We start from the raw sequence: 57,671 nt of genomic DNA, 5'->3' as shown, positions 1-57,671 counted from the left end.
GTCAATCTAGTCAACACTGCGCGGCAACTGCAGCGTCACCCGCAACCCGCCTTCACGCAGGTTTTGCAGGCTGACTTCACCGCCATGGCTATGGGCAATGTTGCGCGCAATCCCCAACCCCAAGCCATATCCCTGCTGCTGCCCGGCCAGCCGGAAGTGCGGTTCGAACACCTGCTCCATCCGTTGCTCCGGCACGCCTGGCCCTTCGTCATCGACATGCAGGATGAAGGCGCTGTCGTCGTCATCGATATGCAAATGCGCGTTCTGCCCATACTTCAATGCGTTGTCGATCAGGTTGCCGATGCAGCGCTTGAGCGCCAGCGGTTTGCCCGGGTACGCCGCCAGCGCCCGGCCCTGCTGGGTGACGCGACCATTACCGTTGGGCGCCAGGTACGGTTCTACCAGACAATCGAGCACATGGTTCAGATCCACCGGCTCGATGTTTTCGTGAATATCGGTGTCTTTCACGCATTGCAGCGCGCCCTTGACCAGCAATTCCAGCTCATCCAGATCGCGGCCGAACTTGGCTTGCAGCTGTTCGTCTTCAAGCAATTCGACCCGCAGCCTTAACCGGGTAATCGGCGTGCGCAGGTCATGGGAAATTGCGCTGAACAACTGGCTGCGCTCGGTCAGGTAACGGCTGATGCGCTCGCGCATCGCATTGAAAGCGCGGCCCACTTCGACCACTTCACTGCCGCCGCCTTCGGCCACCGGTTCGACTTCGGCACCGAGGGACATGTCCCGCGCCGCCCGCGCCAGGCGTTTGAGCGGACGACTCTGCCAGTGCACCAACAGGCCGATGAACAACAGCAAAAAGCCACTGGTGAGCACGATGAACCAGACCTGCTGCGCCGGCAGGCCCTGTTCTTCAAGGCTGGTGTAGGGCTCGGGCAACAGCGAGGCGATGTACAACCACTCCCCCGGCGCCATCTGGATTTGCGTGACCAGCACCGGCGGGTTCACCGGCTCCAGCGTCAGCGCGTAATGCGCCCATGAGCGCGGCAACTCATCGAGTTTCAGCCCGCTGTTGAAGATCCGCAGGTCTTCGGGGCTGACGAAGGTCACCGAGATATCCGTGTCTTGGCCGAGGGACTCTCGCAATACCTGATCCACGGCCTTGAGCACGGCTTCCTTGCGCGGGGTGATCGGCAACACTTCCATGCCCAGCGGCTTGTCGTTGAGGGTCACCACGAAACGGGTGCCGCCCATGCTGCGCAATTGGTCGAGCACCAAGGGACGAAACGCCACCGGCAGCGAACGAAAATAACTGACGCTGGCCGTCATCGAATGGGCCAGGCTGCGGGCACTGGTGACCAGGCCTTCAAGTTGGGTGGCACGCAGTTGCGACACCCAGATAACGCTCGACAAGGTCTGCGCGAACAGCACCGCCAACAGGGTCAGCAGCAACATGCGCCCGAGCAGCGAACGCGGCATCGGCACGCGGGTGGCGAGCTTGCGCAACCACTCAGTGGCCATTGCTGGCAACCACATTGGCGGCCAGTTGGTAGCCGCTGCCACGCACGGTACGGATCAATCGCGGCGGTTTTTCGGTATCACGCAGGCGCTGACGCAAACGGCTGACCGCCATGTCGACGATACGATCCAGCGGCATCAGATCGCGACCACGGGTGGCGTTGCCGATGGTGTCGCGGTCGAGGATTTCCTGCGGATGATCGAGGAACAGTTTCAGCAGCGCAAAATCGGCGCCGGAGAGAATCACTTCTTCGCCGTCAATGTGGAACAGCCGGTGGCTGACCATGTCCAGCCGCCAGTCGTCGAACGCCAGCACTTCACCGCCGGAACGCTCCTGACCGAACTGCGCGCGGCGCAACAAGGCCTTGATGCGCGCCTGCAATTCACGGGGGCTGAACGGTTTACCGAGGTAGTCGTCGGCGCCCAGTTCCAGGCCAATGACGCGGTCGGCCTCGTCGGAGCTGGCGGTGAGCATGATGATCGGCACCTGCGCCTGACGCGGGTGTTGGCGGATCCAGCGACAAAGGCTGAAACCGTCTTCGTCGGGCAGCATCACGTCGAGGATCACCAGATCGCTCGGCGCTTCGTTCATCGCTTGGCGAAAGCCCGCGCCATCGGGCGTGGTGCGGACCTGGAAACCGGCGCGGGTCAGGTAGGTGTCCAGCAACTCGCGTATCTCTTGATCATCATCGACCAACAAAATCGACTTGTTGACTGAGCTCACGGGGCGGCGTCCTTGTTGTTTGAATTGGGCGGATTATGCCTTAAGCACCGTTTTCACAAACACCACAAAACTACTGTAGGAGTGAGCCTGCTCGCGATTGCGGTTTTACATTCAACGCATTGGTTGACTGATACACCGCTATCGCGAGCAGGCTCACTCCTACAGGTTGATCGCATTTCAGGCCTGATCGAGCGCCACACCCGCACCCATCAACCCGGAATACGGCGCCGTCACCAGCCACACAGGGATGCCTTTGAAGTAATCGCTCATGCAGCCCTTGTCGGCGAAGCACCGGGCAAAGCCGCTTTCAACGAAGAAATCGGCAAACCGCGGAATCACTCCGCCGACGATATACACGCCACCGCGAGCCCCCGTGGTCAGCACGTTGTTGCCGGCGACACGACCGAGCCAGCAGCAGAACTGCTCCAGCACTTCCAGCGCAATCGGGTCACCCGCCAGACCGGCAGCGGTTATCGATTCCGGAGTATCGAGCACCGGCTCATGACCGTCCACCGCACAAATCGCCCGGTAGACCCGCGGCAAACCGCTGCCGCTCAACGCCGTTTCAGCGCTGACATGCCCGATCTCATTGAAGATGTGTTGCCACAGTTGGGTTTCACGCAGACTGCTCAAGGGCAGATCAACGTGACCGCCCTCCCCTGGCAAGGCGGCAAAACGGCCTTCGCCCAGGTCCAGCAAGGTGCCGACACCCAGCCCCGTGCCCGGACCAATCACCACGGCAGGCCGCAGCGGCTCAGGCGTGCCTTCGCAGACCACCCGAAACTCACCAGGCTGCAAACGGGTCATGCCCAGCGCCATCGCCGAAAAATCATTGACCAGCAACAACTGATCGACCTGCAATGCCTTGCAAAAATCTTTGCGACTGAGCCGCCAGTGATTATTGGTGAACTTGAATTCATCACCGCTCACCGGGCCGGCCACCGACAGGCATACCGAGCCGATCGAACCCGGTGCCAGGCCAAGCCCGCCCAGATAGAGGGCAATCGCCTCTTCCGGGCTGGCGTGGTCGGCCGTTGCCAGCACCTGGATCGCTTCCAGTTGCTGGTTTTTCCACAACGCGAAACGTGCGTTGGTCCCACCGATGTCACCGACCAAAGCCAGTTTCAATTAAGCGTCTCCAGGGCAGAAGTAAAGGCGCTGGCGCCCTGCTCTGCGGAGCTGAAGGCCATGCGCATGAAACCAAACAGTTCGCGACCGCTGCCAATGTTGTTGCCCAACAGGCCCTTGGCCGGGGTGCGCGCTGCAAATTCTTCGGCGTCCACCTTAAGCTCCAGGGTGCCTTTGACGCCATCGACGCGGATGATATCGCCCTCTTGCACCCGCGCAAGAGCACCGCCGACATAAGCTTCGGGACTGACATGAATCGCTGCCGGGATTTTCCCCGACGCGCCGGACATGCGCCCGTCGGTCACCAGCGCGACTTTGAAGCCGCGATCCTGCAGCACGCCGAGGAACGGCGTCATTTTGTGCAGCTCCGGCATGCCATTGGAGCGCGGGCCCTGGAAGCGCATCACCGCGACAAAATCCTTCTCCAGCAAACCGGCCTTGAACGCGTCGGCCAGATCCTGCTGATCCTGGAACACCATGGCTGGCGCTTCGACGATCTGGTTTTCCAAGGCAACGGCGGAGACTTTCATCACGCCACGTCCGAGGTTGCCTTCCATCACCCGCAAGCCGCCCTCAGGCGAGAACGCACGCGCGACCGGGCGAAGAATGGTTTCGTCGAGGCTTTCGATCGGGCCTTCGCGCCAGACCAGCTCGCCGTTTTCGAGGAACGGCTCCATGGTGTAACGGCTCAAGCCGTGGCCCAGCACCGTGTTGACGTTTTCGTGCAGCAGCCCGGCTTCCAGCAGTTCGCGGATCAGGAATGACATGCCGCCCGCCGCCTGGAAATGGTTGATGTCGGCTTTGCCGTTCGGGTAGACGTGGCTCAGGGTCGGCACGACTTCGGAGAGGTCGGCCATGTCCTGCCAGGTCAGTTGAATGCCGGCCGCCATGGCGATAGCGGGCATGTGCAAGGTGTGGTTGGTCGATCCGCCGGTGGCGTGCAGCGCCACGATGGAGTTGACCAGCGAACGCTCGTCGACGATTTCGCCGATCGGCATAAAGTCACCGTTCTGCTTGGTCAGACGCGTCACCTGATGCGCCGCTTCGCGGGTCAGGGCATCGCGCAACGGGGTGTTCGGGTTGACGAACGAGGCGCCCGGCAAGTGCAGGCCCATGACTTCCATCAGCAACTGGTTGGTGTTGGCGGTGCCGTAAAAAGTGCAGGTACCCGGGCTGTGGTAGGACTTCATTTCCGATTCCAGCAGCTCTTCGCGGCTGGCCTTGCCTTCGGCATAACGCTGACGCACATCGGCTTTCTGCTTGTTGGAAATGCCCGAGACCATCGGCCCGCCCGGGACGAAGATCGTCGGCAGATGACCGAAACGCAGTGCGCCCATCATCAGGCCCGGGACGATCTTGTCGCAGATGCCGAGCATCAGCGCGCCATCGAACATGTTGTGGGACAGCGCCACGGCGGTGGACAGCGCGATCACCTCACGGCTCGGCAGGCTCAGCTCCATGCCCGGCTCGCCTTGGGTCACGCCATCGCACATGGCCGGGGTGCCGCCGGCGAACTGGCCGACGGAGCCGATCTCGCGCAGGGCTTTTTTGATCTGTTCAGGAAAGACTTCGTAAGGCTGATGCGCCGAGAGCATGTCGTTATATGACGAAACAATCGCAATGTTGGCGGAGTTCATCATCCGCAGACTGTGCTTGTCTTCAGTGCCGCAACCGGCCACGCCGTGGGCGAAGTTGGCGCATTGCAGCTTGCCGCGCATCGGACCGTCGCTGGCTGCATCGCGAATAAGCGCAAGGTAAGCCTCACGGGTTGCGCGGCTACGGGCGATAAGCCGTTCGGTGACCTCAAGGACGCGGGGATGCATGTGTAGAACTCCAGGCTAACGGATGTGGCGACCTGATTGTCTATGCTGAGCAAGAGCCGGTGTCGATGGGATGACAGACGGTTTTCTTGATCGGTCGGACCAGTTGATTCAGGTCACTCGTTGTAGATTGAACAAAATATTGCCATTAAAAAGGCTTGTTTTCTATTTTTATGCGAATAATCTTGTAATTCCAACAACAAAACGACGGCGGCCCTGTTAAATGACTCTTCGAATCGCAATCAATGGTTTTGGCCGAATTGGCCGCAACGTCCTGCGCGCACTGTATACCCAAGGCTATCGCCAGGATCTGCAGATCGTTGCCATCAATGACCTTGGCGACAGCGCGATGAACGCTCATCTGCTCAAGTACGACACCGTTCACGGCACGTTCGACGCCGATGTCCAGCACGATCAAGAAAGCCTGACCGTCAACGGTGACCGTATTGCCGTCAGTGCCATTCGCACCCCGGCCGAGTTGCCTTGGGCCGCGGAAAAAATTGATGTGGTGTTCGAGTGCACCGGTCTGTTCACCGACCGTGCCAAAGCCGCCGCGCATATTACGGCCGGCGCGCGCAAAGTGATTATCTCGGCCCCGGCCAAAGGCGCCGACGCCACCGTTGTCTATGGGGTCAACCACGACATTCTGCGCCAATCGCACCAGATCATTTCCAACGCATCGTGCACCACCAACTGCCTGGCCCCGGTGGCGCAGGTGCTGCACCGCGAACTGGGCATCGAAAGCGGTCTGATGACCACGATCCACGCCTACACCAACGACCAGAATCTGACCGACGTCTACCACACGGACCCGTACCGCGCCCGTTCGGCCACCCAGAACATGATCCCGAGCAAGACCGGCGCCGCTGAAGCGGTCGGCCTGGTGCTGCCGGAACTGGCCGGCAAACTGACCGGCATGGCGGTACGTGTTCCGGTGATCAACGTGTCGCTGGTGGACCTGACCGTGCAACTCAAGCGTGAAGCATCGGCCGATGAAGTGAATGCACTGCTCAAAGAAGCCGCCCAGCACTCGAAGATTCTCGGCTACAACACCCTGCCGCTGGTCTCCAGCGACTTCAATCACAACCCGCTGTCGTCGATCTTCGACGCCAACCACACCAAGTCCAGCGGCAAGCTGCTCAAGGTACTGGCGTGGTACGACAACGAATGGGGCTTCTCCAACCGCATGCTCGATAACTGCCTGGCGCTGTGCAACGCTGAGTAACGGGGAGCTAAACCGATGATCGGTATCAGCTTCACGCAAAAGACCATGGCGGCGCGCAAGCGTATCGCCTTGGTCGCCCATGACCACTGCAAGGTATTTTTGCTGGACTGGGCCGAGCGGAAGAAGGACAAGCTTGCGCAACATGAACTGGTCGCCACCGGCACCACCGGGCTGTTGTTGCAACAACGCCTGGGCCTGCCGGTGGAAAGCATGATCAGCGGCCCCTTGGGCGGCGACCAGCAACTCGGTGCGCGCATTGCCGAGCAGCGGGTCGACATGCTGGTGTTTTTCTGGGACCCGTTCGAACCGCAACCCCATGACCCGGACATCAAGGCGTTGCTGCGGGTCGCGGCGGTCTGGAACATTCCGGTGGCGTGCAACGAATGCAGCGCCGACTACCTGCTCAGCAGCCCGATGATGGAGCAGGCTCACGCCCACCGCATCCCCGATTACGCGACCTATCTGTTGGGTCGCGCCTGAACCGCTTTCGGATCCATCACTGATCCCTTGAACGGATAATGGACATCATCGTCCGTTCAAGAAGGATCAGGTACGCCAGCCTCAGAATCTCCCCGCGATTTCCCCCGTTTTAAGCCCTGTTTTCGGCAGATTTTTCCGCGCAAACGTTCAACCCCTACCGTTCGTCGGGGCCACCATCATGCATCCTCGTCCCACGCCGATGTGCATTGAATGGCGCTGAATGGACTTGGCGAACCGGGTCGACATCGGCCCACAGCCAACACTTCATCCCTTCGCGAGTTCGCCCTATGTTCGACTCTCTCTCTATCCGTCTGAAAATCGTCTTGCTGTCCGGCCTGTGCCTGCTTGGCGTGGTCGCGTTGATCGTTGGTATGAACTTCTACCAGACCAACCAGAACGATGAGCTGGTCAGCGCCTCCAGCCGCAAGATGCTCACCACCAGCGTGCAGGACCTGCTCCAGGCCAAGGCCGCCGAGCAAGCGGTGCGGGTGCAGAAGACATTCGGTGAAAGCCTGTTGGTGGTGACTGCCCTGGCCGATCAGATCAAGGACATGCGCGCCATGGCCGCCAAGCGTTCGCTTGAGGCCGGGGCCCTGCGTGAGGAGTTGAACCAGAGCCTGAAAACCGCGTTTGAGCGCAACAGCAAAGTGCTGGGGATCTGGCTGGCGTTCGAGCCCAACGGCCTGGACGGCAAGGACAGCGAGTTCGCCAACGATGCGGCACGCCAGTCCAACGAATCCGGGCGTTTTGCCAGTTACTGGAGCCGTGCCGGTGGGGCCGGGATCAACACGATCATGGTCGAAGACGACATGACCAAAACCACCCTGAGCCTCAGCGGCACGCCGTACAACAGCTGGTACACCTGCCCTCGCGACAGCAAACGCACCTGCTTGCTGGACCCGTATGCCGACACCGTCGGCGGCAAGGAAATGCTGATGACCACCATTTCCGTCCCGCTGCTGGTGGACGGCAAATCCATCGGCGTGGTCGGTATCGACATCGCCCTCGACGCCCTGCAAGCGGCCGCGGTCGATTCCCAGCGTGACCTGTTCAACAGCGCCGGGCACATGCTGATTGTCTCCGGCAGCGGTGTATTGGCTGGTTACAGCGTCGATGCGAGCAAGGTCGGCAAAGGCATTGATGCGACCCTCGGCGCTGACGGCAAGGACATCCTGCAACTGCTCAGCGGCGGCACGCCGAAGATCCTCGAACAAGGCGAAGTGATTCGTGCGGTGTACCCGGTCAGCCCGATCAGCGACTCCAAAGCCTGGGGCGTGGTGATTGACCTGCCCAAGCAAGTGCTGCTGGCCGATTCGGTCAAGCTGCAAGCGGTGCTCGATGACGCCCAGCAAAGCGGCACGATCAAAGCGGTGCTGGTGGCTGTCGCGGCCGGCCTGGTCGGTCTGTTGCTGATCTGGCTCACCGCGTCCGGCGTGACCCGGCCGATCAACAGCGTCGCCGAGATGCTCAAGGCGATTGCCAGCGGCGACGGCGACCTGACCCAACGCCTGCACTACAGCAAAAAAGATGAACTGGGCGAACTGGTCAGCTGGTTCAACCGCTTCCTCGACAAGCTGCAACCGACCATCGCGCAGATCAAACAAAGCATCACCGACGCTCGTGGCACCGCCGACCAATCCTCGGAAATCGCCCGTCAGACCAGCGAAGGCATGCAGGTGCAGTTCCGCGAAATCGACCAGGTCGCCACAGCGTCAAACGAAATGAGCGCCACCGCCCACGAAGTCGCCAACAGTGCGTCGAACGCGGCCAATGCGGCCAAAGGTGCGGATCAATCGGCGCGCGATGGCATGTCGATCATCGAGCGCAGCACCCGCGACATCAATCAACTGGCCGACGAAGTCAGCAAGGCTGTGACTGAAGTCGAGGCGCTGGCGGTGAACAGCGAGCAGATCGGTTCGGTGCTGGAAGTGATCCGCAGCATTGCCGAACAAACCAACTTGCTCGCCCTCAACGCGGCGATCGAAGCGGCCCGTGCCGGCGAAAGCGGTCGTGGGTTTGCCGTGGTGGCCGACGAAGTGCGCAACCTGGCCAAACGCACCCAGGACTCGGTGGAAGAAATCCGCGTCGTGATCGAGCGCATCCAGACCGGCACACGCGGCGTGGTGGCCACCATGCATTCGAGCCAGACCCAGGCCCACAGCAATGCCGGACAGATCCAGCAAGCGGTCCAGGCCTTGGGCAAAATCAGCGACGCGGTCACCGTGATCAGCGACATGAACCTGCAAATCGCCAGCGCCGCCGAACAGCAGAGCGCGGTGGCCGAAGAGGTCAACCGTAACGTCTCGGCGATCCGCACCGTCACCGAAACCCTGACCGGCCAGGCCACCGAATCGGCGCAGATCAGCAGCCAGCTCAACTCGCTGACCACCCACCAGATGAAATTGATGGATCAGTTCCGGGTGTAACAGCCACAGCCCTGTAGGAGCGAGGCTTGCCCGCGAAGGGAGCGCTGCGGTTTTCAGATAGACCGCATTATCGTTCTTCGCGGGCAAGCCTCGCTCCTACAGGTTTCATCCGCTTCATCACCTGTTTGATCTATGCTCGGGCTCTCGTTCCGGAGGGCCTTCGATGACTGGTTTACTCACGTCCATTCAAGCCGCGCTTGGCTTGTCTCACACGCCAATTCCCTTTACCTCGAGCGGCGCCCTGCCTTCGGCGTTTGCCGTCACTGATCTGGCCTGTGCCAGCATCGCCGCCGCCGGTCAGGCAGTCAGCGAATTACTGCAACAACACACCGGTCGCTTGCCCAACCTTGAAGTCGACCGCCGCCTGGCCTCTTTCTGGTTCGCCACCTCGATCCGCCCCGTGGGCTGGAGCGTTCCGCCGCTGTGGGACCCGGTGGCCGGGGACTACGCGACCCAGGACGGCTGGATCCGCTTGCACACCAACGCGCCGCATCACCGCGCCGCCGCCGAAAGCGTGCTCGGCACTTGTGCCGACCGTGCGGTGATGGCGAGCAAGGTTGCGCAATGGGCGAAAACCGATCTGGAACAGGCCGTGGTCGATGCCGGCGGCTGCGCCGCCGAGATGCGCAGCTGGGCACAATGGCAGGCGCATCCCCAAGGCCTGGCGGTGAACGCCGAGCCGTTGATTCAGTTCAGCGCCGGCAGCGGTCAACACGCGAAACCCTGGAAAGGTTCTGTGGCGCAACCGTTGGCAGGCATCAAGGTGCTGGACTTGACCCGCGTGTTGGCCGGTCCCGTCGCCAGTCGTTTTCTCGCCGGCCTCGGCGCCGATGTATTGCGCATCGACCCACCGACCTGGAACGAACCCGGCGTGGTGCCCGAAGTCACGTTGGGCAAACGCTGCGCACGGCTGGACCTGCACAACAACGACGATCGAGCGGTGTTCGAAAGCCTGCTCAAGGACGCCGATATCGTGCTCCACGGCTACCGCGCCGACGCACTGGAAAAGTTGGGTTACGGTGTCGCCGAGCGGGAAAAACTGGCGCCGGGCCTGATTGATGTGTGCCTCAACGCCTACGGTTGGAGCGGCCCGTGGCGTAACCGCCGTGGCTTCGACAGCCTGGTGCAGATGAGCAGCGGCATTGCCGACGCGGGCTGGCAGTGGAAGAAAGCGGACAAACCGACGCCGCTGCCCGTTCAGGCGCTGGATCATGCGACCGGGTATTTGATGGCGGCTGCGGCGATCACGTTATTGGGACGGGGTGGGTCGGCCAGGTTGTCGTTGGCGCGAACGGCGAAATTGTTGATTGAAAACGGTGCCGGGACGGATGAGGCGCTGCGAGCTGAAGATGAAAATGATCAGGGGATGTTGATCGAGCAAACGCCTTGGGGGCCGGCGCATCGGCTTCATGTGCCTTTGAAAATCACCGGCACACCGTTGCAGTGGACACTTCCGGCCTCGGAATTGGGTGCCCATCGCGCGCAGTGGTGGTGACCGTCAGATAGCTATCGCGAGCAGGCTCGCTCCCACATTGGATCTGCGTCGAACACAAAACCTGTGGCAGCGAGCTTGCTCGCGATGGGGCCAGAACACTCAATACAAAACCGGTGCCAGCCGCCACCTCACAACGACAGCAACCCGCTGTACAACCCATACGCCGCCAGCCCCGCCCCGCTGATGACGCAGGTAAAAATCCCTTTCTCGATATGGGTAAACAGCGGCTCGCCTTGCTCTCGCTTGGCCTTGGCAAACAAGATCACCCCCGGCGCATACAGCAACGCCGACAGCAGCAGATATTTGACCCCGCCCGCATACAACAACCACACCGCGTAACCCAGGGCGATGCCGCCGATCATCAGGTCCTTGGTCCGCTCGGCCGACGCGTGCTCGTAGGTTTCGCCGCGTCCGCTCAACAGCACCGCATACGCCGCCGACCACAGATACGGCACCAGGATCATCGACGACGCAAGGTAGATCAGGCTGGTGTAAGTGCCTGCCGAAAACAGCGTGATCAGCAGAAAAATCTGGATCATCACGTTGGTCAGCCACAGCGCATTGACCGGTACATGGTTGGCGTTTTCCTTGGTCAGAAAGGCCGGCATGGTCTTGTCTTTAGCCGTGGCGAAAAGGATTTCGGCGCAAAGCAGCGCCCAGGACAACAATGCACCCAACAGCGAAATCGCCAGGCCAATACTGATCAGCAGCGCCCCCCAAGGACCGACAATGTGCTCCAGCACCGCCGCCAGTGACGGGTTTTGCAGGGTGGCCAATTCCGGCTGGCTCATGATCCCCAGGGATAACACGTTCACCAGCACCAACAACGCCAACACGCCGAGAAAACCGATCACCGTTGCCCGGCCGACGTCCGAGCGTTTCTCCGCCCTGGCCGAGTACACACTGGCGCCTTCAATGCCAATGAACACGAACACGGTGACCAGCATCATGTTGCGCACCTGCTCCATGACACCGCCGAAATTCGGGTTGCTGCTTCCCCAGATATCGCGGGTGAAGACGTCCGCCTTGAAGGCCACGGCGGCGATGACGATGAACATGATCAGCGGCACGATCTTGGCCACGGTGGTCAGCTGGTTGATGAACGTCGCCTCCTTGATCCCGCGCAGCACCAGAAAATGCACGGCCCACAGCAGCACCGAGGCGCAACCGATGGCGATCGGCGTGTTGCCCTGGCCAAACACCGGAAAGAAATAACCGAGGGTACTGAACAGCAACACGAAATAACCGACGTTGCCCAGCCACGCACTGATCCAGTAACCCCAGGCGGACGAAAACCCCATGTAATCGCCGAACCCGGCCTTGGCGTAGGCGTACACCCCGGAATCCAGTTCGGGTTTGCGATTGGCCAGGGTCTGGAACACGAAGGCCAGGGTCAGCATGCCGACCGCAGTGATCGCCCAACCAATCAATATCGCCCCGGCATCGGCACGCGCCGCCATGTTTTGCGGCAAGGAAAAAATCCCGCCGCCGATCATAGAACCGACGACCAGGGCGATCAGCGCACTGAGGCGAAGCTTTTGCGTCGTTTGCACCATCTTGCGTCCCTTTTTTACGGCATGGCCATTGAGGCATAACTTTAACTAAATGGATAACGGGTTTAAGCGTTTATTAACTAACGGAAAATAACGCCTTCTATTTATAGCCGATAATTCTATGGGATCGGTGTGTAACAGTTTTGTATGTCAATTTTGATAAATCCATTCCACACCGAAAACAGATGACAAAATTGGCAGAAAGCCAAAACCGGACTAAGGTCAAAATTCAAAGTGCTATGCATCATTCACGCCTGAACTGGCCGAAGCCTCTGGAAAGGGCTTTTCCAGCGATATTCTTATGCCCGCAAAAGTTTCATAAGTCTTTCATTAACAATGGAATGTGTCGATGTACTGATCTATGTCAGATGTCTGAATAGCTAACAGCATTAATCTGCTGTCTCTTTTCTCCTGCATTGGAGGTCATGCAATGTCTGAATCCCCCGGTAAACTGAAACTCGGCGCACTTGTGGCGCTGGTTGTCGGCTCAATGATTGGTGGCGGGATCTTCTCTTTACCGCAAAACATGGCCGCCAGTGCCGATGTCGGCGCCGTGCTGATCGGTTGGGCGATTACCGCGGTCGGCATGCTGACCCTGGCCTTCGTGTTCCAGACCCTCGCCAACCGCAAGCCTGACCTGGACGGCGGTGTCTACGCCTACGCCAAGGCCGGTTTCGGCGACTACATGGGTTTCTCGTCTGCCTGGGGTTACTGGATCAGTGCGTGGCTGGGCAACGTCGGTTATTTCGTGTTGCTGTTCAGCACCCTCGGCTATTTCTTCCCGATCTTCGGCGAAGGCAACACCGTCGCTGCGGTGATCGGCGCGTCGGTGCTGCTCTGGGGCGTGCATTTCCTCGTGTTGCGCGGGATCAAGGAAGCGGCGTTCATCAACCTGGTGACCACCGTCGCCAAGGTCGTGCCACTGGTGCTGTTTGTGCTGATCGCGATTTTCGCCTTCAAACTGGACATCTTCACCGCCGACATCTGGGGCCTGAAAAACCCGGACCTGGGCAGTGTGATGAACCAGGTGCGCAACATGATGCTGGTCACCGTGTGGGTGTTCATCGGCATTGAAGGCGCGAGCATTTTCTCGGCCCGGGCAGAAAAACGCAGCGACGTCGGCAAGGCCACCGTGATCGGTTTTATCACCGTGTTGCTGTTTCTGGTGCTGGTGAACGTGCTGTCGCTGGGCATCATGACCCAACCGGAACTGGCCAAACTGCAGAACCCGTCGATGGCCGCGGTGCTGGAACACGTCGTCGGTCCATGGGGCGCCGTGCTGATCAGCGTCGGCCTGATCATCTCGCTGCTCGGGGCGCTGCTGTCGTGGGTGCTGTTGTGTGCGGAGATCATGTTCGCCGCCGCCAAGGACCACACCATGCCGGCGTTCCTGCGCAAGGAAAACGCCAAACAGGTGCCGGTCAACGCATTGTGGCTGACCAACGCGATGGTGCAGCTGTTCCTGGTCATCACCCTGTTTTCGGCCAGTACTTACCTGTCGCTGATCTACCTGGCCACCTCGATGATTCTGGTGCCGTATCTGTGGTCCGCGGCTTATGCCCTGCTGCTGGCGGTGCGTGGCGAGAGCTATGAAAACGCTGCGGCTGAACGTCGCAAAGACCTGTTCATCGGTGCCGTCGCGTTGATTTACGCGGTCTGGCTGATCTATGCCGGCGGCGTCAAATACCTGCTGCTCTCCGCCCTGCTCTATGCCCCCGGCGCGATCCTGTTCGCCAAGGCCAAGATGGAGCTCAACAAACCGGTTTTCACCAACATCGAGAAGCTGATTTTCGCCGCTGTTGTCGCTGGCGCCCTGGTGGCGGCCTACGGCCTGTATGAAGGCTTCCTGACCCTGTAACACTCGACTCATTTGTCATCTGGAGGATCACTGTAATGACCACCGAAAAAGTTAAGTACGGCGTCCATTCCGAAGCCGGCAAACTGCGCAAAGTCATGGTTTGCTCCCCAGGCCTGGCCCACCAGCGGCTGACTCCGAACAACTGTGACGAACTGCTTTTCGATGATGTGCTGTGGGTGGCCCAGGCCAAGCGTGACCATTTCGACTTCGTCACCAAGATGCGCGAACGCAACGTCGAAGTGCTGGAAATGCACAACCTGCTGACCGACATCGTCGCCATCCCCGAAGCCCTCGACTGGATTCTGGAACGCAAGGTCACCGCCAACTCGGTCGGCCTCGGCCTGATCAACGAAGTGGGTTCGTGGCTGCGTAGCCTGGAACCGCGGCATATCGCCGAGTTCCTGATTGGCGGTGTCTCCGCCGATGACCTGCCGGACAGCTTCGGCGGCAAGACCATCCAGATGTTCCGCGACTTCCTCGGCCACTCCAGCTTCATTCTGCCGCCGCTGCCCAACACCCAGTTCACCCGCGACACCACGTGCTGGATCTACGGTGGCGTGACGCTGAACCCGATGTACTGGCCGGCGCGACGTCAGGAAACCCTGCTGACCACCGCCATTTACAAATTCCACCCACAGTTCACCAACGCCGATTTTGAAATCTGGTACGGCGACCCGGACCAGGATCACGGCAGCGCCACCCTGGAAGGCGGCGACGTGATGCCCATCGGCAACGGTGTGGTGTTGATCGGCATGGGCGAACGTTCGTCACGACAGGCCATCGGCCAACTGGCGGTGAACCTGTTCAAGCACAACGCAGTGGAGAAAGTCATCGTCGCCGGCCTGCCGAAGTCCCGCGCAGCGATGCACCTGGACACTGTGTTCAGCTTCTGCGACCGCGACCTGGTGACGATTTTCCCGGAAGTGGTAAACCAGATCGTCGCCTTCACCCTGCGCCCTGACGACAGCAAGCCGGGCGGCATCGACATCCGCCGCGAAGAAACCAACTTCCTCGACACCGTCGCCAAGGCCCTCAACCTCAAGGCGCTGCGCGTGGTGGAAACCGGCGGCAACAGCTTCGCTGCCGAACGCGAGCAATGGGACGACGGCAACAACGTGGTGGCCGTGGAGCCCGGCGTGGTGATCGGTTATGACCGCAACACCTACACCAACACCCTGCTGCGCAAGGCCGGTGTAGAAGTCATCACCATCAGCGCTGGCGAACTGGGGCGCGGCCGTGGCGGCGGCCACTGCATGACCTGCCCGATCATTCGCGACCCTATCGACTATTAATTTTTATGCCCTGCTTCGCGCTCATAAAGCGCGAAGCAGGCGGATAACCGAAACCCAAGGAGATCCAAAATGGCTTTCAATATGCGCAACCGCAGCCTGCTCTCGCTGATGCACCACACCACTCGCGAGCTCAACTACCTGCTAGACCTGTCCCGCGACCTCAAGCGCGCCAAATATACCGGCACCGAGCGTCCGCACCTGCAAGGCAAGAACATCGCGCTGATCTTCGAAAAAACCTCGACCCGCACCCGTTGCGCCTTCGAAGTCGCGGCCCATGACCAGGGCGCCCACGTCACCTACATCGACCCGGTGTCGTCGCAGATCGGCCACAAGGAAAGCATGAAAGACACCGCCCGCGTGCTGGGGCGGATGTTCGACGCCATCGAGTACCGGGGCTTCGAACAGGAAATCGTCGAAGAGCTGGCCAAGTTCGCCGGCGTACCGGTGTTCAACGGCCTGACCGCTGAATTCCACCCGACACAAATGATCGCCGACACCCTGACCATGCGTGAGCACAGCGACAAGCCGCTGCACGACATCAGCTACGCCTACCTTGGCGACGCCCGTTACAACATGGGCAACTCGCTGCTGATGATCGGCGCCAAACTCGGCATGGACGTGCGCATCGCCGCGCCCAAAGCCTTGTGGCCGCACGCTGATTTCATCGCCCAGTGCAAAGCCTTCGCTGAGGAAAGCGGCGCACGCATCACCATCACCGAAGACCCGAAAGAAGCGGTCAAGGGCGTGGACTTCATCCACACCGACATCTGGGTGTCGATGGGTGAGCCGGTAGAAGCGTGGGACGAGCGCATCGAGCAACTGCTGCCGTACCAGGTCAACGCCGCGATGATGAAAGCCTCCGGCAACCCGCGGGTGAAATTCATGCACTGCCTGCCGGCTTTCCACAACAGCGAAACCAAGGTCGGCAAGGACATCGCCGCACGCTATCCGCACCTGGCCAACGGCGTGGAGGTGACTGAAGAAGTCTTCGAATCGCCGGCCAACATCGCCTTCGAGCAAGCGGAAAACCGCATGCACACCATCAAGGCGATCCTGGTGTCGGCGTTGGCGGATATCTAACGGCCCACCCGGCTCTCCCGGCTGGAACAAAGCCACTGTGGGAGCGAGCCTGCTCGCGATAGCGGAGTAACAGTCAACGTCTCTGTTGAGTGTTAAATGGTCATCGCGAGCACGCTCACTCCCACACTGATCGGGTTTCACCAGGGAGACCGAGTCACCTCATTTAGAAGGACTGCATTATGCGTATCGTCGTTGCTCTGGGCGGTAACGCCCTGCTCCGCCGTGGTGAACCCATGACCGCGGACAATCAACGCGCCAACATCCGGATCGCCACTGAACAGATCGCCAAGATTTATGCTGGCAACGAACTGGTGATCGCTCACGGCAATGGCCCGCAAGTCGGGTTGCTGTCGTTGCAGGCCGCCGCTTACACCTCGGTTTCGCCTTATCCGCTGGACGTACTCGGCGCCGAAACCGAAGGCATGATCGGCTACATCATCGAACAGGAACTGGGCAACCTGCTGGACTTCGAAGTGCCCTTCGCCACCTTGCTGACCCAGGTCGAAGTCGACGCCAACGACCCGGCGTTCCAGAACCCCACCAAACCCATCGGCCCGGTCTACGCCAAGGCCGAAGCGGAAAAACTTGCCGCCGAAAAAGGCTGGGCGATTGCCCCGGACGGCGACAAATACCGTCGCGTGGTGGCCAGCCCGAGACCGAAACGCATCTTCGAAATCCGCCCGATCAAATGGTTGCTGGAAAAAGGCAGCATCGTGATCTGCGCGGGCGGTGGCGGCATCCCGACGATGTACGGCGCCAGCGGCAAACTGCAAGGCGTGGAAGCAGTGATCGACAAAGATCTGTGCTCGGCGCTGCTGGCCGAACAGCTGGAAAGCGATCTGCTGGTGATCGCCACCGACGTCAACGCCGCCTGCATCGACTTCGGCAAACCGACCCAGAAAGCCATCGCCCGAGCCCACCCTGACGAAATGGAAAAACTCGGCTTCGCCGCCGGCTCCATGGGACCGAAGGTGCAGGCCGCCTGCGAGTTTGCCCGCCATACTGGAAAAACCGCGGTGATCGGTTCACTCTCGGACATCGAAGCGATCGTCCAGGGCACGGCCGGCACGCGCATCAGCACGGCGACACCTGGCATTACTTATTTATAAGGAGAAACGTCAATGGCAACGTTCGCCCCCGGTCACTTGCACATCGAGCGCCACGCGCTGACCTCGGATGATGTCAGCTACAACCTGCACTTCGACTATGAGGTCAGCAATAACGACAAAGGGGAAAAAGGCATCCAGTTCACCATGCATGGCAGCATTCAGGGAAAGGATATGAGCGAAACCTTCTTTCTACCCAAGGTTGAGGCCTACAACTTCGCCAACAACATAACGAATATCGCCGAGAAGTACGGTATTCCAAGGACACACAGCCAGATCGGCTCGGTTCACAAAAATTACGACCAGGTATTTGAAGACATTCGGAAGAAGCTGGATATGAAATCCGGCGACCCGGTAGACCTCGAGAAATTTGAGTAGCCTGCGTCCCCTTGTGGGAGCGGGCCTGCTCGCGATGACGGACTTTCATTCGCTATGGATGCCGACTGAAAGACTGCGGCCCCACGACCTGTAGGAGCGAGGCTTGCCCGCGAAGCTTTTAGCGGTCTTGATGGCCTCTTCGCGGGCAAGCCTCGCTCCTGCAGGTTGAACACGTGCATTTCACCTGAGACCCGCCCCAAGGCATACTTGCCCCCCTCCGCTCGCCAGATTGAAAACCGCCCCATGCGTATCCACGTCAGCTTCATCGACCGCGTCGGCATTACCCAGGAAGTCCTGGCCCTGCTCGGTGGGCGTAATCTCAATCTGGATGCGGTGGAAATGGTCCCGCCCAACGTGTACATCGACGCTCCGACCCTGAGCCCGGAAGTGCTCGAAGAGCTGCGCGATGCGTTGCTCAGCGTGCGCGGCGTGCAAGCGATGACGGTGGTCGACATCCTTCCGGGGCAACGGCGGCACTTGCAGCTCGATGCGCTGCTCGCCGCCATGACCGACCCGGTGCTGGCCCTGGACAGTGACGGCAAAGTGCTGCTGGCCAACCCGGCGCTGATCGCGTTGTATGGTCGCGAACCGGCCGGTGAAAGCGTCGCCGATCTGTTTGCCGACCCGGCGCTGCTTGGCGTATTGCTCGAAAACGGCTTCCGCCTGCCGCTGCGCGAGATCACCGTCAACGGCCAGACCCTGCTGCTGGACGCCACCCCGATCACCGACGCCGGCGCCCTGCTGACCTTGTATCAACCGAACCGCATTGGCGAACGCCTCTCGGCGCTGCACCACGACCATGCCGAAGGTTTCGACGCGTTGCTCGGCGAGTCCCCGGCGATCCGTACCCTCAAGGCACGCGCCCAGCGCGTGGCAGCACTGGATGCGCCGTTGCTGATCCAGGGCGAAACCGGAACCGGCAAAGAACTGGTGGCGCGGGCCTGCCACGCCATCAGCGCCCGGCACGGTTCGCCGTTCCTGGCGCTGAACTGCGCCGCATTGCCGGAGAACCTCGCCGAAAGCGAACTGTTCGGCTACGCTCCTGGCGCCTTTACCGGTGCGCAACGGGGCGGCAAACCGGGGCTGATGGAACTGGCCAACCAGGGCACGGTGTTTCTCGATGAAATCGGTGAAATGTCGCCGTACCTGCAGGCGAAGTTGCTGAGGTTCCTCAACGACGGCAGCTTCCGGCGAGTCGGGGGTGATCGCGAGGTAAAGGTCAATGTGCGAATCCTCAGCGCAACTCACCGCAACCTGGAAAAAATGGTCAGCGAAGGTTCGTTCCGCGAAGACTTGTTCTATCGCCTCAACGTCCTGAATGTCGAAGTCCCGCCCCTGCGCGAACGCGGTCAGGACATCCTGCTGCTGGCGCGCTATTTCATGCAGCAGGCCTGCGCACAGATCCAGCGCCCGGTCTGTCGTCTGGCGCCGGGCACTTATCCTGCACTGCTGGGTAACCGCTGGCCGGGCAACGTGCGGCAATTGCAGAACGTGATCTTCCGTGCGGCGGCGATTTGCGAAAGCAGCCTGGTGGACATCGGGGACCTCGACATCGCCGGCACCTCGGTGGCGCGCCAGAGTGACAGCGATGTCGATAGCCTGGAGCAGGCGATGGAAGAGTTCGAAAAGACGCTGCTGGAAAAACTCTACGTCAGCTACCCCTCTACCCGGCAACTGGCCAGCCGCCTGCAAACTTCCCACACGGCGATCGCCCATCGACTGCGCAAGTACGGCATTCCCAATAAGCCGTGAGGCCGGATATACAATCTCCCAAACGACACAAAACAACTGTAGGAGTGAGCCTGCTCGCGATTGCGGAGTGTCAGTCGCTGCATCTGTTGACTGACACACCGCTATCGCGAGCAGGCTCACTCCTACAGGGTTTGTGTCTGGCCTGAAGACCTGTTTAAAAACGACCTCCATCTGTACTGAAAGCGCTACAGCGGAACGATATCGCTACACCCTCCCCCGATCACCGCTGTGCAAGGCTTTGATCCACCTAGGCTTTTTTCTTCGCCTCTTGCTGTAGCGATTTCGCTACAGCCATCAATCTGTTGCGCATCGCAATATCAACCAAACTATTGATTTATAACGATAAAAAAACATTGGCCGCGAAATTGCTTAGTAACCCGCCATAAAGCAGGGCTTTAGCCCAAGCATTCCATCGCGTCCACCAGACAAGTCTGGCCCCCTTAGGAGTTTCCATGAGCGAGTTGCGTTTTACTGAAGATCACGAATGGCTGCGCACCGAAGCTGACGGCAGCGTCACTGTCGGCATCACCGCCTTCGCACAGAACGCCTTGGGCGACGTGGTTTTCGTACAACTGCCTGAGCTGCAGTCCTACGACAAAGGCGCCGAAGCCGCCACCGTGGAATCGGTAAAAGCCGCCAGCGGCGTGTACATGCCACTTGACGGCGAAGTGCTGGAAGTGAACCAGGCACTCGACACCAGCCCTGAACTGGTCAACGAAGATCCGCTGGGCGAAGGCTGGTTCTTCCGCTTTCAGCCAACCGACGCTTCCGCTGTCGCCAAACTGCTGGATCAGGACGCTTACGACCGTCTGATCAAAGCCAACGCCGAAGCCTGAGGAGCGCTGACATGACTCAAGTCAACCTGACGACCGCCAACGAATTCATCGCCCGCCACATCGGCCCGCGTTCCGGCGACGAGCAAGCCATGCTCAACAGCCTCGGTTTTGACTCCCTGGAAGCCCTGAGCGCCAGCGTCATCCCGGAAAGCATCAAAGGCACCAGCGTCCTCGGTCTCGAAGACGGCCTGAGCGAAGCCGATGCCCTGGCCTTGATCAAGTCCATCGCCGGCAAAAACCAGCTGTTCAAGACCTTCATCGGCCAGGGTTACTACGGCACCCACACGCCGTCGCCGATCCTGCGCAACCTGCTGGAAAACCCGGCCTGGTACACCGCGTACACCCCGTACCAGCCAGAAATCTCCCAGGGTCGTCTCGAAGCGCTGCTGAACTTCCAGACCCTGATCAGCGACCTGACCGGCCTTCCGATTGCCAACGCATCCTTGCTCGACGAAGCCACCGCCGCCGCCGAAGCGATGACCTTTTGCAAACGCCTGAGCAAGAACAAGGGCAGCCACGCCTTCTTCGCGTCCGTGCATTGCCACCCGCAAACCCTCGACGTGCTGCGCACCCGTGCCGAGCCGCTGGGCATCGACGTGGTCGTTGGTGACGAGCAGGCACTGACTGACGTGACACCGTTCTTCGGCGCCTTGCTGCAATACCCGGCGAGCAACGGTGACGTCTTCGATTACCGCGAACTGACCGAACGCTTCCACGCCGCCAACGCGCTGGTCGCCGTCGCCGCCGACCTGTTGGCCCTGACCGTGCTGACCCCTCCGGGTGAATTCGGCGCCGACGTGGCCATCGGCAGCGCGCAACGCTTCGGCGTGCCGCTGGGCTTCGGTGGCCCGCACGCGGCTTACTTCTCGACGAAAGATGCGTTCAAGCGCGACATGCCGGGCCGTCTGGTCGGTGTCTCCGTGGACCGTTTCGGCAAACCGGCCCTGCGCCTGGCGATGCAAACCCGCGAGCAGCACATCCGCCGCGAGAAGGCCACGTCGAACATCTGCACCGCGCAGGTTTTGTTGGCCAACATCGCCAGCATGTACGCCGTGTACCACGGCCCGAAAGGCCTGACGCAGATCGCCAACCGCATTCATCACCTGACCGCGATTCTGGCCAAGGGCTTGAGCGCACTGGGGCTGACGGTCGAACAAGAAAGCTTCTTCGACACGTTGACCATTAAAACCGGCGCCAACACTGGCGCGTTGCACGACAAGGCTCGCGCCCAGCAGATCAACCTGCGCGTCGTGGATGCCGAGCGTCTGGGCCTGTCCCTCGACGAAACCACTTCGCAAGCCGACGTGGAAACCCTGTGGGGCCTGTTCGCCGACGGTAAGGCGCTGCCAGACTTCGCCGCCCTCGCCGCTTCCGTGGTCAGCACCCTCCCGGCCGCGCTGGTTCGCCAATCTCCGATCCTCAGCCACCCGGTGTTCAACCGTTATCACTCGGAAACCGAGCTGATGCGCTACCTGCGCAAGCTGGCCGACAAGGACCTGGCCCTGGATCGCACCATGATCCCGCTGGGTTCGTGCACCATGAAACTCAACGCCGCCAGCGAAATGATCCCGGTCACCTGGGCCGAGTTCGGTGCCCTGCACCCGTTCGCCCCGGCCGAGCAAAGCGCCGGTTACCAACAATTGACCGACGAACTGGAAGCGATGCTCTGCGCCGCCACCGGCTACGACGCGATCTCGCTGCAACCGAACGCCGGTTCCCAAGGTGAATACGCCGGCCTGCTGGCAATTCGCGCCTATCACCAGAGCCGTGGCGAAGACCGTCGCGACATCTGCCTGATCCCGTCCTCTGCCCACGGCACCAACCCGGCCACCGCCAACATGGCCGGCATGCGCGTAGTCGTCACCGCGTGTGATGCCCGCGGCAACGTCGACATCGAAGACCTGCGCGCCAAGGCCATCGAGCACCGCGAACACCTCGCAGCATTGATGATCACTTACCCGTCGACCCACGGCGTGTTCGAAGAAGGCATCCGTGAAATCTGCGGCATCATTCATGACCACGGCGGCCAGGTGTACATCGACGGCGCCAACATGAACGCGATGGTCGGCCTCTGCGCCCCGGGCAAGTTCGGCGGCGACGTGAGCCACCTGAACCTGCACAAAACCTTCTGCATTCCCCACGGTGGTGGCGGCCCGGGCGTTGGCCCGATTGGCGTGAAATCGCACCTGACCCCGTTCCTGCCGGGTCACGGCACCATGGAGCGTAAAGAAGGCGCGGTCTGCGCAGCACCGTTCGGCAGCGCGAGCATTCTGCCAATCACCTGGATGTACATTCGGATGATGGGCGGCGCCGGCCTCAAGCGCGCTTCGCAGCTGGCGATCCTCAATGCCAACTACATTTCCCGTCGCCTCGAAGAGCACTACCCAGTGCTGTACACCGGCAGCAACGGTCTGGTGGCGCACGAATGCATCCTCGATTTGCGTCCGCTGAAAGACAGCAGCGGCATCAGCGTCGATGACGTCGCCAAGCGCCTGATCGACTTCGGTTTCCATGCCCCGACCATGTCCTTCCCGGTCGCCGGCACGCTGATGATCGAGCCGACCGAAAGCGAATCCAAGGAAGAACTGGACCGCTTCTGCGACGCCATGATCCGCATCCGCGAAGAAATCCGCGCGGTGGAAAACGGTACGCTGGACAAGGACGACAACCCGCTGAAAAACGCCCCACACACCGCCGCGGAAATCGTTGGCGAGTGGACGCATCCGTACAGCCGTGAGCAAGCGGTATACCCGGTTGCGTCGCTGATCGAAGGCAAGTACTGGCCACCGGTCGGTCGCGTCGACAACGTGTTTGGCGATCGCAACCTGGTTTGCGCTTGCCCGTCGATCGAAAGCTACGCTTGATCCATAGGGGGCGGTTCACCGCCCTCACAAGGACACACCGGTTCTGTAGGAGCGAGGCTTGCCCGCGAAGAGGCCATCACGGCCGCTAAAAGCTTCGCGGGCAAGCCTCGCTCCTACAGGTCGTGTGGTGCTCCTCATAACAAGAAACCGGAGAACAACCATGTCGTTAAGCGTGTTCGACCTGTTCAAGATTGGCATCGGCCCTTCCAGCTCCCACACCGTCGGTCCGATGCGCGCTGCTGCGCGTTTTGCCGAAGGCTTGCGCCGTGAAGGGCTGCTGACTGCAACCGCCTGCGTCAAAGTCGAGCTCTACGGCTCGCTCGGCGCCACCGGTAAAGGCCACGGCAGCGACAAGGCCGTGTTGCTCGGCCTGGAAGGCGAACACCCGGACACCGTGAACACCGAAACCGTCGCCGCCCGTCTGCAAGATATTCGCGGCAATGGTCGCTTGAACCTGCTCGGCGAACACAGCATTGCGTTCAACGAGAAAGAACACCTGGCGATGATCCGCAAACCGTTGCCCTATCACCCCAACGGCATGATCTTTCGTGCGTTCGACGCGGCGGGCCTACAGATCCGCAGCCGCGAGTACTACTCGGTCGGCGGCGGATTCGTGGTCGATGAAGACGCCGCCGGCGCCGACCGCATTGTCGAAGACGCCACGCCGCTGACCTTCCCGTTCAAAAGCGCCAAGGACCTGCTCAGTCATTGCGCCACGTACGGCTTGTCCATCAGCCAGTTGATGCTGACCAACGAAAGTGCCTGGCGCCCGGAAGCGGAAACCCGCGCCGGCCTCCTGAACATCTGGCAAGTGATGCAGGATTGCGTCGCTGCCGGTTGCCGCAATGAAGGAATTCTGCCCGGTGGCTTGAAGGTCAAACGTCGGGCCGCTGCGCTGCATCGGCAACTGTGCAAGAACCCGGAATCGGCGCTACGTGATCCGCTGTCGGTGCTGGACTGGGTCAACCTCTACGCTTTAGCGGTCAACGAAGAAAACGCCAACGGCGGGCGCGTCGTCACCGCGCCCACCAACGGAGCAGCGGGCATCGTCCCGGCGGTGCTGCATTACTACATGCGCTTCATTCCCGGCGCCAACGAAGACGGCGTCGTGCGCTTTCTGCTGACCGCCGCCGCCATCGGCATTCTCTATAAAGAAAACGCCTCGATCTCTGGCGCCGAAGTCGGTTGTCAGGGTGAAGTCGGCGTCGCCTGTTCCATGGCGGCCGGCGCGCTGTGCGAAGTGCTTGGCGGCACGGTGCAGCAAGTGGAAAACGCGGCGGAAATCGGCATGGAACACAACTTGGGCCTGACCTGCGACCCGATTGGCGGGCTGGTGCAAGTGCCTTGCATCGAGCGCAACGCCATGGGTTCGGTGAAAGCCATCAATGCCGTGCGCATGGCCCTGCGCGGCGACGGCCAGCACTTCGTCTCCCTCGACAAGGTCATCCGCACCATGCGCCAGACCGGCGCCGACATGAAAAGCAAATACAAGGAAACCGCCCGTGGCGGTTTGGCGGTCAACATTATCGAGTGCTGATGCCCACGCGCATCCGCACACTTTTTCAGGAGCTGAATATGTCCACCGAACAATTGCTGAAAACCCCGCTGCACGCACTGCACATCGAACTCGGCGCGCGCATGGTGCCGTTCGCCGGCTACGACATGCCGGTGCAATACCCGTTGGGCGTGATGAAAGAACACCAGCACACCCGTGATCAGGCCGGGCTGTTCGATGTCTCGCACATGGGCCAGATCCGCCTGACCGGCGCCAATGCCGCCAAGGCCCTGGAAACCCTGGTGCCGGTGGACATCATCGACCTGCCGGTGGGCATGCAGCGCTACGCGATGTTCACCAATGAAACCGGCGGAATCCTCGACGACCTGATGGTCGCCAACCTGGGTAACGACGAACTGTTCCTGGTGGTCAACGCCGCCTGCAAGGATCAGGACCTTGCGCATCTGCAAAAGCACATTGGCGACCAGTGCACAATCGAACCGCTGTTCGAAGAACGCGCGCTGCTGGCCCTGCAAGGCCCGGCTGCCGTGACCGTGCTCGCTCGTCTGGCGCCTGAAGTCGCGAAGATGACTTTCATGCAGTTCACCCGAGTGAAACTGCTGGGTGTCGAATGCTTTGTCAGCCGTTCGGGCTACACCGGTGAAGACGGCTTCGAAATCTCCGTACCGGCCGCCAACGCTGAAGCCTTGGCGCGCGCGCTGCTGGCTGAGCCTGAAGTGGCGGCCATCGGCCTCGGCGCTCGCGACTCCCTGCGCCTGGAAGCCGGCCTGTGCCTCTACGGCCACGACATGAACACCGAGACCACTCCGATCGAGGCCAGCCTGCTGTGGGCCATCTCCAAGCCACGTCGCGCCGATGGCGCACGGGCCGGCGGCTTCCCTGGCGCAGAGACTGTGTTCGCGCAACAACAAGCCGGCGTCAACCGCAAGCGTGTGGGCCTGTTGCCTCAGGAACGTACACCAGTGCGTGAAGGCGCGGAAATCGTCAACGAAGCAGGCGACATCATCGGCGCTGTGTGCAGCGGTGGTTTTGGCCCGACTCTGGGCGGACCTTTAGCCATGGGCTACCTCGACAGCGCTTATATCGCTATTGATACACCCGTATGGGCGATTGTTCGTGGGAAAAAGGTGCCTTTGCTTGTAAGCAAAATGCCATTTGTTCCACAACGCTACTATCGCGGCTGATTGACTGTTTCTATAAGTAACGCGGTTGCGTTAACAGTGCACTAATGTGTAACGCAACCGCCATAAAACAGTGCATGTCTTTGGCTCTAAGCTTCGTTTATGAACGTTGCTTATAACGTTCGAAAACAATTGAACAACCCGATCGAATAAGCCCGCACTAGTGGACACGCTACTGCCATCAACCTGAGCAAAACCGGGCCTCTCACAGGGCTTGTTTTTTCTCACGTAGTTGGCGTAGAGTTTGTTCACTGTGTTTGCATGGGTCGCTTGGAATCGTGACCTGGGCAGTAGCCTACAAGTTAGCTACATCCCGTTCGACGTCTTCTTACTCTCCTGCAACCAGCCCCAGTACTCTTTCATGAGAAGGAGACTGTCATTAATTTTTGCGTCAAAGGAAATAAGAAATGTCCCAACGTCAGAGCGGTACCGTCAAGTGGTTTAACGACGAGAAAGGTTTTGGTTTTATCACTCCAGAAAGCGGTCCGGATCTGTTCGTGCATTTCCGCGCTATTCAGGGCAACGGCTTCAAAAGCCTGAAAGAAGGCCAGAAAGTGACTTTCGTTGCTGTGCAAGGCCAGAAAGGCATGCAGGCTGACGAAGTACAAGCAGAAGCCTAATCTTCTGTAACGAAAAAGCCCCTGATGCTGACATCAGGGGCTTTTTTGTGCGCGTAAATCCGTAAAATAGCTTTTTTTCCGTCCAGAGGCTGCCATGTCGAAACACCTGCTCAACCCCCAGGGCGACTTTCCCGCCGCCACCCTGGGCCGTCGCCTGGCAGCGATGTTCTATGACTTCCTCTTGTGCACCGCCCTGCTGATCGTCACCAGCGGCATTTACAAGATGATCCAGATGGCGATCATCGGCGAAGACAAAATGCGCACATTGACCGAATCCGGCGCGCTGGACGGTGATCCGCTGCTATCGACGGTGCTGCTGTTTGTGTTGTTTGGGTTTTTTGCCAAGTTCTGGACCTGGTCCGGTCAGACGCTGGGTATGCAGGTGTGGTGCATTCGCGTGCAGAACGCGGATGGTTCGTCCATCAGCCTGTGGCAGGCGCTGCTGCGGTTTGTCGTGTCGATCGCGTCGCTGTTGTGCGTTGGCCTTGGGTTCTTCTGGTCGCTGTTCGATAAACAGAAACGCAGCTGGCATGACATGTACTCGAACACGCAGCTCGTGCGCATTCCGAAGAAGAACAAGTAGCTGCGGGAAGCAAAAACCACTGTGGGAGCGAGCCTGCTCGCGATGGCGGTGCTTCAGTCAACATACATGTGACTGACGGACCGCCATCGCGAGCAGGCTCGCTCCCACAGTTTTTATCCCACAGTTTTTGCGCGTACTTAAGCGTTACCGGCCAGTTTCATCCGAGCAGCCTGGGTGAAGTCGAGCATCCGCTTCAACGGCCGAATCGCCTGCGGAATCAACGCCGGATCCACAAAGATCTCGTTCGTCCCCTCCTTCAAGCACTTCAGCGTGCGCTCAAGGGTGTTCATCGCCATCCACGGGCAATGTGCGCAACTGCGGCACGCTGCGCCGTTACCAGCCGTTGGGGCTTCGATGAAGACCTTGTCCGGGCACAGCTGCTGCATCTTGTAGAAGATGCCGCGATCGGTGGCGACGATCAGGGTCTTGTTCGGCAGGCTCTGTGCGGCGGCAATCAACTGACTGGTGGAACCGACGGCGTCCGCCAGCTCGATCACCGAGGTCGGCGACTCCGGATGCACCAGAATCGCCGCGTCAGGGTACAGCGCCTTCATGTCTTCGAGCTGCTTGGACTTGAACTCTTCGTGAACGATGCAGGCACCGTCCCACAGCAGCATGTCCGCACCGGTCTGGCGCTGGATATAAGTGCCCAGATGCTTGTCCGGGCCCCAGATGATGGTTTCGCCGTTATCCATCAGGCTTTCGACGATCTCCAGCGCGCAGCTGGACGTTACCACCCAATCCGCCCGGGCTTTGACCGCCGCCGAGGTGTTGGCATACACCACCACCGTGCGTTCCGGATGCTGATCGCAGAACGCCGAAAACTCATCCACCGGGCAACCCAGGTCCAGCGAGCAGGTCGCTTCCAGGGTTGGCATGAGAATGCGTTTTTCAGGATTGAGGATTTTCGCGGTTTCGCCCATGAACTTCACACCGGCGACCAGCACAGTCTTGGCCGGGTGAGCACTGCCGAAGCGCGCCATCTCCAGTGAGTCGGAGACGCAACCACCGGTTTCTTCGGCCAGGGCCTGAATCACCGGATCGCAATAGAAGTGAGCAACCAGCACCGCGTCCTGAGCCTTGAGCTCGGCAGCGATGGCGGCACGGTAAAAAGCTTCCTCTTCAACGGTCAGCGGCTTGGGCTGCTTGGCGTCGAGGTGGGCTTGAACCAGAAGGCGTTCGGAAATTTGCGTCATGTTCGCAAGACCTGCAGGCGCTTTCGCGCGAAAGTCGAGTATACACCCGGCTCCGGACCCTTCAGGGTACCGCCGGGAGAGTGAGTATCATCAGGCACGGACATCGGTGAAGCTGCGCAAGGCTACAGAATATCCCGTGGATGCAAAAGATGATTCTGACCTGCGTCACGCGGTGCAACCCCGCGTTGAGCCGAGGTCAAATCGCGGACAAAAAAAAATCCGGAAATCCTCACTTGCGTGGGCCTTCCAGACTTTTAAAACTGCTACAAAAATGGTGGGTCGTGTGGGATTCGAACCTACGACCAATTGGTTAAAAGCCAACTGCTCTACCAACTGAGCTAACGACCCGCTGTGTGGTGGCGCGTATAATACTGATTTTTAAGGACTATTCAACACCTAATTTGAAATAAATCAAAAATAAGGTGTTGGGTCGCTCACGCCGGCCGCTGCAAAGCCTTCTGCACGCAGTCGGCAGCTGTCGCATTTGCCGCACGCACGACCATTATCGTCCGCCTGATAGCAGGAAACGGTCAGCCCATAATCGACCCCCAGCTTCACGCCTGCCTGGACGATCTGTGCCTTGCTGAGGTTCTGCAGTGGCGCCTGGATGCGGAAGCCATTGCCCTCTACACCGGCCTTTGTCGCCAGATTGGCCATGCGCTCGAAGGACTCGATGAACTCGGGACGGCAGTCCGGGTAACCGGAGTAATCCACCGCGTTCACGCCGATGAAGATGTCGCGCGCGCCGAGCACTTCAGCCCAACCCAGCGCCAGAGACAGAAACACCGTGTTGCGCGCCGGCACATAAGTGACTGGAATGCCTTCCCCCAACTCTTCAGGAATGTCGATGCTGCTGTCGGTCAGTGCCGAGCCGCCCATACCGTTCAAATTGAGGCCGATCACCTTGTGCTCGACCACGCCCAGGTCGCGGGCGACTCGTTCTGCGGCGTGCAACTCTGCTTGAGACCGCTGACCGTAGTCGAAGCTCATGGTGTAGCAGCTGTAGCCTTCAGCGCGGGCCATGGCCACGACCGTCGCGGAGTCGAGACCGCCGGACAGCAGGATGACCGCACGTTTTTCAGCAGTGTTCAGTTGTTCAGTCATCTCAGCGCCCCGGCTCGTCATTCCAAAGATATTTATGCAGCTGCAATTGCAGACGCACTGGCAGGTTGTCCGCCACCACCCAGTCAGCCAGGTCCCGCGCATTCAGGTCATGGTGGCTTGGCGAAAACAGCACTTCGCCCGCACGCGTGTCCAGGCCGTACTGAATCAGCTTGGACACCGCCCAGTCGTAGTCTTCCCGCGAGCAGATGACAAACTTCACCTGGTCATTGGGTGTGAGCAGTTCGATGTTCTCGTAGCGGTTGCGGTGTGCTTCTTTCGAACCCGGGGTTTTCAGGTCGACGACCCGACTGACCCGTGGATCGACCGCCGAGATGTCGAGCGCGCCGCTGGTTTCCAGCGACACTTCGTAACCGGCGTCACACAACTGCTTCAGCAATGGGATGGCATTGGGTTGCGCCAGCGGCTCGCCACCGGTGACACAGACGTAACGCGGACGGAAACCGGCCACTTGCTCGAGGATGTCGTCGAGGGGGCGAATGGTGCCGCCGGTGAACGCGTAGGCGCTGTCACAGTATTGGCAACGCAATGGGCAACCGGTCAGGCGCACAAAAACTGTGGGCAGCCCGGCAGTCCGCGTTTCACCCTGCAACGAGTAGAAAACTTCGGTGATTCTCAATGTGTCTTGCATAGTCGCCACGGGCATAACAGCTAAACAGGCTGTCCGCCTCCGTCAGGCACTTCAAGGAACCCCGCCAACGCGCAGATCCCAAAAAGCGTGTTTCAGAAAAAGGGCGTGAATTCTAACGAAAAAACCCGCGACAGGCGCGGGTTTCTTCAAAACGGGTCAAGCAGCCCTTACATTTTTTGCAGATCACGCTGGGCCAGCTGCGCAGCGGAAGTGCCCGGATACTGGGACACAACCTGTTGCAGAATGCCTTTGACCTTGTCGGTGTGACCGAGGCGGCGTTCTACATCAGCCAGCTTGTACAGCGAATCAGGCACTTTGGGGTGCTTGGGGTATAGCTGCGAAACCTTGGCAAATGCCTGACCTGCACCTTGCAGATCGCCTTTGGCCAAATTGACTTCGCCCAACCAGTATTGGGCATTGCCCGCGTACTGGCTGTTCGGGTACTTGCGCAGGAATGCGGCAAAAGCCTGACTGGCCTTGTCGAAGTCCTTGGCTTTGATCAGGTCGAAGGCTGCATCGTAATACAGTTTTTCCTTCGCCGGATCAGCCGGTTCGCTACCCGCAGCAGGTGCTTGAGCGGCGGCCGCTCCTGCACCTGCGCCAGCACCGGGGGCATTCAAACTGCCACCGGTGGAAGAATTATCAGGAGTCGCGGCTGGTGCAACGCCGGTTCCTATGCGCCGATCAAGATCCTGATATCGCTCCAGGCTCTCTTGCTTCATGCGCGCTACATCATTCTGCAGAACTTCGATCACACCCTGTTGGCGTGAAATCTGCTCCTGCATGGATTGCAATTGGTTGAACAGCACGCCCTGTGCCGAGACAGGGGTCGAAACCCCTCCCCCGGCATAGGCGCCGTTCGTACCGTAACCCGCAGGCGGATTGCTACTCCCGCTATTGTTATAGCCGGAGTCGTTATCGACCACAGGAACCGCAGCCCACACCGCAAGCGGTGCGAGGCTGAGAGCCAAAACAGTTACAGCACGACGGCACGTTCGCATGACGAATTACTTACGCAGTTCGACGCGACGGTTTTGAGCCCAGGACTGCTCGTCGTTGCCGGTAGCAACTGGACGCTCTTCGCCGTAGGAAACCAGTTCCAGCTGAGCTGGGGAAACACCTTGCAGTACCAGGTAACGCTGAACGGCTTTCGCACGACGCTCGCCCAGTGCCATGTTGTACTCACGAGTACCACGTTCGTCGGTGTTGCCTTCCAGAACAACGCGAGCGCCGTTTGCTTTCAGGTCTTTGGCGTGAACGTCCAGAGCGCGCATGGCTTCTGGCTTCAGGTCCGAGCTGTCGTATTCGAAGTAGAAGGTGGTGATTGCGCGCAGAGCAGCTTCTTCGCTCAGGGAGCCATCAACGGCACCAGTGTTTGCGCCGTAACCAGCGTTTGGATCAACAGCGCCTTCACCGGCATTGTCGCCGCCTTTGGACGAGCAACCTACAGCTACAGCCATGGCCAGAGCCAGCGCAGCAAATTTACCAAACTTCAGCATTTCCATCGTGAAACTCCTAATGAACCCCAGTGTGTTAAGTAAAACGTGTAGCGCCGCGTCAGTTCAGGTAAGGGGACCAGGAAGGTTCTCTGACTTCGCCTTGTGCGGTAGGAAGCGGGAGCCTTACGCGTCCATTAATGGACACGAGCATCAAGACTCCCCGGCCCTGCTGGCGGGTGGCGTAGATTACCATGGTGCCGTTGGGCGCAACAGTAGGCGACTCGTCCAGAGTGCTATCAGTGAGGATCTTTACACTACCGCGCTGCAAATCCTGGGCCGCCACCTTGAAATTAGTGAAGCCATCCTGGCGGTGAATCATCACCAGGGTCTTTTCATCAGCCGAAAGTTTAGGGTTGGCGTTGTAGTTACCAATAAAGGTCACGCGTTCCGCACCGCCACCACCGACGCTGGTTTTGTAGATCTGTGGCTTGCCGCCACGGTCGGAGGTGAAGTAGATGGTCGAACCATCCTTGCCCCAGAACGGTTCGGTGTTGATGCCGGGACCATTGGTGACGCGAGAGATCTGACGCGAGCCCAGGTTCATCACGTAGATGTCCGGGTTACCGTCTTTCGACAGTACGAATGCCAGGCGATTGCCATCCGGCGACCAGGCAGGCGCGCCATTGAGGCCTTCGAAGTTGGTGATCTGCTCACGGCGACCGGTGTCGATGTTCTGCATGAAGATACGCGGACGCTTCTGCTCGAACGAAACGTAAGCGATGCGCTTGCCGTCCGGTGCGAAACGCGGCGACAGGATCGGCTCGCGCGATTGCAGCAGAGTCACGGCGCGGGCACCGTCATAGTCCGAGCGTTGCAGCGTGTAGCGCGTGTTCTTCTCGGAGAAACGTTCGGCCGTCACGTACAGCAGGCGTGTCGAGAACGCACCTTTGATACCGGTGAGTTTTTCGAACGACTGATCGGCGATGTAGTGCGCCATGTCACGCAGTTGATCGACGCTGCCCGACACGCTGCCGGTCAGCACTTGCTGTTCGGTGGCAACGTTGAACAGAGCGTATTGAACCTGCAGGCGACCGCCCGCTGGAACGATGCTGCCGACCATAATGTACTGAGCGTTGATCGCCTTCCAGTCACGGAAAATGATTTCGCTGGCCTGGCTCGGCTGGCTGATCATGTTCTGCTTTGGAATCGGCGCGTAGTAACCCGAGTTGCGCAGGTCGTTGCCGATGATTTCGGCCATGTCATCCGGCAGCACGGTGCCGCCCTGGAAACCGAATGGCACTACGGCAATTGGAGTTGCCTGGGAGCTACCACTGCTGACCAGGATATTTTTTTCATCTGCTGTGGCCAGTCCTGCAAAGCAGAACATGACGACAAGCAGTCCTCGAAGAAGGTTTCTCACAAGGCTAGATCCTCAGGTGTGAATGTCATCTTGAATGAACGATAGGGTGCGAAATCAGCTGGCTTCAGACCCTGCATTTCGGTCAATCGACCAATATTTTTTACCGCCGCTACCGCTGAACTGTCGAACGGTACATCACCGCTGGACTTGGCAACCGATACGCCGGAGATTGTTCCATCAGGCAGCATGTTGATTTGCAGAATCACTTTCATGCCCTTGCGGGCCGACGGTGGCTGCGCCCAACCTTCGGAAGCACGCGAGCGAATCAAATCGTCGAAGTTACCCGCGACTTCATCACCCGTTTCATCCGCCAAGGCCTGCTGACGCTCCGTCGTGTCGGAAAGCAGATCGGCCAGGGCCTGAGCTTTTTTCTCATCGACGGATTTACGCGCCGCTTCCTGCGATTTTTTCTTCGCAGCATCGGCAGCAGCTTTCTTCTTCGCGTCTTCGGCGACTTTCTTCTTCGCCTCTTCAGCTTCGGATTTCTTCTTGGCGTCTTCTGCGGCTTTCTTCTTCGCGTCTTCGACAATCTTTTTCTTGGCTTCTTCAGCGGCCGCTTTCTTGGCCTCTTCTTCAGCCGCTTTCTTGGCTTCTTCTTCAGATTTCTTCTTGGCTATATCAGCCAATTGTTTCTCTTCGGCCTTTTTGGCTTCGGCGGTCTTCTTCGCTTCATCGGCTTTCTTGGCTTCATCAGCCTTTTTTGCCTCTTCCGCTTTCTTGGTCTCGTCGGCCTTCTTGGATTCTTCGGCTTTTTGAGCCGCATCTTCCTTCTTTTGTTCCGCGGCCTTGATCGCTTCCTGTTCGATCTTTTTCTGTTCCATCTGTTCGACTTCGGTCTGACGCGCGGCGGATTTCTTCGCCTCACCCGCAATCTTCTGATTGGTCTGGGTGGTCGCCTGACTTTTCGATTTCAGTTGGTACAAGGTCGCCTGGACAATCGGCTTGGCCGGCGGCAACTCCGGTGTGAAGGCGAAACTGACGAACAGCATGCCGAACACCAGCACGTGCAAGACAATCGCCAGGACACTAGGCCAGAAGTAGCTTTCCGAGGCGGACGGCTCTCGCATTTGCTGCATCAGGGTGCCTCGGTAATCAAGCCAACATTACCGACCCCGGCTTTCTGCAACCCGCCCATGGCGCCCATCACGGAACCGTAATCGACGGTCTTGTCACCGCGTATGAACACCTGGGTGCGCTTGCCGCCTTCAGTACCGGCGCGAATGATCTTGGTCACCGCGTCAGTCATCTGCGGCAAGGTCATTGCCTTGTCCTGTTGCTTTTCAGTGTCGACTTCGCTGCCAAGGTTCCAGTAGTAGGTCTTGTCAGCCTTGATCGAAATGGTCAGGACCTGGGTGTTGTTGTCCTGCGGCAAGGCTTCGCTGGAAACCTTGGGCAGATCAACTTTCACGCCCTGATTGAGCATCGGAGCGGTCACCATGAAGATGACCAGCAGCACCAGCATCACGTCGATGTAAGGCACCACGTTCATCTCGGCAACCGGCTTGCGCTTTTTGCGAGCTCGAGCGATTAAAGCCATTGGAAATTACCTGCTTATTCTTCGCTGGTGTGCACTTTGCGGTGCAGGATCGCCTGGAATTCATCGGCGAAGGTGTAGTAACGGCCCAGCAGGGTTTCACTGCGAGCAGCGAAACGGTTGTAAGCGATAACGGCCGGGATGGCTGCGAACAGGCCGATCGCGGTAGCAATCAGTGCTTCGGCGATACCCGGAGCCACGGTGGCCAGGGTCGCTTGCTGGGCAGTGGCCAGGCCACGGAAGGAGTTCATGATCCCCCAGACCGTACCGAACAGACCGATGTACGGGCTGACGGAACCGACGGTAGCGAGGAACGGCAGGCTCTGTTCGAGCTTTTCTTCTTCGCGGGAAATGGCGACGCGCATGGCACGGGCCACGCCTTCCATGACCGCTTCCGGGTCAACGCCTGGCTGCTGACGCAGACGGGAGAATTCCTTGAAACCGGCACGGAAGATCTGCTCGACGCCCGAATCCGGGTCCGGGTTGCTACCGGCCTGACGGTAGAGTTTGGACAGGTCGATGCCGGACCAGAAGCGCTCTTCAAAGCTCTCCAGGGCACGTCGACCGGCGCGCAGCAGGTTGCTGCGCTGAAAGATCATGATCCATGAGGTCACCGATGCGGCTACCAGGATCAGCATTACCAGTTGCACCACGATACTGGCATTGCTGACCAGGCTCCACATGGAGGAATGGTCGACGACGTTAGCTTCCACGCTTTATCTCCTGCTTTGAGTGTGTACCCGCGCCGCTCACGTCGGCAAAGGCCGCACGTAGAGCTTCGGGAATGGCCCGGGGTTTTAAACTTTCAGTGCGCACACAGGCCACCAGAAACTGCCCTTCGCAGAGCAGCGCATTATCCGTGGCTCGCCTGACTTGCTGCTTGAAGCGCAGGCTGACACGGTTCAATTCGATTACTTCAGCGCTTACCAGAAGTTCGTCGTCCAGTCGCGCCGGCGCGTGATAACGCGCTTCGCTGGAATGCACGACAAACAACAGGTCCTCTCCTGCCAGCTGGGACTGGGCAAAGCCCAGATCCCGGAGCCGCTCGGTTCGAGCCCGTTCCATAAACTTGAGGTAATTGACGTAATACACGATGCCGCCCGCATCGGTGTCCTCGTAATAAACGCGACAACGAAGTGCGAAAGGCTCAAGCCCGTTTTGCGCGCGCATACTCTAGTGCTTACTCCTCAGGTTGCCAATCCGGCCAGGTAACTGTTTTTCATTGATTCGCGGCTTTCTGGCAAAAGCACGATCCTAGGACCGCGCAAATCCCGAATAAATCGGCCCGAAAGGTGATTAATCGTCTACCGCATCGAGGAACTCGTCTACAACGGGCATCTCGCCCAATCGTGACGGAATGTTTAAACCGAAGTGCAGATACGCGTGCCGAGTGACCACTCGCCCCCGCGGCGTGCGCATGATGTAGCCCTGCTGGATCAAATATGGCTCCAGCACGTCTTCAATGGTGTGACGCTCTTCGCTGATCGCCGCGGCCAGACTGTCCACACCCACCGGCCCACCGTCGAACTTCTCGATCATGGTCAACAGCAGGCGCCGGTCCTGGTGATCGAAGCCACGCTCGTCGACGTCCAGCAGGTTCAAGGCCAGGTCGGCGATTGGTTTGGTGATGTGGCCCTTGGCACGCACTTCGGCGAAATCCCGAACCCTGCGCAACAAACGGTTGGCGATCCGCGGCGTGCCACGGGCACGACGGGCGATCTCAAAGGCGCCCTCCGGGTCCAGCGGCAAGCCGAGGATGTTCGCCGAACGACTGACAATCGTCGCCAGGTCGGCGGTGTTGTAGAACTCCAGGCGCTGGACGATGCCAAAGCGGTCGCGTAACGGGTTGGTCAGCATGCCGGCCCGCGTCGTCGCCCCCACCAGGGTGAACGGCGGCAGATCCAGTTTGATCGAGCGCGCAGCCGGCCCTTCACCAATCATGATGTCGAGCTGGAAATCTTCCATGGCCGGGTACAGCACTTCCTCGACGATCGGTGAGAGCCGATGGATTTCATCGATAAACAGCACGTCATGGGGTTCAAGGTTGGTCAACAGCGCCGCCAGATCACCCGGGCGCTCAAGCACCGGGCCCGAAGTGCTCTTGATCGACACGCCCATTTCCTGGGCGATGATGTTGGCCAGGGTGGTTTTACCCAGACCCGGCGGGCCGAAAATCAGCGTGTGGTCCAGGGACTCGTTACGCCCGCGTGCGGCCTGGATGAACAACTCCATTTGCTCGCGAACGGTCGGCTGGCCAATGTACTCGGCCAGGCTGACGGGGCGAATCGCCCGGTCCTGGACTTCCTCGCGGTCGCGAGGGCCGGGCGTGGCGGCAATCAGACGATCAGCTTCAATCACTTAGATCATTCCCTTCAGGGCACGACGAATCATGTCTTCACTGCTCAAACCTTTCTCCTTGATCGCGGAAATCGCCTTGCTGGCTTCCTGCGGCTTGTAGCCCAGGGATATCAGCGCGCTGACCGCGTCATTTTCGGCGGTGGCAACCGGCGCCACATCAGGCCCGCCCGGCTGGTTCGGCACCAGGGCGAACATCGCCGGCACGGCTTCCCAAGCCTTGAAGCGGTCCTTGAGTTCCACCAGTAAACGCTCGGCCGTCTTTTTGCCCACGCCCGGCACCTTGGTCAGCGCCGAGGTGTCCTGGGATTGCACGCAACGCACCAGCTCATCCACTTCCAGGCTCGACATCAATGCCAGGGCCAATTTCGGCCCCACACCATTGAGACGGATCAACTCGCGAAAAAAGTCTCGCTCACGCTTGCCGAAGAAGCCATAGAGTAACTGCGCGTCTTCACGTACGACCAAATGGGTGTGCAAGGTCAGTGGTTCACCGACCGACGGCAAGCGATAGAGCGTGGTCATGGGCACTTCCAGCTCATACCCCAGACCGTTTACATCCAGAATCAGGTGCGGCGGCTGTTTCTCAGCCAGTGTGCCGCGCAAGCGTCCAATCACGTTTCAGATCCTTGAGCGTTGGCCAGATCAATGACTGGCGACTGACAGAACAAGGGGTTTGCGCCGACAACACAGGCGCAAAACCCTCATTCGCTAAAAATGATTGCTGATGCTATCAGAGACGCAGGCGCCCGCCACGACTGCGTGCCGTTCCCAGGCCATGGGGCAACAGGCTGGAACGGGTATGCGCGTGGCAAATGGCAATGGCCAGGGCATCCGAAGCATCGATTTGCGGCTTGCTGGTCAATTTCAGCATGTGCATGACCATCATCTGCACTTGCTCTTTATTGGCGGCACCGGTGCCGGTCACTGCTTGTTTGACCTGGGTTGCGGTGTACTCAGCGATTTCCAGGCTTTCTTCGGCACCCGCCACGATCGCGGCGCCCCGGGCCTGACCAAGCTTGAGGGCAGAGTCGGCATTACGCGCCATAAAGACTTTTTCGATGCCCATGGTCACCGGGCCGTAGGTCTGGATGACTTCACGCACCCCGCGATAAACGATTTGCAGACGCTCATGCAGTTCGCCGGACCCGGTGCGAATGCAGCCCGACGCCACATACACGCAACCACGCCCGGTATCGCGTACCACGCCATAACCGGTGATGCGCGAACCGGGGTCGATACCAAGAATTAAAGTCATAACGCCTGCAGCTCAAAAATGATGCCTGCCGGCAATTGATTGCTCGGCGTAAAGGCAGAAGCCGGACATGCCTGGCGGTGAAACATCACCGCCTGCACTTCCGGCTTCAAGAGTATTGCAGATCAATCAACCCAGCTGTGCGGCCACCGACTCTGGAATATCCGCGTTGGAGTAGACGTTCTGCACGTCATCCAGGTCTTCAAGCATGTCGATCAGCTTGAGCACCTTCTCGGCGCCTTCCAGGTCCAGTTCAGCGCTGGTGGTCGGCAGCATCACGATTTCCGCATCATCACCTTTGAAACCTGCCGCTTCCAGCGCGTTACGCACGGAGTAGAAGCCGGCGAACGAGGTGAACACGTCAATCGAACCGTCTTCATGGGTGACCACGTCATCGGCGTCAGCTTCCATGGCCGCTTCCATCAGCGCGTCTTCATCGACACCTGGCGCGAAGGAAATCTGCCCCTTGCGCTCAAACAGATAAGCCACCGAACCGTCAGTCCCCAGGTTGCCACCGCACTTGCTGAACGCATGGCGAACAGCAGCTGCGGTGCGGTTACGGTTATCGGTCATGCACTCGACCATCACCGCCACGCCACCCGGGCCGTAGCCTTCGTAGGTCAGTTCAACCATGTCGTCGGTATCGGCTGCACCGGCACCGCGGGCGACTGCGCGATCAATGATGTCGCGGCTCATGTTCGCACCAAGCGCCTTGTCCAGCGCCAGGCGCAGGCGCGGGTTGGAACCCGGATCACCGCCGCCCTGACGGGCCGCAACGGTCAGCTCACGAATCCACTTGGTGAAAATCTTGCCCTTCTTGGCATCCTGACGTTCTTTGCGGTGCTTGATGTTCGCCCACTTGGAATGACCCGCCATATCTCGCTCCGAATTTCTCTTTGAAACATCGCCCGCCGCGCACGTTGTGTCGGCCAGCAACAAAAAATCTCGACCTAAAGAAAAGGCGCATCCCGGAAGGATGCGCCTTTGCGGTCAGCTTTACTCAGCCTTTGGTGTTTCGCGCAGACGAATGTGCAGTTCGCGCAATGCCTTGGCATCTACAGCACCCGGTGCCTGAGTCATGACGTCAGCCGCGCTCTGGGTTTTCGGGAAAGCGATCACTTCACGAATCGACTGGGCGCCGGTCATCAGCATGACCAGACGGTCCAGGCCGAAAGCCAGGCCACCGTGCGGCGGCGCGCCGTATTTCAGGGCATCGAGCAGGAAGCCGAACTTCTCTTCCTGTTCCGCTTCATTGATACCCAACAGGCGGAACACGGTCTGCTGCATTTCCTTGCGGTGGATACGGATCGAACCGCCACCCAGCTCGGTGCCGTTCAGAACCATGTCGTAGGCACGTGACAGAGCGATCGCCGGGTTGGCTTCCAGTTCTTCCGGGGTGCACTTCGGCGCGGTGAACGGGTGGTGCAAGGCGGTGAAGCTGCCGTCGTCGTTCTCTTCGAACATCGGGAAGTCGACAACCCACATCGGCGCCCACTTGCAGGTCAGCAGGTCCAGGTCGTTGCCGACCTTGATCCGCAGCGCGCCCAGGGCTTCGCTGACGATCTTGGCTTTGTCGGCGCCGAAGAACACGATGTCGCCATCGACCGCGCCAACACGATCGAGGATCACGTTGAGGTTGGCTTCAGGGATGTTCTTGACGATTGGCGACTGCAGGCCTTCAACACCTTTGGCGCGCTCGTTGACCTTGATGTACGCCAGGCCCTTGGCACCGTAGATGCCGACGAACTTGGTGTAGTCGTCGATCTGCTTGCGCGGCATGCTCGCAGCGCCTGGAACGCGCAGGGCGGCAATACGGCACTTCGGGTCGTTGGCCGGGCCGCTGAACACCTTGAAGTCGACGTCTTTCAGCTGGTCTTCAACGTCAACCAGTTCCAGCGGGTTGCGCAGGTCAGGCTTGTCGGAACCGTAACGACGCATGGCTTCTTCGAAGGTCATGTGCGGGAAGTCGCCGAACTCAAGGTCCAGCACTTCCTTGAACAGGTTGCGGATCATTTGTTCGGTGATGGCCATGATCTCTTTTTCATCGAGGAAGCTGGTCTCGATGTCGATCTGGGTGAATTCCGGCTGACGGTCGGCGCGCAGGTCTTCGTCGCGGAAGCACTTGGCAATCTGGTAGTAACGGTCGAAGCCGGCGACCATCAACAGTTGTTTGAACAGCTGCGGCGATTGCGGCAAGGCGAAGAAGCTACCGGCGTGGGTACGGCTCGGCACCAGGTAGTCGCGAGCGCCTTCTGGCGTGGCACGGGTCAGGATCGGCGTCTCGACGTCGAGGAAGCCGTTTTCGTCGAGGAAGCGACGGATGCTGGTGGTCATGCGCGAACGCAGACGCAGCTTCTCGAGCATTTCCGGGCGACGCAGGTCGAGGAAGCGATAGCGCAGGCGGGTTTCTTCACCGACGTCGGAGAACTCGTTCAGCGGGAACGGCGGGGTTTCCGACTCGTTCAGCACTTCCAGTTCATAGCCCAGCACTTCGATCATGCCCGACGCCATGTTGGCGTTGGTGGCACCCGCCGGACGCAGGCGAACCTTGCCGGTGATCTTCACGACGTATTCGCTGCGCACGCGATCGGCGGCGGCGAAGCTCTCGGCGCGGTCCGGGTCGAAAACCACCTGGGCCAGACCATCACGATCACGAATATCGAGGAAAATCACCCCACCGTGGTCACGGCGACGGTGCACCCATCCGCAAAGGGTAATTTCCTGGCCTTCCAGGGCTTCGTTCAGTTGGCCGCAATAATGGCTGCGCATCATGGTAGTGGTTTCACTTCTCGTAATCGAAATTCGGTTGGAGGCCTTGCAGGTGTTGCAAGAGCTCGCGCGTGTCGTTCAACTCAGGTTCCAGACCTTAGTCAGCTTTGTCGCCGCCGGCCAGATTCTTCTTGGAACCGGTCTTGAAATCGGTTTCGTACCAGCCGGTGCCGCTAAGGCGGAAGCCCGGCATGGACAGCATCTTTTTAAGCTCTGGCGCCTGGCAGGCAGGGCAGTCGACCAGCGGTGCTGCGCTGATCTTTTGAATGGCTTCCAACTGATGACCACAGGAAGCACATTGATAGTCGTACATCGGCATGGGGGTTGTCTCGGCGATCAGATTGCTACCGCGCACGCTGGGTTTTGCGGCAAAGAGCGGGATTATATCCATTAAATGCAGCCTGTGCAGCCGTAAGACTGCACAGACTGACACTCTGTCCGATCACCTGCGTGGCTAGGGCATTGCGACGCTGCCCCCTTCTTTCAGGCTGTGCACGACGCAGACAACCCGCACCAGCCCGGTAAAGTTCTTGACCCCGCCATGACGCAAGTGCACTTCGCGATCCACATGGGACAGCAGCGCACTGACCGTACAACAATTGACCTTGGCCATATCGCCCAGAATATCCCAGTACACCTGCTCCAGCCGCAAGCAGGTGGCAAAGCCGTTCAACCGCACCGACCGGGATAAAGGCCGGGCCAGCCCCATATCAAATTCGCTGACAAATGGATCAATCCTTATCTCCTTGACCGGACTGACCCTCCCCTCGCTTCGCCTGTCTTCGTAATCCATATCATTGACACTCCTTTGTCATCCTTGCCTTCTTTAAGAGCACTCTCCGTGGCCCTATAAAAGCGCAGGCGCAAAGGTATATCCAGATGACTTTATGACCATCGACGTAGGATAAGCCAACAACTGAAGGGCGATCATGGAGAGCGTCCTAGGCCGGCTATTTTCCTACGCCGCCAGACGATTTTTAACGAGCTTAAAAGCGATTTGAAGAAGGCAAAAGACCGCGAATAACACCCGACGGGCGTCATTCGCGTAGTGACGATATTACTGATCCAGCAGAGACCGCAGCATCCATGCGGTTTTTTCGTGGACTTGCATGCGCTGGGTCAGCAGATCAGCCGTCGGCTCGTCGCTGACTTTTTCCAGCAGCGGAAAGATTCCGCGGGCGGTACGGGTGACCGCCTCTTGCCCATCGACAAGCTGCTTGATCATGTCTTCAGCGCTCGGCACACCGGCTTCTTCTTTAATAGAAGACAGCCGCTCATAAATCGAATAGGCGCCGGGGGCAGGAAACCCGAGGGCGCGAATGCGCTCGGCAATCGAATCGACGGCCAGGGCCAACTCGTTGTATTGCTCCTCGAACATCAGGTGCAGGGTCCGAAACATGGGACCGGTGACGTTCCAATGGAAGTTATGGGTTTTCAAATACAGCACATAAGTGTCCGACAGCAGACGCGAAAGCCCGTCAACGATGGACTTGCGGTCCTCTTCACTGATACCGATATCGATTGCCATGTTTTTCCCCTAAAGGTGATGAGTTCATCCAACAGGTGCAGGACCACTCTAGCAAGCCTGCCACCCCCTCGCCGCCCGGAATTGCACAATGACCTGCGACAAATCGCCCCGCGAAGCACCGCTGGACTGCCTGATTTGAGTAGCTGCAGGCTTTGCTGTTAAATAGACCGTGTGTCGCGACCGCCTATTTTTCGGGGGCTGCGCATAGGCTGGTACCGGGTACGTGTCCAACGCCTCTTATTGTTCTGAAGCGAACCGTGCTCCATCAGCTCTTCCTTGTGATCCGTCTTAACGTGAGTTAATCAAAATGTTGAAAATCGTCCACCTGCTAATGGGCGCAGCAGCTTTGCTGCTGTCCTTCATCCCTAGCCTGCAACCCGAAGCTGCTCCTTACCTGCAACAACCCGCTGCGCTGTACCTGGCCTTTTTCGGCCTGCTTAACCTGACCCTCGCTCCGGTTATCCCTTACTGGAACAAAGGTCCTCGTCACCAACTGCAAAACCTGGTCAGCGCCCTGCTGGTCCTGGCCGTCGTCCTGCAAACCCTGACGTTGCTCGCGCCGATGCCTGTCATCGCCGGTCAACCTGCCGTCCTGTTCAGCCTGGTGGCTGCACTGATCGCCGTTCTCCTGCACCTGGCTATCAGCTTCTACAAATCCTCGCCGGCCGCCGCCTCGCCAAGCTACGACATGAGCAACCGCGATACCGGCACCGTCAAGTGGTTCAACACCTCCAAAGGCTTCGGCTTTATTTCCCGTGATTCCGGCGATGATATTTTCGTGCATTTCCGGGCCATTCGTGGCGAAGGTCACCGTGTTCTGGTTGAAGGCCAGCGCGTGGAGTTCTCTGTCATGAATCGTGACAAAGGGCTGCAAGCCGAAGATGTGATCGCTGCATTGCCGCGTCGCTGATTCAAGGCTAAAAAAAACCGCGAGCAGCTGAGCTGCTCGCGGTTTTTTATTGCCTGCGGTTTCAATAATGAGGCGGAGGTGCTTCTTCCTCGAAGGTTTCGAACTGCCCGGCCATTTCTTCCTGGCGCTTGAGCAATGCAGCCATCTGCAATTGCAGGCGTTCAACGGCGCGCTGCTGCGTTGCCAGCACATCACTCAATGACTGGATGGTGTCATCCTGAAACGCCAGTTGGCTCTCCAGATCGGTAACGCGATCTTCCAGGCTCATGATTCAACCCTCCAGAAACGTGAAATGTTCGGTTAACAGCAGACGCAGGCGCTCGCGAATGGCCGCAATTTGCGCTGCGCTGTAAGGCACGGCCGGGTGTTTGCCCCAGACCGGGGCTGGCCAGGCGGCGTCCTCACGCTTGCGCACAATGACATGCATGTGCAACTGACTGACGACATTACCCAGCGCCGCGACATTCAGCTTGTCGGCGTCGAACGAATCCTTGAGCAGTTCCGCCAGCGCGGTCGTTTCCTGCCACAGCTGCTGTTGATCTGCGACACCTAACTGAAATATCTCACTGATATCTTCACGGCGTGGCACCAGGATGAACCAGGGGTAGTTCGAATCATTGGATAACAGCAACCGGCAAAGCGGGAAATCGCCAATCGGTAGCGTGTCTTGTTGAAGTCGTGGATCTAAAGCGAACACCGCGCGCACTCCCGCCAGGTCATCATTTTCAGCTTAGCGCCCATCCTGACAGGCTGCGCACCAAGCGACAGGACGCCAGCATACCCGTGAACGCCACTGCCTTCACGCCGCAAGAGCGCCCCTAAATGGGCCTTTTTTGCTCACGGCGCACCATTACAGAACCGCAGACCACGCCAAAAATGCTGAAATGACTGATAACCAATGAAAAGTTCCAGATGAGTCCGTTACCGCACTGTTTGATATCAGCACAGTGATTAAGATTTTTTGCACCAAAACCGCACAGTGCGTCTACGCTGAGTGCGTCAGCATCCGAGAATTACTCAACGAGGGGTGAACCGGTAACATTTTTCGTTGTCACGCTTTCCGTTTCAGTGTGCAACACCATGCAATGCACGGCGTCAAGCGTACAAAAAACACGCTTGAAGCCCCCGGTTTCATGAGGTTTTTATAGCGACAGGCAGGTTTCCAGAAAAAAACAGCTACAGAATTCTGGTTTGTGCACGCTTGTTGCATTCACACCCACATAGCTTTGGAAGCCTCCGCTGGAAGTGGAAGCCTCAAGGCCAATAAAAACAGCGGCAGGGTTGCCCAATGGAGATTCAAACGTTTCACCAGGGACTCTTTTTAGCGATGCACAAGCCTTGGAAAACAACGTTAAAGTTGCCAATCCGCTTGCGTCTAGGCAGTAAATTTGCGACATCTACCAAGCTGTTTGCGACAGGGTCGTAAAGAAGCTGAAAGGTTAGATACGCAAGTATCGCCAACATGGTCGGCGTGATATAAGTTTGCGCCGACACAAAAAGAAAGAGCCGCCCAGATAAAAAAACAGGTGGGACGGCAGTACTCTTCTAAAAACCAAAGGAGCAAATCACGATGCGCGTGATGAAGTGGAGCATGATCGCACTGGCTGTTTCGGCTAGTACCTCGCAGTTCGCAATGGCGTCTTCTCAAGAGGAATCCAAGGGCTTTTTTGAAGATCAGAGTCTGAATGTTCATAGCCGTATGCTGTACATGAACCGTGATTTCAAAAACAACCCTAGCACTTCGCAAAGTTATCGCGAAGAGACTGGCCTCGGCGTACGTACCACTTATGAGTCGGGCTTCACTCAGGGCACCGTAGGCTTCGGTGTGGATGCCTTGGTCAATGCCATGGTCAAACTGGACAGTGGCCGTGGCCGCACCGGTAATGGCATGTTTGGTCGCGACAGCGAAGGCCGCCCAGAAGACACCCAATCCAAGGCTGGCGGTGCAGTTAAGTTCCGTCTGTCCGACACTGTCCTGAAATATGGTAACCAATACGTTGCCAGCCCTGTCTTCTCCACAGACGACAGCCGTCTGCTGCCAGAAGTTGCTACCGGCACCATCATCACCAGTAAAGAAATCAAAGGGCTGGAGCTGACCGCAGGTCGTTTCAGCGCCCTGAGTTCGCAGACTGGCATGGGCCGTGACAGCATCAACGGACCTCACAACCCAGGCCTGACCAGTGCCAACATTGCCGGCGCGACCTACCAGTTCACCGAAAACTTTGTAGCTGGCGTGGCAGCTTCCGATGTAGATGACTACTTCAAGAAGCAATACATCAACGCCAACTACACCCTGCCGATCAACGAAGATCAGTCCCTGAACTTTGACTTCAACGGCTATCGTTCCAAGAGCCAGGGTCAAGAGCTGAGCGGTGATGTTGACAACCGCATCTGGTCCCTCTCTGCTGCCTATAGCATCGGCGCCCACAAGTTCACCGTGGCACACCAACGCTCTACTGGTGATACCGGCTACGTTTATGGCGTTGACGGCGGCGGTACCATCTTCCTCGCCAACTCCATTCAGTACTCTGACTTTAACGGTCAAGACGAGCGTTCGTGGCAGGCTCGCTACGACCTGAACATGAAAACCTATGGCGTTCCTGGCCTGAGCTTCATGACTCGTTACGTCCGGGGTGACAACATCACCACTGGCGCCGAAGAAGGTAAAGAGCACGAGTTCGACTTCGAAACCAAGTACGTTATGCAAAGCGGCCCAGCCAAAGACCTGTCTTTCCGCCTACGTAGCGCGATCTACCGTACAAACTCCGCTTACAACGCCATCAACGGCAACGACAACAACGACACCCGCTTAATCGTCGAATACCCACTGAGCATCTTGTAATTTCTCAGCGGTAGTTCGATAGCCTCAAATCTGCAATAAAAAAACCGCTCACCTGGTCAGGTGGGCGGTTTTTTTATGCCTGCCCGGTTTTCAATTCGTAAGCAGGCTAATAACGTTCACATGAATAACAGTAGGCAGCTAACATTCCTCAAGTGGCAGCCGAAAAAAACCCAGGCACCTATCGATGCCCGGGCTTGTGCGTTTAACTTGACCGAACAGCCAAGTAAAAAACGTTGTTACTACACGGCTGCTTCCTGAACCACACGAATAACCCGCTGTGGAAACGGAATATCGATACCCGCCGCTTTCAAACGATCACGGGACTGTTCATTGAACATGAACATCACATCCCAGTAATCCGCGGTCTTCACCCAAACACGCAGCGAAACAGTAATCGAACTGTCTCCCAGGGTCGAAATAACGGCTTGTGGTGCAGGTTCTGCCAGGATGCGTTCATCTTTGGCCAAATCCAGCAACACTTCACGGGCCTTCTGCAAGTCCGCTTCGTAGTCCACGCCCACATCAAATACAACTTTGCGGGTTGGCTGACGATTTGTATTGGTAATGATACCGTTCGACAAGTTGCCGTTAGGCACAATGATGGTCTTGTTATCGCCAGTGCGCAGTACGGTGTGGAAAATCTGGATACTGTCGACCGTACCGGCAACGCCTTGGGCTTCGATCCAGTCACCGATGCGGAATGGACGGAACAACAGAATCAGCACGCCGCCGGCAAAGTTTGCCAGGCTGCCCTGCAAGGCCAGACCGATGGCCAGACCCGCCGCACCAATGGCCGCCACGAACGAAGTGGTTTCCACGCCGATCATTGATGCCACGCTGACTACCAGCAAAACCTTGAGAATAATGTTCGCCAGACTGCTGATGAAACCTTGCAGCGCGAGGTCGGCATTACGCAACGCCAGCAGGCCGCCAAGCTTTTGCGCCACCTTGCTGATCAACCACCATCCGACTGCCAGCGTGATGACTGCCAGCAGCACGCGGCTGCCGTACTCCATGATCATCGGGATCCAGGCTTGGGATGCCCTGACCAGGTTGTCCACTTCGGTATTCAAATCCATCTATTTTCTCCTGGGTTAAGCACAATCCGGGTGGGAGCGACGGTGCGGCGATCCGACCTGCTCGCGAAGAGGGCAGATCAGTCGACATCACCAATGAATGACCCACCGCTTTCGCGAGCAGGCTCGCTCCCACAGGGTTCCCGCATTGCTAGGTCAGTCGCGGAAGTTGTTGAACTGCAGCGGCATATCGAAAGTCTTGGCGCGCAGAGCTGCAATCGCCTCCTGCAAATCATCACGTTTCTTACCGGTGATGCGCACTTGCTCGCCCTGAATGGCGGCCTGAACCTTGAGCTTGGCGTCCTTGACGTGAGCGACGATTTTCTTCGCCAGCTCTTTGTCGATGCCCTCCTTGAGGACGGCTTCCTGTTTCATCAGCTTGCCCGACGCGTAGGCATCCTTGACTTCAAGGCACTGCACGTCGATCTTGCGCTTGACCAGGGCCAGCTTGAGTATCTCGATCATCGCCTCGAGCTGGAAGTCAGCCTCGGCGGTCAGGTTGACGGTCAGGTCCTTTTCCTTGAATTCAAAGGTGCCCTTGCCTTTCAGGTCATAACGGCGATCGAGTTCCTTGACGGCGTTCTCGACCGCGTTGGTGACTTCGTGTTTGTCCAGTTCGGATACCACGTCGAACGACGGCATGTAATCTCTCCAATAAAAGGCGCGCTCGATAGCGATGGCGCGCGCTTGGCTTGCGGTTAAAATCGGGCTCATTATAACGGGTCTTTTCCAACCGATACTGCGAGCCTCACATGCCTGTGCCAAACCGAGCAAAAAGCTGATGTCCACCACCTGGCATGTATTGGGCGCCGGCAGCCTCGGCACCTTGTGGGCCACCCGCCTGGCGCGGGCCGGGGTGCCGGTCCGGTTGATCCTGCGCGATGAGCAACGCTTGCAGGCTTATCAGGCGGCCGGAGGGCTGACGCTGGTGGAACACGGCGAAGCCAGCACCTATGACATCCCCGGTGAAACACCCCACGGCAACGAGCCGATCCACCGTCTGCTGGTGGCGTGCAAAGCCTACGATGCCGAAAAGGCCGTGGCGCAACTGGCGCCGCGCCTGGCGCCTGATGCCGAACTGATCCTGTTGCAGAACGGCCTCGGTAGCCAGGACGCCGTCGCCGCGCAGGCTCCCCAAGCGCGTTGTGTATGCGCCTCAAGCACCGAAGGCGCGTTTCGCGATGGCGACTGGCGTGTGGTGTTCGCCGGTCACGGCTACACCTGGCTGGGGGATGCCGGTCATCCGGTCGCGCCGATCTGGCTGGACGACTTGACTGCCGCCGGTATTCCTCACGAATGGAGCACCGACATTCTCACGAGGCTGTGGCGCAAACTGGCGCTCAACTGTGCGATCAATCCGCTGACCGTGCTGCACGATTGCCGCAACGGTGGCTTGCAGGAACACCACTGCGAAGTCGCCACCCTTTGCGTTGAACTGAGCGACTTGCTGGAACGCTGCGGTCAGCCGGCAGCCGCCGAGGACCTGCAGCAGGAAGTCGAACGGGTGATCCATGCCACCGCGGCCAATTACTCCTCGATGCACCAGGACGTCGCAAGCCAGCGCCGAACCGAAATCAGCTATCTGCTGGGCTATGTCTGCAAAGTGGCCTCGCGGCACCAGTTGAACCTGCCCCACCTCAATCAATTACAGCAGCGGCTGATTGCCCATCTTCAAAGCCTTGGATTGCCCAGCGACTGAGCAGCGGCTACGCTGGCCACTTGTTCCTTTTCAGCGATGAACCTGATGCCATTGCGCCAGCGTCTCGAAAACCTTCCGGTCGGCCAGAAACTGCTGGCCGCCCTGCTCGTGCTGTTGATCACCATCCTGCTGGTCGCCAACCTGACCTTTATCAGCGCCGCGTATTACATCTCTCAGGAAAGCATGGCGCCCCAGGCCTTGCAGACCATCGGCCGACTGGTGTCCAACCCGAGCCTGGTGGCCGACGCCTTGAAGTCGCCGCAAAGCGCGGAACGCCTGCTCAACGAACTCAATAGCTATTCACCGCTGCGGGCGGCGGCCTTGTATGACGGCAAGGGTGAGCGATTGGCGCAATTGCAACATGGCGAGAAGCTGCAACTGCCAGAACGCTATCGGCATATCGAAGCCTGGCAGGCCACCGAGTTTCGCAGCAATCAGATCATCACCCTGCCCCGCCCTGGCACCGCGCCGGGCCACCTGTTGTTGGTGGCCAGCAGTGAACTGCCAATGGCGTTCTACACCGGGACCCTGACTGCCAGTCTCGGCATTCTGATCTTCAGTGTGCTGTTATGGCTGGTGATCGCCCGGCAGATCAAGCGCCTGATTACCCGGCCGATCCATCAGCTCGAAGAGCTGTCTCGGCAAGTGACCCGCGAAGAAAACTACGCCCTGCGCGCCTCCCGTGGCAACCACGACGAAATCGGCAGCCTCGCCGAGGCCTTCAACACCATGCTCTCGCGGATCGAAGCCCGGGAGCAGCAGCTCAAACGGGCCCGGGACGATTCCCAGGCGGCTTACGATCAGGCGCAAGGCCTGGCCGAAGAAACCCGCCACACCAATCGCAAGCTGGAACTCGAAGTCCAGGTGCGCAGCAAGATCGAGAAAAAACTTACCGGTTTCCAGAACTACCTCAACAGCATCATCGACTCCATGCCGTCGGCCCTGATCGCCCTTGATGAGCAGCTCTACGTGACCCAGTGGAATCAGGAAGCCAGTGCGCTGTCCGGCACACGTCTGGACGAAGCCTTGAACCAGCCGATCTTCCTCGCCTTCGAACCCTTGAAGCCATTTCTGCCGCAGCTCAAGCAAACCGTCGAGCAGCACACCGTGGCGAAGATCGAGCGCGTGACCTGGTTCAAGGACGATGAACCCAAGCATTACGCCCTGACCTTCTACCCGCTGATGGGCGGCGCCGGGCGCGGCGTGGTGATCCGGATCGATGACATCACCCAGCGTCTGTCGCTGGAAGAGATGATGGTGCAGTCAGAAAAAATGCTCTCGGTCGGTGGCCTCGCCGCGGGCATGGCCCACGAGATCAACAATCCGTTGGGCGCGATCCTGCACAACGTACAGAACATTCGGCGACGCCTGTCACCTGACTTGCCGAAGAACCTCGAACAGGCTGAGCTAGCCGGCATTTCCCTGGACACGGTCAACAAATACCTGCAATTGCGCGAAGTACCGCAGTTGCTTGATGGCATTCAACAGGCTGGCGCCCGGGCGGCGAAGATTGTCACGCACATGCTCAGCTTCAGTCGCCGCAGCACCCGGCAAATGGCCCCGTGCGACCTGCCGGCGCTGATCGATCAGGCGGTGGAAATCGCCGGTAACGACTTCGACCTGGCCATCGGTTTCGACTTCAAGGGCCAGGCGATCATCCGTCAGTTCGACCCTGCGCTGGGCCCGGTGCCCGGCACGGCCAACGAACTGGAACAAGTGCTGCTCAATTTGTTGAAAAACGCCGCCCAGGCCATTCACCAACGTGAAGACGACAGTGAACCCGGGCGAATCATTCTGCGCACCCGGCTGAATCCGCCGTGGGCCGAAATCCAGGTCGAGGACAACGGCATCGGCATGAGCGAGAACGTGCGCAAACGCACCTTCGAGCCGTTCTTCACCACCAAGGAAATCGGTCAGGGCACAGGCCTTGGCTTGTCGGTCTCGTATTTCATCATCACCAATAACCACAAGGGGCAGATGGAGGTGCAATCGACGCCGGGCCAAGGCACCTGTTTCACCTTGCGCCTGCCGCTGGCCGGCTCCCCCGTCATCTCTCAAGAACTCAATCAGCTATCGAGGTAACCCATGGGCTTTCGCTTGTCGAAGATTTACACCCGCACCGGCGACAAAGGCGAAACCGGACTCGGCGATGGTCGCCGCGTGCCCAAGAACCACCCGCGGATCGAGGCCATTGGCGAAGTCGATACGCTGAACAGCCAAGTGGGCGTGCTGCTGGCCGGATTGGCCGCAGAAAGTGCTGCGAATCCGGGTTTGAACGAGGTGATTGAGGTTTTGGCGCCTTGCCAGCATCGGTTGTTCGACCTCGGCGGCGAGTTGGCGATGCCGGAGTATCAGGCGTTGAATGCAGCGGAAATCGAACGGCTGGAAACGGCGATCGATCTGTGGAATGAGGAGTTGGGGCCGCTGGAGAACTTCATTCTGCCGGGAGGTTCAGCGCTGATTGCCCAGGCCCATGTGTGCAGAAGCCTGGCGCGCAGCGCGGAGCGGCGGTGTCAGCAGTTGAATGCGATTGAACCGTTGGCCGGGGTTGGCTTGGCGTATATCAATCGGCTGTCGGATGTGTTGTTTGTGGTGGCGAGGGTGATAGCCAAGCGGCAGGGGGTTGCCGAGATTCTTTGGCAGGCGGCTGCTAAACCTCAGGAATAATTGGCGTATTCGAGGACGCTATCGCGAGCAGGCTCGCTCCCACAGTTGACCGAGTTCCTCCAGAAGGAATGCGATCAAAGGTGGGAGCGAGCCTGCTCGCGATGAGGCCGGTGGCTACATCACAGAATCAGGCCAAAACGCCCGAATCCCCGCCACTCCCTGCGCCCCCGCCTCCCAAGCCTTTTGCTGTTCCGCCGGGCCAACACCACCGAGCAAGAACACCGGTTTGCTGAAACCGTCGATCAACGCCGCCACCTGCTCCCAGCCCAACGGCAGCGCATCCGGATGAGTCTGGGTCGGCTGCACCGGTGACAAGGTCACAAAATCCACGCCCATCTGCTCGGCCAGCGCCAGCTCTTCAGCGTTGTGGCAAGACGCCGCCAACCAGCGCGACGCCGGTAACGGTCGACCCGCCGCTGCATATTTGCGCAACTGCGCTGACGTGATGTGCCAGCCGGCGGACGGGAAGTCGCCCAGCCACTCGAACGGACCCTTGATCATCAACTGCGCCTTGCCAGCACACAGCCCTGCCGCATCCACCGCCAGATCGCGGTATTTCGGATCGTAGCCGTTGGGTGCCCGCAGCTGGATCAGCTTGATGCCGCCAGCGATGGCTTTCTGGATTCCACGCAGCAAGGCCGGGGTTTCCAGGTCTTCAGGCGTAATCAAATACTGCGCAGGCAAACGTGCAGCCGCCACGATCGGCTGGTTGGCCGCGGGGAACTCATAGCTCAGCAGATCACGCTGGCCCACCCATTCCAAAGGCTGGCCTTCGGCGCCATGGGGCTCGCCGGTAAAGGACGAAACTTCCCAAACGTCCAGCAACACTTGCTTGTCCGGGTAATCGTGGCGGACTTTGATCAACGGACGCGCGGCGCTGACCACAATGCCCAACTCTTCCTGGAGTTCGCGAGCCAATGCGCTTTCGACGGATTCGTCATCCTCGACCTTGCCCCCGGGGAATTCCCACAAGCCGCCCTGGTGCTGGGTGTCGGCACGGCGTGCGATAAGGATCTTGCCGCTGCTGTCGCGGATAACGGCGGCGGCTACGTGTACTCGTTTCACTGCCCAATCTCCTCCAGGCCAGCCTTCTGCCAGGCCTTGAACGACGGCCATTGATAGACGGTTTCAACGTAGGCTTCGTCCACCGCCGGCAATTTCACCTGATAGGTGCGCAGGCGCACGGCAATCGGGGCGAAGAAGGCATCGGCGAGGGTCGCGCCGCCGAACAGGAACGGACCGGTTTCAGTGGCGACCGCACGGCATTCAGCCCACAACGCCAGCATGCGCTCGATGTCTGCCTGAACCTCAGGAGGCGTCGGCGATAGCGGTGCGTCGCGGCTCAGGTCGAACGGCATGTTGCCGCGCATGGCAAAGAACCCGGCGTGCATCTGCGCACAGGCCGAACGGGCCTGGGCGCGGGCGGCGGTGTCTTTGGGCCAGAGGCCAGCGTCGGGGAATTGCTCGGCCAGGTATTCGGCAATCGCCAGAGAATCGGCGATGGTGCCGTGCACGGATTTCAGCAGCGGGACTTTGCCGGTCGGCGAATGCTTGAGCAGGCGTTCGCGGGTGTCCGGCTGGCCCAGCTTGATCAGTTCTTCGGTGTACGGGGCGCCAGTGAGGTCAAGGGCCAGTGCGCCGCGCAGGGACCAGGAGGAAAGCAGCTTGTCGCCGATGATCAGGTGGAGGCTCATGTTCGGGACCTTTTGAGAAGGGAAGCGGGCCAGCATTTGCAGTGTCTGGTCGGCCGTCTTCGCGGGCGATCCGACGTGCCCGCGAAAGCGATCTATCTTATGTGCGGTATTCGGCGTTGATCTTCACGTATTCGTGGGACAGGTCGGTGGTCCAGATGGTTTCGCTGCAATCGCCGCGACCCAGTTCGATACGGATGGTGATTTCTTCCTGCTGCATCACCGCCGCGCCCTGGGCTTCGGTGTAGGTCGCGGCGCGGGCACCACGGCTGGCGATGCAGACTTCGCCGAGGAAAACGTCGATCTTGCTGACGTCCAGGTTCGGCACGCCGGCACGGCCAACGGCAGCAAGGATGCGGCCCCAGTTCGGGTCGGACGCGAACAGCGCGGTCTTGATCAGCGGCGAGTGCGCCACGGTGTAACCGACGTCCAGGCATTCCTGATGATTGCCGCCGCCATTGACTTCAACGGTCACAAATTTGGTCGCGCCTTCGCCGTCACGCACGATGGCCTGGGCCACGTCCATGCACACTTCGAACACGGCTTGTTTCAGCTTGGCAAACAACTCGCCTTCGGCGCGGGTGATTTCCGGCAGCGCGGCCTGACCGGTGGCGATCAGCATGCAGCAGTCGTTGGTCGAGGTGTCGCCGTCGATGGTGATGCGGTTGAACGACTTGTTGGCACCGTCCAGCAGCAGATTCTGCAACACGTCGCGGGAAACTTTGGCGTCGGTGGCGATGTAGCCGAGCATGGTCGCCATGTTCGGACGGATCATGCCCGCGCCTTTGCTGATGCCGGTAACGGTAATAGTCACGCCGTCATGCTGGAACTGGCGGCTGGCACCTTTGGGCAAGGTGTCGGTGGTCATGATGCCGGTGGCGGCAGCTTCCCAGTTATTCACTGACAGGTCGTCAAGGGCGGCTTGCAGCGCACCTTCGATTTTCTCGACCGGCAGCGGCTCACCGATCACACCGGTGGAATACGGCAGCACCAGGCTGGCGTCAACGCCGGTCAATTCAGCCAGTTTCGCGCAGGTGCGCTCGGCGGCGGCCAGGCCAGGTTCGCCCGTGCCGGCGTTGGCATTGCCGGTGTTGGTCAGCAGGTAACGTACCGGGCCTTGCACTCGTTGCTTGGCCAGAATCACCGGAGCGGCGCAAAAGGCGTTCAGGGTGAACACGCCCGCGACCGTGGAGCCTTCGGCGCAGCGCATGACCACAACATCCTTGCGCCCCGGGCGCTTGATGCCGGCCGAGGCGATACCGAGTTCAAAACCGGCAACCGGGTGCAACGTTGGCAAAGGACCAAGACCAACAGCCATGAATGCGCTCCTTAATAAATGATGTCAGCACCGCTCTCAGGAAGAACGGTGGTGTAAATGGCAAAACGCCGCGACGGCTGATGCCGGTCGCGGCGCGGGTATTTCAGCGTATGAAACGGGTTTACTGGATCTGCCCGTGGCAATGCTTGAATTTCTTGCCCGAACCGCAGTAGCACAGTTCGTTACGGCCCAGCTTCTGTTCGTTGCGAACCGGTGCAGTGGCGAGGGCGACATCGACCTCATCACCGAGCAGTTCCGGTTGCTCAAGACCTGGCGCTTCGTCGTGCAGGAACTGCATGCGCGCCGCCAATGCCTCGGCTTCCTGACGCAGGCGTTGCTCTTCTGCTTCCGGATCTTCGCGGCGAACCTGAACGTGCGACAGCACACGGATCGAGTCGCGCTTGATCGAATCCAGCAGCTCGGAGAACAGCGTGTAGGACTCGCGCTTGTACTCTTGCTTCGGGTTCTTCTGTGCATAACCACGCAAGTGGATGCCGTGACGCAGGTGATCCATGGTCGACAGGTGGTCTTTCCACAGGTCGTCGAGCACACGCAGAACGATTTGCTTCTCGAAGGTGCGCAGTGCGTCGGCACCGGCCTGATCTTCTTTCTCGTTGTAGGCAGCGATGAGCTCCTGCATCAGCTTCTCGCGCAGGGTTTCTTCGTACAGGTGATCGTCTTCGTCGAGCCATTTCTGGATCGGCAGCGCCACACCGAAGTCGCTCTGCAACGCAGCTTCCAGACCGGCCACGTCCCACTGCTCTGGCAGCGATTGCGGTGGAATGTGCGCACTGATGGTCGCGTTGAGCACGTCCTGACGGAAGTCGGCGATGGTTTCACCGATGTTGTCGGCGGCCAGCAACGTGTTACGCATGTGATAGATCACTTTACGCTGTTCGTTGTTGACGTCGTCGAACTCGAGCAGTTGCTTGCGAATGTCGAAGTTACGACCTTCAACCTTGCGCTGAGCCTTCTCGATGGCGTTGGTCACCATACGGTGCTCGATCGCTTCACCGGACTGCATGCCCAAGGCTTTCATGAAGTTCTTCACCCGGTCAGAGGCGAAGATGCGCATCAGGCTGTCTTCCAGCGACAGGTAGAAACGGCTGGAACCGGCGTCACCCTGACGACCGGCACGACCACGCAGCTGGTTGTCGATACGGCGCGATTCGTGACGCTCGGAAGCGATCACCTGCAAGCCACCCGACTCCAGCACTTGCTGGTGACGTTTCTGCCAGTCGGCCTTGATCTGGGCAATCTGCTCAGGGGTCGGATTTTCCAGGGTTGCAACTTCCACTTCCCAGTTGCCGCCCAACAGAATGTCGGTACCGCGACCGGCCATGTTGGTGGCGATGGTCAGCGCACCCGGGCGACCGGCCTGGGCAATGATCTCGGCTTCTTTTTCGTGGAACTTGGCGTTCAGGACCTTGTGTTCGATGCCTTCCTTCTGCAGCAACGCAGACATGTGCTCGGACGTTTCGATGGTTGCAGTCCCCACCAGTACCGGACGGCCCAGGGTCATGCATTCCTTGATGTCGTTGATGATCGCCGCGTATTTCTCTTCGGCGGTCAGGAACACCAGGTCGTTGTAATCTTTGCGCGCCAGCGGTTTGTTCGGTGGAATGACCATCACCGACAGACCGTAGATCTGGTGGAATTCGAACGCTTCGGTGTCCGCAGTACCGGTCATGCCGGACAGCTTGTTGTACAGACGGAAGTAGTTCTGGAACGTGGTCGAGGCCAGGGTCTGGCTTTCGGCCTGGATGTTCAGGTTTTCCTTGGCTTCGATGGCCTGGTGCAGGCCTTCGGACAAACGGCGACCCGGCATGGTGCGGCCGGTGTGTTCGTCGACCAGGACGACCTGGCCATCCTGCACGATGTATTCGATGTTGCGATTGAACAGCTTATGAGCACGCAGACCGGCATAAACGTGGGTCAGCAGGCCCAGGTTGTGCGCCGAATACAGGCTCTCGCCTTCAGCCAGCAGGCCGACGCGGGTCAGCATGTCTTCGATGAACTGGTGACCGGCTTCGTTGAGCTCGACCTGGCGGGTCTTCTCGTCAACGGTGTAATGGCCAGCCTTGGTGACTTCGCCTTCCACTTCTTCGACGTGCAACTCCAGCTGCGGGATCAGTTTGTTGATCTCGATGTACAGCTTGGAGCTGTCCTCGGCCTGACCGGAAATGATCAGCGGGGTACGGGCTTCGTCGATGAGGATGGAGTCGACTTCGTCGATCACGGCAAAATTGAGTTCGCGCTGGAATTTTTCTTCCATGCTGAACGCCATGTTGTCGCGCAGGTAGTCGAACCCGAATTCGTTGTTGGTGCCGTAGGTGATGTCGGCGGCGTAAGCAGCGCGCTTCTCTTCCGGCGGCTGGAATGGGGTGACCACACCGACCGTCATACCGAGGAATTCGTAGAGCGGACGCATCCAGTTGGCGTCACGACGGGCCAGGTAGTCGTTCACCGTCACAACGTGCACGCCCTTGCCGGACAGCGCGTTGAGGTAAACGCCCAGTGTTGCCACCAGGGTCTTGCCTTCACCGGTACGCATTTCCGCGATCTGGCCTTCATGCAAGGTCATGCCGCCAATCAGCTGGACATCGAAGTGGCGCATACCCATGACACGCTTACCGGCTTCGCGGGCGACCGCAAAGGCTTCTGGCAGCAGCTTGTCGAGGGTTTCCCCTTTGGCGATGCGGGCCTTGAACTCGTCTGTCTTGGCACGCAATTGATCGTCCGAAAGGGCCACCATTTGCTCTTCGAAGGCATTGACGAGTTGCACCGTCTTGAGCATGCGTTTGACTTCACGCTCGTTCTTGCTTCCAA

Annotated in this window: 52 protein-coding genes, 1 tRNA gene and 1 pseudogene (1 of these 54 only partly in view); 22 read left to right on the top strand and 32 right to left on the bottom strand. The window is 59.2% G+C overall.

Annotated features, from left to right (window positions below; translation table 11 throughout):
* Positions 1-6: 6 nt before the first annotated feature.
* From FBY01_RS20625 to edd, 4 genes are all read right to left on the bottom strand, one after another.
* Positions 7-1,476 (bottom strand): ATP-binding protein, encoded by a 1,470-nt coding sequence (locus tag FBY01_RS20625; RefSeq protein WP_145309251.1) that lies wholly within the window; start codon positions 1,474-1,476, stop codon positions 7-9.
* The gene (locus FBY01_RS20620) at positions 1,466-2,197 is read right to left on the bottom strand and encodes a response regulator (RefSeq protein ID WP_010457397.1); all 732 of its coding nucleotides are present in this window, start codon (positions 2,195-2,197) and stop codon (positions 1,466-1,468) included. Before FBY01_RS20620 ends, FBY01_RS20625 begins: the two co-directional genes overlap by 11 nt.
* A gap of 177 nt (positions 2,198-2,374) precedes the next feature.
* A complete protein-coding gene (locus FBY01_RS20615) occupies positions 2,375-3,325 on the bottom strand; it encodes a glucokinase (RefSeq protein WP_010457399.1) in 951 nt (316 codons plus the stop codon).
* The gene (gene edd / locus FBY01_RS20610) at positions 3,322-5,148 is read right to left on the bottom strand and encodes a phosphogluconate dehydratase (RefSeq protein ID WP_010457401.1); all 1,827 of its coding nucleotides are present in this window, start codon (positions 5,146-5,148) and stop codon (positions 3,322-3,324) included. Before edd ends, FBY01_RS20615 begins: the two co-directional genes overlap by 4 nt.
* A 220-nt stretch (positions 5,149-5,368) precedes the next feature.
* Here edd and gap point away from each other — a divergent pair, with 220 nt between their 5' ends.
* The 5 genes and pseudogenes from gap (at position 5,369) to FBY01_RS20590 (ending at position 10,771) form a co-directional block, all read left to right on the top strand.
* A complete protein-coding gene (gap, locus tag FBY01_RS20605; RefSeq protein ID WP_145309249.1) occupies positions 5,369-6,370 on the top strand; it encodes a type I glyceraldehyde-3-phosphate dehydrogenase in 1,002 nt (333 codons plus the stop codon).
* Between the two features lie 15 nt (positions 6,371-6,385).
* Positions 6,386-6,850 carry a methylglyoxal synthase gene (locus tag FBY01_RS20600; RefSeq protein ID WP_145309247.1) on the top strand — a complete coding sequence of 155 codons (465 nt, stop codon included), beginning with the start codon at positions 6,386-6,388 and terminating at the stop codon, positions 6,848-6,850.
* Between the two features lie 287 nt (positions 6,851-7,137).
* Positions 7,138-8,370 (top strand): annotated as a pseudogene (locus FBY01_RS32270) (chemotaxis protein); the annotation flags it as partial.
* A 150-nt stretch (positions 8,371-8,520) separates the two neighbouring features.
* Positions 8,521-9,276 carry a methyl-accepting chemotaxis protein gene (locus FBY01_RS32265; RefSeq protein ID WP_370654441.1) on the top strand — a complete coding sequence of 252 codons (756 nt, stop codon included), beginning with the start codon at positions 8,521-8,523 and terminating at the stop codon, positions 9,274-9,276.
* A 163-nt stretch (positions 9,277-9,439) separates the two neighbouring features.
* Positions 9,440-10,771 carry a CoA transferase gene (locus FBY01_RS20590; RefSeq protein WP_145309243.1) on the top strand — a complete coding sequence of 444 codons (1,332 nt, stop codon included), beginning with the start codon at positions 9,440-9,442 and terminating at the stop codon, positions 10,769-10,771.
* 128 nt (positions 10,772-10,899) lie between these two features.
* Here the strand turns inward: FBY01_RS20590 and arcD (FBY01_RS20585) are convergent, their stop codons facing one another.
* Positions 10,900-12,327: an arginine-ornithine antiporter gene (gene arcD / locus FBY01_RS20585; protein ID WP_077748698.1), complete on the bottom strand. Its 1,428-nt coding sequence runs from the start codon at positions 12,325-12,327 to the stop codon at positions 10,900-10,902.
* Between the two features lie 427 nt (positions 12,328-12,754).
* On the opposite strand from arcD (FBY01_RS20585), the gene arcD (FBY01_RS20580) reads away from it, so the two are divergent.
* The 12 genes from arcD (FBY01_RS20580) (at position 12,755) to FBY01_RS20515 (ending at position 27,390) form a co-directional block, all read left to right on the top strand.
* Positions 12,755-14,182: an arginine-ornithine antiporter gene (arcD, locus tag FBY01_RS20580; protein ID WP_145309241.1), complete on the top strand. Its 1,428-nt coding sequence runs from the start codon at positions 12,755-12,757 to the stop codon at positions 14,180-14,182.
* Between the two features lie 35 nt (positions 14,183-14,217).
* On the top strand, positions 14,218-15,474 hold the full coding sequence (gene arcA / locus FBY01_RS20575) for an arginine deiminase (protein ID WP_083375889.1): 1,257 nt from the start codon (positions 14,218-14,220) through the stop codon (positions 15,472-15,474).
* A gap of 69 nt (positions 15,475-15,543) precedes the next feature.
* Complete coding sequence (locus FBY01_RS20570) at positions 15,544-16,554, top strand: ornithine carbamoyltransferase (protein WP_010457417.1); 1,011 nt, start codon at positions 15,544-15,546, stop codon at positions 16,552-16,554.
* Positions 16,555-16,733: 179 nt separating this feature from the next.
* Positions 16,734-17,663, top strand: coding sequence for a carbamate kinase (gene arcC / locus FBY01_RS20560; RefSeq protein WP_010457419.1), 930 nt, complete (start codon positions 16,734-16,736; stop codon positions 17,661-17,663).
* Between the two features lie 12 nt (positions 17,664-17,675).
* Positions 17,676-18,038, top strand: coding sequence for a DUF5064 family protein (locus FBY01_RS20555; protein WP_145309239.1), 363 nt, complete (start codon positions 17,676-17,678; stop codon positions 18,036-18,038).
* A 243-nt stretch (positions 18,039-18,281) separates the two neighbouring features.
* Complete coding sequence (locus FBY01_RS20550) at positions 18,282-19,790, top strand: sigma-54-dependent transcriptional regulator (RefSeq protein ID WP_077748702.1); 1,509 nt, start codon at positions 18,282-18,284, stop codon at positions 19,788-19,790.
* Between the two features lie 452 nt (positions 19,791-20,242).
* The gene (gcvH, locus tag FBY01_RS20540; protein WP_145309237.1) at positions 20,243-20,626 is read left to right on the top strand and encodes a glycine cleavage system protein GcvH; all 384 of its coding nucleotides are present in this window, start codon (positions 20,243-20,245) and stop codon (positions 20,624-20,626) included.
* A gap of 11 nt (positions 20,627-20,637) precedes the next feature.
* Positions 20,638-23,490: an aminomethyl-transferring glycine dehydrogenase gene (gcvP, locus tag FBY01_RS20535; RefSeq protein WP_145309235.1), complete on the top strand. Its 2,853-nt coding sequence runs from the start codon at positions 20,638-20,640 to the stop codon at positions 23,488-23,490.
* 160 nt (positions 23,491-23,650) lie between these two features.
* Positions 23,651-25,027, top strand: coding sequence for an L-serine ammonia-lyase (locus tag FBY01_RS20530; protein ID WP_145309233.1), 1,377 nt, complete (start codon positions 23,651-23,653; stop codon positions 25,025-25,027).
* A 38-nt stretch (positions 25,028-25,065) separates the two neighbouring features.
* Positions 25,066-26,190 carry a glycine cleavage system aminomethyltransferase GcvT gene (gene gcvT, locus FBY01_RS20525; RefSeq protein WP_083375885.1) on the top strand — a complete coding sequence of 375 codons (1,125 nt, stop codon included), beginning with the start codon at positions 25,066-25,068 and terminating at the stop codon, positions 26,188-26,190.
* A gap of 404 nt (positions 26,191-26,594) precedes the next feature.
* Complete coding sequence (locus tag FBY01_RS20520) at positions 26,595-26,807, top strand: cold-shock protein (protein ID WP_003175786.1); 213 nt, start codon at positions 26,595-26,597, stop codon at positions 26,805-26,807.
* A 94-nt stretch (positions 26,808-26,901) separates the two neighbouring features.
* Positions 26,902-27,390 carry an RDD family protein gene (locus FBY01_RS20515; protein WP_077748705.1) on the top strand — a complete coding sequence of 163 codons (489 nt, stop codon included), beginning with the start codon at positions 26,902-26,904 and terminating at the stop codon, positions 27,388-27,390.
* Between the two features lie 137 nt (positions 27,391-27,527).
* On the opposite strand, the gene nadA is transcribed toward FBY01_RS20515, so the two are convergent.
* From nadA to FBY01_RS20420, 19 genes are all read right to left on the bottom strand, one after another.
* Positions 27,528-28,586, bottom strand: a complete 1,059-nt coding sequence (nadA, locus tag FBY01_RS20510; protein WP_077748706.1) for a quinolinate synthase NadA — start codon at positions 28,584-28,586, stop codon at positions 27,528-27,530.
* A 272-nt stretch (positions 28,587-28,858) separates the two neighbouring features.
* Positions 28,859-28,934: transfer RNA gene (locus FBY01_RS20505), tRNA-Lys, on the bottom strand.
* 63 nt (positions 28,935-28,997) lie between these two features.
* Positions 28,998-29,690 carry a 7-cyano-7-deazaguanine synthase QueC gene (gene queC / locus FBY01_RS20500; RefSeq protein ID WP_145309231.1) on the bottom strand — a complete coding sequence of 231 codons (693 nt, stop codon included), beginning with the start codon at positions 29,688-29,690 and terminating at the stop codon, positions 28,998-29,000.
* A 1-nt stretch (position 29,691) separates the two neighbouring features.
* A complete protein-coding gene (gene queE / locus FBY01_RS20495) occupies positions 29,692-30,339 on the bottom strand; it encodes a 7-carboxy-7-deazaguanine synthase QueE (protein WP_077748728.1) in 648 nt (215 codons plus the stop codon).
* Positions 30,340-30,506: 167 nt separating this feature from the next.
* On the bottom strand, positions 30,507-31,340 hold the full coding sequence (gene ybgF / locus FBY01_RS20490) for a tol-pal system protein YbgF (protein WP_145309229.1): 834 nt from the start codon (positions 31,338-31,340) through the stop codon (positions 30,507-30,509).
* Positions 31,341-31,346: 6 nt separating this feature from the next.
* Positions 31,347-31,844: a peptidoglycan-associated lipoprotein Pal gene (pal, locus tag FBY01_RS20485; RefSeq protein ID WP_003178634.1), complete on the bottom strand. Its 498-nt coding sequence runs from the start codon at positions 31,842-31,844 to the stop codon at positions 31,347-31,349.
* Between the two features lie 52 nt (positions 31,845-31,896).
* Complete coding sequence (gene tolB, locus FBY01_RS20480; RefSeq protein ID WP_187699818.1) at positions 31,897-33,165, bottom strand: Tol-Pal system beta propeller repeat protein TolB; 1,269 nt, start codon at positions 33,163-33,165, stop codon at positions 31,897-31,899.
* Positions 33,166-33,194: 29 nt separating this feature from the next.
* A complete protein-coding gene (tolA, locus tag FBY01_RS20475) occupies positions 33,195-34,274 on the bottom strand; it encodes a cell envelope integrity protein TolA (protein WP_010457470.1) in 1,080 nt (359 codons plus the stop codon).
* The gene (gene tolR, locus FBY01_RS20470) at positions 34,274-34,726 is read right to left on the bottom strand and encodes a protein TolR (RefSeq protein WP_161807482.1); all 453 of its coding nucleotides are present in this window, start codon (positions 34,724-34,726) and stop codon (positions 34,274-34,276) included. The genes tolA and tolR overlap by 1 nt, the downstream gene beginning before the upstream one ends.
* Before the next feature lie 23 nt (positions 34,727-34,749).
* Entirely contained in the window at positions 34,750-35,445 is a 696-nt protein-coding gene (tolQ, locus tag FBY01_RS20465) for a protein TolQ (RefSeq protein WP_008147369.1), read from the bottom strand.
* On the bottom strand, positions 35,435-35,902 hold the full coding sequence (ybgC, locus tag FBY01_RS20460; RefSeq protein ID WP_010457477.1) for a tol-pal system-associated acyl-CoA thioesterase: 468 nt from the start codon (positions 35,900-35,902) through the stop codon (positions 35,435-35,437). The genes tolQ and ybgC overlap by 11 nt, the downstream gene beginning before the upstream one ends.
* Before the next feature lie 126 nt (positions 35,903-36,028).
* On the bottom strand, positions 36,029-37,090 hold the full coding sequence (gene ruvB / locus FBY01_RS20455) for a Holliday junction branch migration DNA helicase RuvB (RefSeq protein ID WP_008147374.1): 1,062 nt from the start codon (positions 37,088-37,090) through the stop codon (positions 36,029-36,031).
* Positions 37,091-37,705: a Holliday junction branch migration protein RuvA gene (gene ruvA, locus FBY01_RS20450; protein WP_145309227.1), complete on the bottom strand. Its 615-nt coding sequence runs from the start codon at positions 37,703-37,705 to the stop codon at positions 37,091-37,093.
* A 115-nt stretch (positions 37,706-37,820) separates the two neighbouring features.
* Positions 37,821-38,345, bottom strand: a complete 525-nt coding sequence (ruvC, locus tag FBY01_RS20445) for a crossover junction endodeoxyribonuclease RuvC (RefSeq protein WP_008147379.1) — start codon at positions 38,343-38,345, stop codon at positions 37,821-37,823.
* A gap of 126 nt (positions 38,346-38,471) precedes the next feature.
* The gene (locus FBY01_RS20440; RefSeq protein ID WP_008072427.1) at positions 38,472-39,218 is read right to left on the bottom strand and encodes a YebC/PmpR family DNA-binding transcriptional regulator; all 747 of its coding nucleotides are present in this window, start codon (positions 39,216-39,218) and stop codon (positions 38,472-38,474) included.
* Between the two features lie 120 nt (positions 39,219-39,338).
* Positions 39,339-41,114 (bottom strand): aspartate--tRNA ligase, encoded by a 1,776-nt coding sequence (aspS, locus tag FBY01_RS20435; protein ID WP_042932630.1) that lies wholly within the window; start codon positions 41,112-41,114, stop codon positions 39,339-39,341.
* A 94-nt stretch (positions 41,115-41,208) separates the two neighbouring features.
* Entirely contained in the window at positions 41,209-41,430 is a 222-nt protein-coding gene (locus tag FBY01_RS20430) for an FmdB family zinc ribbon protein (RefSeq protein ID WP_010457489.1), read from the bottom strand.
* Positions 41,431-41,565: 135 nt separating this feature from the next.
* Positions 41,566-41,904: a ribbon-helix-helix domain-containing protein gene (locus FBY01_RS20425; protein WP_010457491.1), complete on the bottom strand. Its 339-nt coding sequence runs from the start codon at positions 41,902-41,904 to the stop codon at positions 41,566-41,568.
* Positions 41,905-42,168: 264 nt separating this feature from the next.
* Complete coding sequence (locus FBY01_RS20420; protein ID WP_010457493.1) at positions 42,169-42,639, bottom strand: Dps family protein; 471 nt, start codon at positions 42,637-42,639, stop codon at positions 42,169-42,171.
* 307 nt (positions 42,640-42,946) lie between these two features.
* Here FBY01_RS20420 and FBY01_RS32140 point away from each other — a divergent pair, with 307 nt between their 5' ends.
* A complete protein-coding gene (locus FBY01_RS32140) occupies positions 42,947-43,549 on the top strand; it encodes a cold-shock protein (RefSeq protein WP_010457494.1) in 603 nt (200 codons plus the stop codon).
* Positions 43,550-43,610: 61 nt separating this feature from the next.
* Here FBY01_RS32140 and FBY01_RS20410 read toward each other — a convergent pair whose 3' ends face one another.
* Both FBY01_RS20410 and FBY01_RS20405 read right to left on the bottom strand, forming a co-directional pair.
* Complete coding sequence (locus FBY01_RS20410; protein WP_010457497.1) at positions 43,611-43,817, bottom strand: SlyX family protein; 207 nt, start codon at positions 43,815-43,817, stop codon at positions 43,611-43,613.
* A 3-nt stretch (positions 43,818-43,820) separates the two neighbouring features.
* A complete protein-coding gene (locus FBY01_RS20405) occupies positions 43,821-44,246 on the bottom strand; it encodes an HIT domain-containing protein (RefSeq protein WP_042933027.1) in 426 nt (141 codons plus the stop codon).
* Between the two features lie 873 nt (positions 44,247-45,119).
* Here FBY01_RS20405 and FBY01_RS20400 point away from each other — a divergent pair.
* Positions 45,120-46,391 carry an OprD family porin gene (locus FBY01_RS20400; protein ID WP_145309225.1) on the top strand — a complete coding sequence of 424 codons (1,272 nt, stop codon included), beginning with the start codon at positions 45,120-45,122 and terminating at the stop codon, positions 46,389-46,391.
* 239 nt (positions 46,392-46,630) lie between these two features.
* On the opposite strand, the gene FBY01_RS20395 is transcribed toward FBY01_RS20400, so the two are convergent.
* Positions 46,631-47,470: a mechanosensitive ion channel family protein gene (locus FBY01_RS20395; protein WP_145309223.1), complete on the bottom strand. Its 840-nt coding sequence runs from the start codon at positions 47,468-47,470 to the stop codon at positions 46,631-46,633.
* A gap of 153 nt (positions 47,471-47,623) precedes the next feature.
* A complete protein-coding gene (locus FBY01_RS20385) occupies positions 47,624-48,109 on the bottom strand; it encodes a YajQ family cyclic di-GMP-binding protein (RefSeq protein ID WP_007906601.1) in 486 nt (161 codons plus the stop codon).
* Positions 48,110-48,248: 139 nt separating this feature from the next.
* On the opposite strand from FBY01_RS20385, the gene FBY01_RS20380 reads away from it, so the two are divergent.
* The 3 genes from FBY01_RS20380 to FBY01_RS20370 are packed head-to-tail and all read left to right on the top strand — an operon-like array spanning position 48,249 to position 51,833.
* Positions 48,249-49,166: a putative 2-dehydropantoate 2-reductase gene (locus FBY01_RS20380; RefSeq protein WP_145309221.1), complete on the top strand. Its 918-nt coding sequence runs from the start codon at positions 48,249-48,251 to the stop codon at positions 49,164-49,166.
* A 45-nt stretch (positions 49,167-49,211) separates the two neighbouring features.
* The gene (locus FBY01_RS20375) at positions 49,212-51,248 is read left to right on the top strand and encodes a HAMP domain-containing sensor histidine kinase (protein ID WP_042933026.1); all 2,037 of its coding nucleotides are present in this window, start codon (positions 49,212-49,214) and stop codon (positions 51,246-51,248) included.
* A 3-nt stretch (positions 51,249-51,251) separates the two neighbouring features.
* Positions 51,252-51,833: a cob(I)yrinic acid a,c-diamide adenosyltransferase gene (locus tag FBY01_RS20370; protein ID WP_145309217.1), complete on the top strand. Its 582-nt coding sequence runs from the start codon at positions 51,252-51,254 to the stop codon at positions 51,831-51,833.
* Positions 51,834-51,947: 114 nt separating this feature from the next.
* On the opposite strand, the gene FBY01_RS20365 is transcribed toward FBY01_RS20370, so the two are convergent.
* The 4 genes from FBY01_RS20365 to secA form a co-directional block, all read right to left on the bottom strand.
* Positions 51,948-52,898, bottom strand: a complete 951-nt coding sequence (locus tag FBY01_RS20365; RefSeq protein ID WP_010457514.1) for a Nudix family hydrolase — start codon at positions 52,896-52,898, stop codon at positions 51,948-51,950.
* The gene (locus tag FBY01_RS20360; protein ID WP_010457515.1) at positions 52,895-53,527 is read right to left on the bottom strand and encodes a glutathione S-transferase family protein; all 633 of its coding nucleotides are present in this window, start codon (positions 53,525-53,527) and stop codon (positions 52,895-52,897) included. Before FBY01_RS20360 ends, FBY01_RS20365 begins: the two co-directional genes overlap by 4 nt.
* Positions 53,528-53,624: 97 nt before the next feature.
* Positions 53,625-54,842 carry a bifunctional glutamate N-acetyltransferase/amino-acid acetyltransferase ArgJ gene (gene argJ / locus FBY01_RS20355; RefSeq protein ID WP_010457517.1) on the bottom strand — a complete coding sequence of 406 codons (1,218 nt, stop codon included), beginning with the start codon at positions 54,840-54,842 and terminating at the stop codon, positions 53,625-53,627.
* 121 nt (positions 54,843-54,963) lie between these two features.
* On the bottom strand, positions 54,964-57,671 hold the 3' portion of the coding sequence (gene secA / locus FBY01_RS20350; protein ID WP_145309215.1) for a preprotein translocase subunit SecA. It continues 28 nt past the right edge of the window; only the last 2,708 of its 2,736 coding nucleotides appear in the window; the start codon falls outside the window, past its right edge — the gene reads right to left on this strand; the stop codon is at positions 54,964-54,966.

Origin of the sequence: Pseudomonas sp. SJZ077 (assembly GCF_007993905.1) — a bacterium.
GTDB classification, from domain to species: domain Bacteria; phylum Pseudomonadota; class Gammaproteobacteria; order Pseudomonadales; family Pseudomonadaceae; genus Aquipseudomonas; species Aquipseudomonas mandelii.
Note: the sequence above shows the minus strand (reverse complement) of the source record. Positions and strands in the feature narration are given on the sequence as shown.

Excerpts from the sequence above, each read along its gene's own strand:
- FBY01_RS20625 (WP_145309251.1), bottom strand. The coding sequence starts at position 1,476 with ATGGCCACTGAGTGGTTGCGCAAGCTCGCCACCCGCGTGCCGATGCCG.
- edd (WP_010457401.1), bottom strand. The coding sequence starts at position 5,148 with ATGCATCCCCGCGTCCTTGAGGTCACCGAACGGCTTATCGCCCGTAGC.
- gap (WP_145309249.1), top strand. The coding sequence starts at position 5,369 with ATGACTCTTCGAATCGCAATCAATGGTTTTGGCCGAATTGGCCGCAAC.
- FBY01_RS20600 (WP_145309247.1), top strand. The coding sequence starts at position 6,386 with ATGATCGGTATCAGCTTCACGCAAAAGACCATGGCGGCGCGCAAGCGT.
- FBY01_RS32265 (WP_370654441.1), top strand. The coding sequence starts at position 8,521 with ATGCAGGTGCAGTTCCGCGAAATCGACCAGGTCGCCACAGCGTCAAAC.
- FBY01_RS20590 (WP_145309243.1), top strand. The coding sequence starts at position 9,440 with ATGACTGGTTTACTCACGTCCATTCAAGCCGCGCTTGGCTTGTCTCAC.
- arcD (WP_077748698.1), bottom strand. The coding sequence starts at position 12,327 with ATGGTGCAAACGACGCAAAAGCTTCGCCTCAGTGCGCTGATCGCCCTG.
- arcD (WP_145309241.1), top strand. The coding sequence starts at position 12,755 with ATGTCTGAATCCCCCGGTAAACTGAAACTCGGCGCACTTGTGGCGCTG.
- arcA (WP_083375889.1), top strand. The coding sequence starts at position 14,218 with ATGACCACCGAAAAAGTTAAGTACGGCGTCCATTCCGAAGCCGGCAAA.
- FBY01_RS20570 (WP_010457417.1), top strand. The coding sequence starts at position 15,544 with ATGGCTTTCAATATGCGCAACCGCAGCCTGCTCTCGCTGATGCACCAC.
- arcC (WP_010457419.1), top strand. The coding sequence starts at position 16,734 with ATGCGTATCGTCGTTGCTCTGGGCGGTAACGCCCTGCTCCGCCGTGGT.
- FBY01_RS20555 (WP_145309239.1), top strand. The coding sequence starts at position 17,676 with ATGGCAACGTTCGCCCCCGGTCACTTGCACATCGAGCGCCACGCGCTG.
- FBY01_RS20550 (WP_077748702.1), top strand. The coding sequence starts at position 18,282 with ATGCGTATCCACGTCAGCTTCATCGACCGCGTCGGCATTACCCAGGAA.
- gcvH (WP_145309237.1), top strand. The coding sequence starts at position 20,243 with ATGAGCGAGTTGCGTTTTACTGAAGATCACGAATGGCTGCGCACCGAA.
- gcvP (WP_145309235.1), top strand. The coding sequence starts at position 20,638 with ATGACTCAAGTCAACCTGACGACCGCCAACGAATTCATCGCCCGCCAC.
- FBY01_RS20530 (WP_145309233.1), top strand. The coding sequence starts at position 23,651 with ATGTCGTTAAGCGTGTTCGACCTGTTCAAGATTGGCATCGGCCCTTCC.
- gcvT (WP_083375885.1), top strand. The coding sequence starts at position 25,066 with ATGTCCACCGAACAATTGCTGAAAACCCCGCTGCACGCACTGCACATC.
- FBY01_RS20520 (WP_003175786.1), top strand. The coding sequence starts at position 26,595 with ATGTCCCAACGTCAGAGCGGTACCGTCAAGTGGTTTAACGACGAGAAA.
- FBY01_RS20515 (WP_077748705.1), top strand. The coding sequence starts at position 26,902 with ATGTCGAAACACCTGCTCAACCCCCAGGGCGACTTTCCCGCCGCCACC.
- nadA (WP_077748706.1), bottom strand. The coding sequence starts at position 28,586 with ATGACGCAAATTTCCGAACGCCTTCTGGTTCAAGCCCACCTCGACGCC.
- queC (WP_145309231.1), bottom strand. The coding sequence starts at position 29,690 with ATGACTGAACAACTGAACACTGCTGAAAAACGTGCGGTCATCCTGCTG.
- queE (WP_077748728.1), bottom strand. The coding sequence starts at position 30,339 with ATGCAAGACACATTGAGAATCACCGAAGTTTTCTACTCGTTGCAGGGT.
- ybgF (WP_145309229.1), bottom strand. The coding sequence starts at position 31,340 with ATGCGAACGTGCCGTCGTGCTGTAACTGTTTTGGCTCTCAGCCTCGCA.
- pal (WP_003178634.1), bottom strand. The coding sequence starts at position 31,844 with ATGGAAATGCTGAAGTTTGGTAAATTTGCTGCGCTGGCTCTGGCCATG.
- tolB (WP_187699818.1), bottom strand. The coding sequence starts at position 33,165 with ATGTTCTGCTTTGCAGGACTGGCCACAGCAGATGAAAAAAATATCCTG.
- tolA (WP_010457470.1), bottom strand. The coding sequence starts at position 34,274 with ATGCAGCAAATGCGAGAGCCGTCCGCCTCGGAAAGCTACTTCTGGCCT.
- ybgC (WP_010457477.1), bottom strand. The coding sequence starts at position 35,902 with ATGCGCGCGCAAAACGGGCTTGAGCCTTTCGCACTTCGTTGTCGCGTT.
- ruvC (WP_008147379.1), bottom strand. The coding sequence starts at position 38,345 with ATGACTTTAATTCTTGGTATCGACCCCGGTTCGCGCATCACCGGTTAT.
- FBY01_RS20440 (WP_008072427.1), bottom strand. The coding sequence starts at position 39,218 with ATGGCGGGTCATTCCAAGTGGGCGAACATCAAGCACCGCAAAGAACGT.
- aspS (WP_042932630.1), bottom strand. The coding sequence starts at position 41,114 with ATGATGCGCAGCCATTATTGCGGCCAACTGAACGAAGCCCTGGAAGGC.
- FBY01_RS20430 (WP_010457489.1), bottom strand. The coding sequence starts at position 41,430 with ATGCCGATGTACGACTATCAATGTGCTTCCTGTGGTCATCAGTTGGAA.
- FBY01_RS20425 (WP_010457491.1), bottom strand. The coding sequence starts at position 41,904 with ATGGATTACGAAGACAGGCGAAGCGAGGGGAGGGTCAGTCCGGTCAAG.
- FBY01_RS20420 (WP_010457493.1), bottom strand. The coding sequence starts at position 42,639 with ATGGCAATCGATATCGGTATCAGTGAAGAGGACCGCAAGTCCATCGTT.
- FBY01_RS32140 (WP_010457494.1), top strand. The coding sequence starts at position 42,947 with ATGTTGAAAATCGTCCACCTGCTAATGGGCGCAGCAGCTTTGCTGCTG.
- FBY01_RS20410 (WP_010457497.1), bottom strand. The coding sequence starts at position 43,817 with ATGAGCCTGGAAGATCGCGTTACCGATCTGGAGAGCCAACTGGCGTTT.
- FBY01_RS20400 (WP_145309225.1), top strand. The coding sequence starts at position 45,120 with ATGCGCGTGATGAAGTGGAGCATGATCGCACTGGCTGTTTCGGCTAGT.
- FBY01_RS20395 (WP_145309223.1), bottom strand. The coding sequence starts at position 47,470 with ATGGATTTGAATACCGAAGTGGACAACCTGGTCAGGGCATCCCAAGCC.
- FBY01_RS20385 (WP_007906601.1), bottom strand. The coding sequence starts at position 48,109 with ATGCCGTCGTTCGACGTGGTATCCGAACTGGACAAACACGAAGTCACC.
- FBY01_RS20380 (WP_145309221.1), top strand. The coding sequence starts at position 48,249 with ATGTCCACCACCTGGCATGTATTGGGCGCCGGCAGCCTCGGCACCTTG.
- FBY01_RS20375 (WP_042933026.1), top strand. The coding sequence starts at position 49,212 with ATGCCATTGCGCCAGCGTCTCGAAAACCTTCCGGTCGGCCAGAAACTG.
- FBY01_RS20370 (WP_145309217.1), top strand. The coding sequence starts at position 51,252 with ATGGGCTTTCGCTTGTCGAAGATTTACACCCGCACCGGCGACAAAGGC.
- FBY01_RS20360 (WP_010457515.1), bottom strand. The coding sequence starts at position 53,527 with ATGAGCCTCCACCTGATCATCGGCGACAAGCTGCTTTCCTCCTGGTCC.
- argJ (WP_010457517.1), bottom strand. The coding sequence starts at position 54,842 with ATGGCTGTTGGTCTTGGTCCTTTGCCAACGTTGCACCCGGTTGCCGGT.